The sequence below is a fragment of the Actinokineospora diospyrosa genome (assembly GCF_024171925.1).
GTDB classification, from domain to species: Bacteria; Actinomycetota; Actinomycetes; order Mycobacteriales; family Pseudonocardiaceae; genus Actinokineospora; species Actinokineospora diospyrosa.
The window spans coordinates 381,908-439,121 of the sequence record NZ_JAMTCO010000009.1; the positions used below are offsets into that span (position 1 = coordinate 381,908).

Consider the following 57,214-nt stretch of genomic DNA (forward strand, 5'->3'; position numbering starts at 1 on the left):
CAAGCACCTGGTCCGCTTCGGCGCGAAGGACGAGCTGGTCGTGGCCTGGACCAGGGACAGCGGCGAGCCGGGCACCCAGTGGCGCAACGACGGCGACTGAGTCACCCGGTCCGCTGACGCCGCTCAAGGCCCCCCGGTGCGGCGGTCGATGACCAGGACATGCGCAAGCTCGTCCTCCTCGCGGTCATCGCCGCCGTCACCGCCGCGTGCTCCTCGGGCACCCCGTCCGGACAGGCGACGGCCCCGACGACCACCCCGGCCGCCGCCGCACCCACCGTCGATGAGATCGGTTGTCTGACAACCGGCGGCCCGAGCACGACGGCCAACCCGGCCCCCGCTGTCCCGACCACCACGACGCAGGGCCTGCGGGCGGCGCCGAGACTGGCGGGCAGCGCGGCGGTGCTGACCGAGATCGAGCACGAGCTCAACAGCTACGAGAAGTCCGACTACCAGCACACCACCACAATCGACCCCACCGCAGGCACCTACATCGTCGACTGCTCGGGCTGGGGCAACGTCCTGCTGCGCACCGCCGCCTGCGACGCCTATGGCGACCTCGTGCGCGCTGCGAACGCGGCCAGGAAGACCACGTTCAGCACCAGCTGCGACCTCACCAAAACCCCCGTAGAACACGGCCCCTACGCCGTCGACTGGGCGACCATGCTCTCGGCACTGACCCCCGGCGCGAGCAACGGCCACTGGACCCGAGTAGCCAAAGTCCCCGACCTCGTCCCCGGCGACATCGTCACCTACGCCCTAGGCCCCGGCGCCTCCGACACCGGCCACGTCATGTTCGTCGCGGGAAAGCCCTACCAGGGCACCAACACCTCCCAATGGACCATCCCGATCGCCGACTCCACCGCCTTCCAACACGGCCCCACCGACAGCCGCAAGGGCAACCCCCGCAACGTCGACGGCAAAGGCATCGGCACCGCCGAAATAGCCCTGGTCGTTGACGGTGACACGGCCCCGACCAACCAGTTCCTCTGGTACCCAACGGCCGACCACCTCGACACCGTCCCCGCGCCGGTGCTGCTGGGCCACCTCACCTGACCCACCCGCCTCGGCAGCCTGTACGAGCTCCCTGCTCGGCGACACATGGTTGTCACAAGGTGCAGGGAGGCCCGGACAAGCCAGCAGCCCTACCCCGATCGCATTGCCCACCCCGCGCTCTTCGGAGTCGTCGGTGCCAACTGCTCGATGGGGCGGACTTGTTTTGCGTGGGGGGACGGTACCCGTAGCGTTTCCTCGCGGCAGAGCCATGCTTTTCGGCCCCTGCTTTGCGGACCTGCCACGGGTGTCGTAGGGGCCCCGCGCAAAGGAAGTCCGCCCCATCGAGCCCACCGGACCACCAGGGATCGGGCCGCGAGGTTGCCGCCAGGCAACGAGCAGGACCCTTCAACGGCGAAGCCGAACCCCGAGACCGATACGTCGGTTGGACCTCGCGTGACAGACTCGACAAACTGACCACGCGAGACAGACCAGCAGGCCGCTGCTCAGCTGGCCGGCGTGATCCCCGTGTACTCCTCAGCCAAGCTCGTCGCCGCTGCCCGTGAGGACACAATGCCGCGCAGTCGAGCTACCTGAAGCTGCGTGTCGAACTCTGACTGGCCCGGCACCACGTGCAGCGTCGTGGTCATGAAGTGGGAGAACTGCTCCGCCCGCCACACCCGTCGCAAACAGCTGTCGGAGTAGGCATCCAGCAGGTCAGCCGACCCCGTGCGGTGACGCTCGGCGAGGCTGGCGGCCAGCAAGACCACATCAGCAACAGCAAGGTTGAGCCCCTTGGCGCCGGTGGGAGGCACAATATGACCAGCGTCCCCAGCCAGGAACAGGTTGCCGTGGCGGAGAGTGGGGGCCACCCAGGCTCGCATCGGCAGGACCGATTTGGCTGTGATCGGGCCCCGGTTCGGTTGGTGGTCACCGAAGCGGCGGGCCAGTTCTGACCAGATTCGGTCGTCTGGCCACGCGGCGGGGTCTTCCCCGTTGTCGACCTGCAGGTACATCCGGCTGACCGAGGGTGAGCGCATGCTGGCCAGGGCGAACCCGCGGCGGGAGTGTGCGTACACCAGCTCGTGGTGCATCGGCGGTGCGTCGGCCAGGATGCCGAGCCAGGAGTGGGGGAAGGACAGCTCGTATCCGGTGCCGGGGACCAGTGGTCGGGTGATGCCGTGGAACCCGTCGCAGCCCACTATGTAGTCGCAGGTCAGGGTTTGGTCGCCGTAGTGGATTGTGGGGCGGCCGTCCAGATCGGACACCGCGGTGACCGGGGTGTCGAACAGCAGCGGTAGGCCGTCGGCGATCCGCAGGGCTATGAGGTCCTTGACGACCTCGGTCTGCGCGTAGATCCACACCCGGGCTCCGGTCGTGCCGAGGAAGTCGACCCGGTGGGCTGTGCCGTCGAACACGAGGTCGATGCCGTCGTGCGCGATCCCCTCCCGCTCCAGCCGGTCCGCCGCCCCGGCAGTGCGCAGGGCGTCCACAGTGGCCTGTTCCAGGATGCCCGCCCGCTGCCGCTGCTCGACGTGCGCGCGGTCGCGGCTCTCGAACACCACGGCGTCGATTCCGGCCCGGTGCAGCAACCTGCCCAGCAGCAGTCCCGCCGGTCCGGCGCCGATGATCCCGACGAGCATGCTCACCCCAGTACCCGTTGTGCGACGGCGAAAGCGGCGTTGGCGGCGGGCACGCCGCAGTAGATCGCCGACTGGAGCAGGACCTCGCCGATCTCCTCACGGGTCAGCCCGTTGCGCAGTGCCGCCCGCACGTGCATGGCGAGCTCGTCGTGGTGGCCGAGCGCGACCATCGCCATCAGCGTGATGCAGCTGCGGGTGCGCCGGTCCAGGCCGGGGCGGGTCCAGATCTCGCCCCACGCGTACCGGGTGATCAGGTCCTGGAACGCCGCGGTGAACGGGGTCGTCGCCGCGACCGCCCGGTCGACGTGCTCGTCACCCAGGACCTCGCGCCGCACCCGCATCCCCGCCGACCCGGTGTCGTCCAGGAACGCCAGCAGGGCCGCGGTCACCGCCTCCGGTCGGTCGACCCCCGCGAGGTGCGCGGCACCGCTGATCTCGGCGAGGTTCGCGTTCGGGATGCCGTCGACGAGCTCACGCGCGTGCGCGGGCGGTGTGGCCGGGTCGGCCCGGCCAGCCACGACCAGCGTGGGCGCCTGGATATCCGCCAACCGATCCCGAATGTCGAACGTGGACAGAGCGTCACAGCACGCCGCGTAACCAGCGGTGTCCACGGTGGTCAAATCCTCGACCAGTCGAGCTCCCAGCGCGGACCTCGCCGTCTCCGGGTCGGCGAACCATCGGGCCAAGGTCGGCTCCACCAGCGATGCCGTGCCCTCGGCGCGCACGAATGCCGCCCGGTCCCGCCATTGCTGCGGATCGCCGAACCGCGCCGTCGTGCACACCAGCGCCAAACACCCCACCCGCTCCGGGGCGATCAAGGCCAAAGTGGACCCAACGGCGCCACCAAGTGAGATTCCCGCGTAGTGAAACCGCTGCCACTCAAGCGAATCCGCAAGGCGCAGCACCAGGTGCGCCAAATCCTCCACAGTGGATCCGGCGGGAAGTGGCGGCGTGCCGCCGTGCCCCGGCAGCTCGAACCGTGCGACCCGGAACCGCCGCGCCAACGCGGGAATCTGCGGGTCCCACACCGCCGACGTCGTGCCCACGGACGGGCCGAGGATCAGCGGTGGACCGTCGGCGGGACCGTCCAACCGGAACGCCAGGTCAGGGGAAGTCAAAGAACACCGTCTCCCGCTCGCCCTGCAACCGGATGTCGAACCGGTACACGCCCGCGCGTTCGCGTTGTGCGAGCAGCGTACCCAGCCGACCCTCGGGCAGGTCGGGGAACTGCGCGCGCAGGCCCTCGGCGTGCTCGGGCAGGTAGATCCGGGTGTGCAGGTGGTGCAACAAGCCGCGGGCGAACACCGCGACTGCCAGGTAGGGCACCGCGCCCGGCCGGTGCGGGCCCGGCGCGACGGTGCGCACCGCCCAGTGCCCGTCGGCGTCGGTGGGCACCCGGCCGAACCCGGTGAACGCCGTGCCGTCGCGGCCGACGACCGCGCTGGTCACCTGGTCGTGTCGCAGCGAGCCGGGGGCGCCCGCGAGCGAGCCGTCCCGGTCGGCCTGCCAGATCTCGACCAGCGCGTCCGGGATCGGGCTGCCCGCGCCGTCGAGCACCAGGCCGTGCACGGTGATCGGGTCCGGCTCGCCGTCCACGGCGATGCGCGCGCCGCCGGGGAAGGGCAGCGCGTAGCCGAAGAACGGGCCGACGGTCTGCGCCGGGGTCGGTGGCAACCGGTCGGGGTCGGCGGGGGACGGGTGTGCGGGAGGGGTCATCGATCCTCGAACAGCGTGCGGGACGGTCCACCCAAGACGATGTCCCAGCGGTAGCCCAATGTCCACTCGGGCAGCGACAGCTGGTGGTCGTAGCGGGCCACCAGCCGGTCGCGCGCGGCCTGGTCGGTCACCGACCGCAGCACCGGGTCGTAGGGGAACAGCGGGTCGCCCGGGAAGTACATCTGGGTCACCATGCGCTGGGTGAACGCGGTGCCGAACAGCGAGAAGTGGATGTGCGCGGGTCGCCACGCGTTGAGGTGGTTGCGCCACGGGTAGGCGCCGGGCCGGATCGAGGTGAAGGAGTACTCACCGTCACCGTCGGTCAGGCACCGGCCGAAGCCGGTGAAGTTCGGGTCCAGCGGCGCCGGGTGCTGGTCGAGGTCGTGCGCGTAGCGGCCCGCGGCGTTGGCCTGCCAGATCTCCACCAGCTGGCCCGCCATCGGGCGCCCGGTGCGGTCGAGCACCCGGCCGGTGACGGTGATCCGCTGACCGGCTGGCTCCCCGGTCTGCCCCAGCGTGAGGTCGTTGTCCAGCGCCGACACGTCGGTCACGCCGAACACCGGCCCGGTCAGCTCCACCGCTTCCGGGTCCACGACCGGCAGCGGCGCGTGCCGGGGGTGGCGCAGCGCGCTGCTGCGGTAGGGCGGGTAGTCCCGGTTCGGGTGGTGCGGGTCGGGCGGGCCGACCCGGTCGGCGGCGGCCATCGCCGCGTCGATCTCCCGTTGGGTCGCACCGTCGCGGATCGATGTCCGCGGTGACCTGCTCATCGGCGTGGCTCCCCTCAGCGCGTGCGCAGCTCGGCGTCGGTCTTGGCGGCGACCTCGTCCTCGGTGACCCCCGGCGCGAGCTCGACGAGCTCGACGGTGCCCGTGCCGACGTCGAGGACCCCCAGGTCGGTCACCACCCGGTGCACGCAGCCGCGCCCGGTCAGCGGCAGCGAGCACCGCCGCACGATCTTGGCCGCGCCGTCCTTGGTGGTGTGCGTCATGATCACGATCACCCGGCGCGCCCCGTGCACTAGGTCCATGGCCCCGCCGATGCCGGTGACGAGCTTGCCGGGCACCGCCCAGTTGGCCAGGTCGCCGTCGGCCGACACCTGCATCGCGCCGAGCACGGCGGTGTCGATGTGCCCGCCGCGGATCATCCCGAACGACAGCGCCGAGTCGAAGTAGGCGGCGCCGGGCAGCACCGTGACGGTCTGCTTGCCCGCGTTGATCAGGTCCGGGTCGACCGCGTCCTCGGTGGGGAACGGCCCGGTGCCCAGGATCCCGTTCTCCGACTCCAGGGTGACCCGCACCCCGGGCGGCAGGTGTTCGGGGATCAGCGTGGGCAGCCCGATGCCCAGGTTCACGTACTCGCCGTCGCGCAGCTCGGCGGCGGCCCTGGCGGCCATCTCGTCGCGGGTCCAGGCCATCAGTCGGCCCGCCCGCGCACGGTGCGGAACTCGATCTTCTTGTCCGCTGCCTGCGCCGGGGTCAGCTCGACCACCCGCTGCACGAACACCCCGGGCAGGTGCACGTGGTCGGGGTCGATCTCGCCCGGCTCGACCAGCCGCTCGACCTCGGCGACGGTCACCCGGCCCGCCATCGCGGCCAGCGGGTTGAAGTTGCGGGCGGACTTGGTGAAGACCAGGTTCCCGTGCCGGTCGCCGACCGCGGCCCGCACCAGCGCGAAGTCGGTGCGGATGGCGCGCTCCAGGACGTACTCGACGTCGTCGAAGCGGCGGGTCTCCTTGGCGGGCGAGGCCAGCGCGACCGTGCCGCCGGGGCCGTAGCGCCACGGCATGCCGCCCTCGGCGACCTGGGTGCCCACACCGGCCGGGGTGAAGAACGCGGGGATGCCGTGCCCGCCGCAGCGCAGCCGCTCGGCCAGTGTGCCCTGCGGGATCAGCTCGACCTCCAACTCCCCGGCGAGGTACTGGCGGGCGAACTCGGCGTTCGCGCCGATGTAGGACCCGGTGACCCTGGCCAGGCGGCCCGCGGCCAGCAGCACGGCCAGCCCGGTGTCCATCGCGCCGCAGTTGTTGGAAACCACGTGCAGCCGGGCAACCCCGGCCTCGTGCAGCGCGTCGATCAAGGTGGTGGGCACACCGCTGAGCCCGAACCCGCCGACCGCCAGGCTCGCGCCGTCGCCGACGTCGGACACCGCCTCCTTGGCGCTGCCGATGACCTTGTCCATGCGCCGCCCGCCCGGTCGTGTTCGCCTGGTGAACTTTTCTTCACCAGTTCTCGCGTGACGAGTGTCCGGCCAGCGCGGCGGCTCTGTCAACCGGACCGGAAGCTCGTGTCCGCGCGCGTGGGCTGGTCGGTCGAGGCGACCGGGCCCGTTCAGCCGCCGGTGATCACACCTTCGGCACCGAGGCGAAGCGCTGCGTCACGTGCAGGTCCGCCTCGATCGCGGCCGCCGCGGCGCGCAGCTGGGGGAGCACCTCGGCGACGCAATCCGCCATCGTGCGGCGCTCGCTGTGCATGGCGACGTTCACCGCCGCGACCACCGCGCCCGCCCGGTCGCGCACCGGGACCGCGATCGAGCGCACCCCGATCTCGAGCTCCTCGTCCACCACCGCGTAGCCGTCGCGGCGGACCCGGTCGAGCGCGTCGACGAGCCCCACGCGGCTGGTGATGGTGTGCGGGGTGAGCTCGCGCGGCTGCACGCGGTCCAGCCGCCTGCGCAGCTCGGCGGGCGGGAGGCTGGCCAGCAGCACCCGACCCATGCCGGTCGCGTACGCCGGGAAGCGGGTGCCGAGGGTGATCTCGATGTCCATGATCCGCCGGGTCGCGGCCCGGGCCACGTACTGGATGTCCCGGTCGTCGTCGGCGGCCACCGCCAGCGAGGACGAGTCCCGCACCTGCGCGGCCAGCGCCTCCAGGTGCGGGGTGGCGATCCTGGCCAAGGTGGTCGCGGCCAGGACGGGGAACCCCAGACCCAGGACTCGCGGGGTCGGGCGGAAGAGACCTTCTTCGGCTCTTACGTAACCGAGGTGAACGAGCGTTATCAGTGCTCGCCGCGCGGTAGCTCTGGCCAGACCGGTGGCGTTGGCGACGGCGCTTAGGCCCAACTTCGGTCGGTCTGCGCCGAACACTGTCAGCACTGTTAGGCCCCTGGCGAGTGATTCGATGAATTCGCGACCTAGCTCCTGCTTGGACTCACCTGTCCACTCCGCTAGACCTACCGCGAGATCTCCCGGGTCCGCGATAGGCAGGTTGCTCGCTAGCTCGTTCTCCATTGCGGCGACCGAGGTGCGCAGGCAGGACAAGAGCCTCTCCCGCAACGACTCGGCACTGTGGCGACTGGTGTGACTGGACACGCTCGCAACGCACGCGACTGTCCCGTCCGGTCGCCGCACCGGGACGGCTAGAGCGACCAGACCGCGCTCGATGAACTGGTCGTCCAGCGCCCAGCCGCGCTCGGCCGCCATCTCGACCTGCACGGGGAAGTCGGGGATGGGGCCCTGTCGCGGGCTGACGGCGGGGAAGCCCTGGTCGTCCGGGTCCGCGGCGCGGCGGGACCGCCAGCGGTCCCAGTCCGACTCGGTCCAGCCGGTGGCGACAACGGCGCCCGCGGCGGTGCGCTCGGCGGGGAGCAGGTCGCCGATGCCGAAGGTCAACGACACGGCCCGGCGCCGGGTGGCGTGCTGGATGAACCGGACCCCATCCCCGTCGCCGACCGCGAGGGACACGGACTCGTCGAGCTCTTCGGCCAACCGGAGCACCATGACGCCAAGACGGTCAGGTAGGCCCAACGCGGCCAGGTAGGCGTTGCCGAGCTCTAGAAGCCGCGGGGCCAGGCTGACCTCGCGGCGGTCCACCCGCAGGTAGCCCATCCGGGCCAACGTCGCCACCACGCGGTCCACCGTCGAGCGGGCGAGGCCGCTGGCCCGCTGCAGCTCGCTCGGGCTGAGGGTGCCGCCCGCGTCGGTCAGCAACCGGGTCACCAGCAGGCCCCTGACCAGGGGCGCGACGGTGTCCACCGGGGTGGCGGTCTCGGGGTCGTCGGGGGTCGGTGGCATCGGCTCTCCGTAGTGGTCAGCGCTAGACCATAAACGACCTGGAACGACCCCCGGCACGTCCCGGGTGCGCTCCGGCCCAGTGTGCTCCTGCCCGGCGGCGGCGCGCTGCCCGCCGTCCGCAGTGGACCCCCTTCGACGGCCCACATGCAAGATCATCTAATGGTGGTCCACGCCGGTCCGCCGCGCATAGGGTGCGCCTCCAGGAAGGAGCACCATGCTCAAGCGACTCACCCTCACCACGGCGGCCCTGCTGGTCGCCATGGCCCTCCCCGCCACCGCCACCCCCACGGCCGAGGTCGTCTACACCACCCGCACCGCGGGCCAGGTCCTCGCGCTGACCTTCGACGACGGCCCGTCGCCGGAGTGGACCCCGCAGGTCCTGGACCTGTTGCGCGAGACCAAGACCCGCGCCGTCTTCTGCCTGGTCGGCTCCGAGGTCGTCAAGTACCCCGACCTCGTCAAGCGCATCGTCGCCGACGGCCACCCGGTGTGCAACCACACCTACGGCCACGAGAACCTGGCCACGCTCACCCCCGAGCAGGTCCGGGCCAACCTGGTGGCCACCAACGCCGCCATCCGCCAGGCCGCGGGCAACCCGAGCCTGCCCATCCCGTACTTCCGCGCCCCCTTCGGCATCTTCGGCAGCCCCATCACCGACATCGCCGCCTCCCTCTCCCACACCTCCCTGGCCTGGACCGTCGACCCCCAGGACTGGGACGGCTCCCCGGCCCCGGTCCTCGTCCAACGCCTCACCGCCCAGATCTACCCCACCGCCATCCTCCTCTCCCACGACGGCGGCGGTGACCGCTCCCCAACCGTGGCGGCCTACCGGGAACTCATCCCCCGCTGGAAAACCGCCGGCTACACGTTCGACCTCCCCGCCACCACTGGAGGTCCCTACCCACCCGCGTGCACTGCTCCAACCTGGCAGCGCAACGGGACTTACGTCGCCGGGACCCGCGTGACGCAGGACGGGAAGCTCTACCAGGCCAACTGGTGGACCCGCCTAGAACGCCCCTCCTCGGCGCCGTGGACCTGGACCAACCTCGGCCCCTGCTGATCCTTGGCACTACCCGGAGCCCGACCCCCTTCTTGGTGGTCGGGCTCCTCTCTAGTTGGCCCCCATTGCCGCCGCACCAACCCGGCCCCCAACCTCTCGCCCTGACAGCGGCGTTTGACCGCTGGCCCCCGAAGGCGCGGTGCCATCCCAACCCGGCTCACCCGAGCTGCTGGCCCCCGGTGCCTCGGTATCAACCCAACCGCTCTACTCCGACCGCTAGCCGACCCCTGACCCCCGGAAGCCGCTGGGTCCTGCCCGCCCCGCAAGATCATCTGCCGCAAGAGCCCCCGATATACAGCCTAACGAGAGGGTCCGACAGAACCAGGGCAGCGATCATGGCCTGTGGACACCAGAACACGTTGTGGACAACCGCCCGCAAGCCCCGCCCCTGGACACTCAGACCCCGAGGTGTCAACTCGACTGCCGTCAGGTCCGCCCCGACCCAGCCCCGCGCTCCTCGAAGTCGCCAGCGCCAAGCCAGCCTCCGTCAGGTCCGCCCCAACCCACAATGCCAGCAGCGAGCCACTCGGATCCGGCGGTGCCAACCCGCCCCCGTCAGGTCCCCCCAACCCACCCACCTAGCCCCTGGACACTCGGACCTAGCGGTGCCAACCTGCGCCCCGCCAGGTCCGCCCCAGCCCACTTACCCAGCGCCTGGACACTCGGACCCTGCGGTGCCAACCCAGCGCCCGTCAGGTCCGCCCCGACCCACCTTCCCAGCCCGCGCTCCTCGGAGTCGCTGGTGCCAAGCCGGCTCGATGGGGCGGACTTGTTTTGCGTAGGGGGACAACACCCGTAGCGTTTCCGCGCGGCAGGGCCTGCTTTGGGCCCCTGCTTTGCGGTTCTGCCACGGGTGTTGTGGGGGCCCCACGCAAAACAAGTTCGCCCCATCGAGCTCGTCGCATTGTCGCGGATCGGGCCCGATGTCGCCGCTAGGCGACGAGGCGTCCGATCCCGGTCGCCGAGCTCGCCGCCAGGCGACGAGGCCGACCCCCGGAGCCGAAGGCGGAGGCCCGAATCCCTTGCCCCGCACTCCCAACCCCGGCCTACGTCAAGATCAACCTGATCGAAAGCCCCCAAATACACAGCCTACCGAGACGCACCGACACAACGGCAGCACCAAGCAGCACCCTGTGGACAACCACAACCGTTGTGGACAACCACAACCGTTGTGGACAAACACAAGCGTTGTGGATAGACCACACGCCCAAGGATCACCCAGCCCCAGCCTCACACCGCGGCCCGCACGGCATCACATACTCCCCACCAGGCCCCAGCACCTGATGCAACGCCGCTCGCAACACAGGCCCCGGTTCCAACCCGTACTCATCCACCAACCGCGCCCGGATCGTGTTCAGCACGGCCACCGCCTCCGCCCGCCGCCCGCACGTTGTCAGCAACCGGCCCCAGCTCGCGTACACCGCCTCGTCCGTGGGGCGCTCCAACGCCAGTGCCGCCAGTGCGGGCACGGCGACCAGATGTCGACCCGAGTCGATTGCCGCGTCGGCCAAGCAGCAGGCTGCCGCCGTTCGGGTCATCTCCCATCCCGCTGTGGTGGGGAAATCTGCGGCGACCGGGTGAGTGTCGAGCACCGGTCCCCGCCACAAGGCCAGTGCCGCGGCGAGGTTGCGCATCCGGGTCCCCAACGACGCGCCGGGGTCCAATCCCAGTGCCGCCAAGCTTTCGAACCGGCCCGCGTCCAGCGTCCACGGTCCCAGGTCCAACCGGTACGAGTCGTTGTCGCGGCCGATCCGCGCGCCCGGGAACTCCGAGCGCAGCCACCCCCGCAGCCGCGAGATCGCCACGTGCACCGCCTTCATCCCCGACGGCGGCACCGAGTCTGGCCAGGCCAGGCCGAGCAGGTGGCGACCGGACACCGTGCGGCGGGCGATCAGCAGGGCCATCAGGACGACCCGTTGGACGCCCACCGGGATCGGGCGGTCCAGGCCGAGGCGGTGGGCGCGCAGTGGGCCTAGGACGTCGAACCCGCCGCTGTCGTCGGGCACCTGGCCTCCCGGAGTCGGTGATTGGCCACCACCGACTATGCCACTGTCCACAATCACCGTGGGGTGACTGCCCGGCGCCGCGAACCGTGCCGAGCGGTCGGCTGACCGCCCTGGATGGAGCAGGCGGTCAGCCGACCGGGGCACCGGGTCAGTCGGTGATGGTGAACCCTGCGTACGCGCCGTCCGGTTCGCGCTGGGCGGCGGACCAGATCTGGCGGTCGGTGCCGACCCCGAAGACCTGCAGGCGGCCGTCGACGTTGACGCCGACGGCGGGGCCGCCGGAGAAGCGGCCGCCGAGGGAGCTCGGGGTGCCGAACGACCCGGATCCCGCCTCGGTCTCGACCACGGTCCAGAACGCGGTGTTCGAGCCGCGGCCGAACACGCTGATGCGGCCGTCGGCCTGCCTGCTGGTCGCGAACTGGTCGGCGGTCCAACTGCCGCCCAGGTAGGTGTAGCTGCCGTAGGTGCCGCTGGGTTCGAGCTGCGGCAACGTGTACAGAGCGTTGTCGAGACCGCGGACGAACAGGTGCACCAGGCCGTCCACGCCGCGCTGGGCGACGGGCGGTGTGTTGATCGCCCCGCCGAGGTAGGTGTAGTCCGGTTCCCACGCACCGGACGCCTCAGCCTGGGTCTTGACGTACACCGCGTCGCCGCCGCCGCGGACGAAGGCGACCAACCGGCCGTCGGACTGGGCGACGATGGCGGGGGAGCCGATGATGCCGCCCCCGAGGTCGGTCCACGCGCCCGTCGGGGTGCCCGGCCCGTCCTGCTTCCAGGTCCACAGTGAACCCGCCGTCCCGCGCACCAGCACCGACAGCGACCCGTCGGCGTTGCGACCCGCCGCCGGGTCGTCGGTTATGCCACCGCCGATGCGCACCCACGGGCCGAACGTGCCCGCGTCGGTCTGGGTGCGCCACCACAGCGCGTTGTCGGTGCCGCGGACGAACACGACCAGGTGACCGTCGGCGTCGCGCTCGACGACCGGTTTGCCGCCGAGCTGGCCGGTTCCGATGTTGCGCCACCCGTTCCAGCCCACCCCGGGCACGGCCTGGGTGTCGTACCACAGCGACCGGTCGGCGCCCCTGGCGAAGGCGACGAGCCTGCCGTCGATGTCCCGGCCGACCGCGGGGCTCAGCGTGGCGACCGGCCCGTAGTTGACGTCGTTGGGCTTGTTCTGCCCCGCCCCGGCGGTTCCGACCACCCCCACCGCGACCGTGGCGGCCGCTACCGTCGTGATCAACGCCCGACGCAGCAACGTGCGCATCGTGGTTCCTCCTGCCCGTTCCCCGAGGGGGCATGACCTGCCCGCCGCTGGCCGGGGAGCGTTCGCGTGCCGATGCTGGCGCCGTCCGTTTGCCCGGTGCTTGCGGCGTGCTTGCGCGGCGCTGATGCCGTTGCGGGACAACCTGTTCGGTGGCCCCCCGGTGACCGGTTGTGCGCGCCCCGGCGGCTGTTCGGGTGCCCCCGGTCCCCCGTACCCGCCCCGACCTGCCCGCCGCGGCCACGTGGTCGACGAACTGGCCGCGCTGAGTACGGTTACCCATGACCCTCCGCCACCGCGCGGGCACCCGGACCGAGGGATGGCGATGAGCGACCCGCGAGTGGACGGTGCCCCGGTCGAGCAGGGCACCGGCGAACAGGAACTGCGCCGACTCCTGGCAGGCCTGACAGCGGTGCGTGACGGCGACTTCGGCACCCGCCTGCCCGACGGTGCGGACGGGCTGCTTGGCGAGATCGCGACCGTGTTCAACGGCATGGTGGACCAGTTGTCGCTGTTCACCTCCGAGGTCACCCGAGTGGCCCGCGAGGTGGGCACCGAGGGCCGCCTGGGCGGTCAGGCGGACGTGAAGGGCGTGTCCGGCACCTGGCGGGACCTCACCGACTCGGTGAACGCGATGGCGGGCAACCTCACCACCCAGGTCCGCGACATCGCCCAGGTAGCGACGGCGGTGGCAAAGGGCGACCTATCGCAGAAGATCGACGTTGACGCTCGCGGGGAGATCCTCGAGCTCAAGAACACGGTCAACACGATGGTGGACCAACTGTCGGCGTTTGCTGACGAGGTGACCCGCGTTGCCCGCGAGGTGGGCAGCGAGGGCCGCCTGGGCGGTCAGGCCGAGGTCCCCGGTGTTGGCGGCACCTGGCGTGATCTGACTGATTCGGTGAACTTCATGGCAGGCAACCTCACCGCCCAAGTCCGCGACATCGCCCAAGTAGCAACAGCCGTAGCCCGCGGCGACCTCTCCCAGAAGATCACAGTCGACGCCCGCGGCGAGATCCTGGAGCTCAAAGACACCGTCAACACGATGGTCGGCCAGCTGTCGGCCTTCGCTGACGAGGTGACCCGCGTTGCCCGCGAAGTAGGCAGCGAAGGCCGCCTAGGCGGCCAAGCCCAAGTCCCCGGCGTAGGCGGAACTTGGCGCGATCTGACTGACTCCGTGAACTTCATGGCAGGCAACCTGACTGCCCAGGTCCGCTCCATCGCCCAAGTAACCACCGCCGTAGCCCGCGGCGACCTGTCCCAAAAGATCGACGTAGACGCCCGCGGCGAAATCCTGGAACTCAAGGACACCGTCAACACCATGGTCGGCCAGCTGTCGGCCTTCGCTGACGAGGTGACTCGTGTTGCCCGCGAGGTGGGTAGCGAGGGCCGTCTGGGTGGCCAGGCAGAAGTCCCTGGCGTGGGTGGCACTTGGCGTGACCTCACTGATTCGGTGAACTTCATGGCGGGCAACCTGACTGCCCAGGTTCGTTCCATCGCCCAGGTCACCACCGCGGTCGCCCAAGGTGACCTGTCGCAGAAGATTGATGTTGATGCGCGCGGTGAGATCTTGGAGTTGAAGGAGACCGTCAACACGATGGTCGGGCAACTCTCGGCGTTCGCTGACGAGGTGACTCGTGTTGCTCGTGAGGTAGGCAGCGAGGGCCGCCTAGGTGGTCAAGCCGAGGTTCCTGGCGTCGGTGGTACTTGGCGTGATCTCACTGATTCGGTGAACTTCATGGCCGGCAACTTGACCGCCCAGGTCCGTTCCATTGCGCAGGTCACCACCGCGGTTGCCAGGGGCGATCTGTCGCAGAAGATCGACGTTGATGCTCGTGGCGAGATTCTGGAGCTGAAAGACACGGTCAACACCATGGTTGGCCAGCTGTCCGACTTTGCCGATGAGGTCACGAGAGTGGCCCGCGAGGTAGGTAGCGAGGGTCGCCTAGGTGGCCAGGCAGAGGTTCCCGGCGTAGGTGGCACGTGGCGTGACCTGACCGACTCTGTGAACTTCATGGCGGGCAACCTGACCGCCCAGGTCCGATCGATCGCTCAGGTCACTACCGCCGTGGCTCAAGGCGACCTCTCGCAGAAGATCGACGTAGACGCCCGCGGCGAGATCCTAGAACTCAAAGACACCGTCAACACCATGGTCGGCCAACTGTCCGCCTTCGCCGACGAAGTCACGAGAGTGGCCCGCGAGGTAGGCAGCGAGGGCCGCCTAGGTGGTCAAGCCCAAGTCCCCGGCGTAGGCGGCACCTGGCGCGACCTAACAGACTCCGTGAACTTCATGGCGGGCAACCTCACCGCCCAGGTCCGATCGATCGCTCAGGTCACCACAGCGGTAGCCCAAGGCGACCTCTCCCAAAAGATCACCGTAGACGCCCGCGGCGAGATCCTCGAACTAAAGAACACCATCAACACCATGGTCGACCAGCTCTCCGCCTTCGGAGACGAAGTCACCAGAGTCGCCCGCGAAGTAGGCACCGAAGGAATCCTAGGCGGCCAAGCGGACGTCAAAGGTGTGTCCGGCACCTGGCGCGACCTCACCGACTCTGTCAACTTCATGGCGGGCAACCTCACCGCCCAAGTCCGGTCCATCGCTCAGGTCGCCACCGCCGTCGCAAAAGGTGACCTATCGCAGAACATCACCGTTGACGCTCGCGGTGAGATCCTCGAACTAAAGAACACCATCAATACGATGGTCGACCAGCTCTCCGCATTCGCCGACGAAGTCACGAGAGTCGCGCGCGAGGTCGGCACCGACGGCAGGCTCGGAGGACAGGCGCGGGTACCGAACGTGGCGGGCACCTGGAAGGCGCTCACCGAGTCGGTCAATGTCATGGCCGACAACTTGACCGCGCAGGTTCGGTCGATCGCGCAGGTGACCACCGCGGTCGCGAAGGGTGACCTATCGCAGAAGATCCGGGTGGACGCGCGTGGGGAGATCCTGGAGCTGAAGGAGACCATCAACACGATGGTCGACCAGCTCTCCGCGTTCGCCGACGAGGTCACCAGAGTCGCGCGGGAGGTCGGCACCGAGGGCAACCTGGGTGGGCAGGCGACCGTGCGGGGCGTGTCGGGCACCTGGAAGGGGCTGACCGACAACGTCAACGTCATGGCGTCGAACCTGACCGGGCAGGTCCGGTCGATCGCGCAGGTCGCCACCGCGGTCGCCAGGGGTGACCTGTCGCAGAAGATCATCGTTGAGGCGAAGGGGGAGGTCGCGGCGTTGGCGGGGGTTATCAACGTCATGGTCGACACCCTGTCCGCGTTCGCCGACGAGGTCACCCGGGTCGCGCGCGAGGTCGGCACGGACGGCCGCCTTGGCGGTCAGGCGCGGGTGCCGAACGTGGCGGGCACCTGGAAGGACCTCACCGACAACGTCAACTCGATGGCCAACAACCTCACCAGCCAGGTCCGCAACATCGCCCAGGTGACCACCGCCGTCGCCCAGGGCGACCTGACCCGCAAGATCGACGTCGACGCCGCGGGCGAGATCCTGGAGCTGAAGACGACGATCAACACCATGGTCGACCGGCTCTCGTCCTTCGCCTCGGAGGTCACCCGGGTGGCCCGCGAGGTCGGCACCGAGGGGCGCCTCGGCGGTCAGGCCGAGGTGGAGGGCGTGTCCGGCACCTGGAAGCGGCTCACCGAGAACGTCAACGAGCTCGCCGGGAACCTGACCAGGCAGGTCCGCGCGATCGCCGAGGTGACCAGCGCGGTCGCCGAGGGGGACCTGACCCGGTCGATCAGCGTCGACGCCTCCGGGGAGGTCGCCGAGCTCAAGGACAACATCAACTCGATGGTGGAGTCGCTGCGCCAGTCGACCCAGGCCAACCAGGAGCAGGACTGGCTCAAGTCGAACCTGGCCCGCATCTCCGGGCTGATGCAGGGCCACCGCGACCTCACCGTGGTCGCCGCGCTGGTCATGGACGAGCTGGTACCGCAGGTCGGCGCCCAGTTCGGCGGCTTCTACCTGGCCGAGGAGCTCGCCGAGGAGACCAGCGGGCCCGGGCTGCGGCTCATCGGCTCCTACGGCCACCCCGACCCGCCCGGTGAGCGCCGGTTCGTGCCAGGGCAGTCCCTGGTCGGGCAGGCGGCGCGCAGCAGGCGGGTGATCGCCGTGGACGACCTGCCGCCGGGGTACGCGCGGATCACCTCCGGGCTGGGCACCACCGACCCGACCGCGCTGCTGGTGCTGCCGATCCTGGTGGAGGACCAGGTGCTGGGGGTGATCGAGCTGGCCTCGGTGCACCACTTCACCCAGGTGCACCGGGCGTTCCTGGAGCAGCTGATGGAGACCATCGGCGCCAACGTCAACACCATCGTGGCCAACGCCCGCACCGACGCGCTGCTGCTGCAGTCGCAGCGGCTCACCGAGGAGCTGCGCGCCCGTTCGCAGGAGCTGCAGGTCCGCCAGGACGAGCTGCAGTCGTCCAACGCGGAACTGGAGGAGAAGGCGGTCCTGCTGGCGGTGCGCAACCGCGACATCGAGACCAAGAACCTGGAGATCGAGCAGGCCCGCCAGGAGTTGGAGGCGCGCGCCCAGCAGCTGGCGCTGGCCTCGACCTACAAGTCGGAGTTCCTGGCGAACATGAGCCACGAGCTGCGGACCCCGCTCAACAGCCTGCTGATCCTGGCGCAGCTGCTGGCGCAGAACCCGACCCGCAACCTGACCGCCAAGCAGGTCGAGTACGCCGGGATCATCCACTCCGCCGGGTCGGACCTGCTGCAGCTGATCAACGACATCCTCGACCTGTCCAAAGTGGAGGCCGGGAAGATGGACGTCTCCCCGGAGCGGGTCGCGGTGCGGCAACTGCTGGACTACGCCGAGGCCACCTTCCGGCCGCTGACCACGCAGAAGAGCCTCGGGTTCCGGGTGACCACGGCGCCGGAGGTGCCCTCGCACCTGGTCACCGACGACTCGCGGCTGCGCCAGGTGCTGCGCAACCTGCTGTCCAACGCGGTGAAGTTCACCGAGTCCGGCGAGGTCGAGCTGGTCGTCGAGCCCGCGGACCCGACCGAGCTGCCGCCCGCCGCGGCGCGCTTCGGGCCGATCGTGGCGTTCCGGGTGCGCGACACCGGGATCGGGATCGCCGAGGACCAGCTGGAGTCCATCTTCGGGGCGTTCCAGCAGGCCGACGGCACGACCAGCCGCAAGTACGGCGGCACCGGGCTGGGGCTCTCGATCAGCCGGGAGATCGCGCACCTGCTCGGCGGCGTGATCACCGCGAGCAGCGACACCGGCCGCGGGTCGACGTTCACCCTGTACCTGCCGGTGGGCGGGCCGGAGGTGGACGCGCGGCCCGCCGAGGACGCGCGGCCGGGCACGGCCCTGCGGCGGCTGCTGGTCGTGGAGCAGCGGACCAGGGGCCTGCTGTCGCTGGTCGCGGAGAACGCGGTGATCGACGTGACCGGGGAGCTGGGGGAGCACCGGCCGATCGAGCTGGTCACCGCCGTCGGGGTGCGCGAGGCCGCCGCGGCGCTGGCTGGCGGGTCGTTCCACTGCCTGGCGCTGGAGTTGGACATGCCCGACGACGCCGCGGCCCGGTTGTTGCGGGACATGCACGGCGACGCGGCGCTGCGGGGCGTGCCGGTGCTGGCCTACAACAGCAGGCGGTTGGCGCCGGAGCAGGAGGCGGCGCTGCGCGGCAACGGCAACCTGCCCCGGGTGGAGCTGCTGTCGAGTTTGGACGAACTGCGGGAGCGGATCGCGTTGCACCTGAGCGCGGACGACCCCGGTGACGTGCTGCCGCTGGTGCGCCCGGCGGGCAACGGCGCCGTGGCCGCCGTCGACGACCGGTTGGCGGGCCGCAAGGTCCTGGTGGTCGACGACGACGCGCGCAACATCTTCGCGTTGACCAGCATCCTGGAGCTGCACGGGATGCGGGTGCTGCAAGCGGAGAACGGGCGGCGCGGTGTCGAAGTCCTCGGTGAGCACCCGGACATCGTCTTGGTGCTGATGGACGTGATGATGCCCGAGATGGACGGGTACACCGCCACCGCGTCGATCCGGGCGATGGCCGAGCACGCCGGGCTGCCGATCATCGCGGTCACCGCCAAGGCCATGCCGGGGGACCGGGAGAAGAGCCTCGCCTCGGGCGCCAACGACTACGTGACCAAGCCGCTGGACGCCGACGACCTCATGGCCCGCGTGCACCGCTGGTTGGGCGACCGGGGGCCGCATGTCCCGTGACACCACCGAGTTGCCCACCCAGGACACGCGCGGCGCCGACGCGGTCGGTAGGCTCGCCGCGACCGTGGACCGGTTGCGCGCCCAGGTCCGGCACACGCAGGCCACCGCAGATGGGCGTGCGGTGGTGGAGCTGGCCACGGGGATCCTGGTGGAGCGACTGCGTTGTGGGCCCGCGGAGGCCGCTGCGCAGCTCGCGGCGCTGGCGGGTCAGGCCGGGCGACCGCAGGTGGAGCTGGCGGCGGAGATCGTCGACGAGGCGGCCGGTGACGGGTTGAGCGATGCGGCGCGCGGGCACCTGGATGGTGTCGTCGCCGCGGGTGATCTAGACACTGTGGACGGATCTGTCGCGGTTCGGTTGCGCACAGCGGAAAGCGGCGTTCTGGCGGCGGATGATACGCAAGCCGTCGCTGTGTCGTTGATGGAGAACGCGCTCGCCGCGTTGGGTGCGGTTGGTGTCGCGGTGTGGCAGGCCGGTGGTGACTTGTCGTTGACCTTGGCCGGGTGCGCGGGTTTTGCCGCGGACGAGGGTGGTCGGTGGCGGTACGTGCCGCCGGGGGTGGACGTGCCCGCGCGACGGGCATTGTCCACTCGCGACGTTGAGTGGGTTTCGTCGTTGTCCGCGGCTGGGATCGCGTCGATCGGGCAGCGGGGCGCGCCCGACGGTGCGCGGGCGGCGGTTCCGGCGGTCGCTGGCGGGCGGGTCGTCGGGGTCTTGGAGGTGTGCTGGCCCGGTCCGGTGAGCCAGCTCGCCCCGCGGGTGTGGCGGCAGTTGGACGCGTTGGCGCGGTTGTGCGCGCACACCTTGGACGCGCCGGGCACGGTGGTCGCCGAGGTCGACCGGGGCGAGGTCGCCGAACTGGCCGATCTCGCCGACGGCTTGCGCGACCCGGCCTTGGTGTTGCGGCCCGACCGCGACGCGCTCGGTCGGTTGGCGGACTTCAGGATCGTGCACGCCAACCCGCGGTTCAACGACCTGGGCGGCAGACCGCGCGAGGAGGTCGTCGGCGCGCCGTTGCTGGAGGTGTACCCGCTCGCAGCGGCGGAGAGCGGGCTTTTCGCCCTGGTGGAACGGGTTTACGCCACCGGTGAGCCGGTGCGCGCCGACCGGGTCGATTTCACCGCCGTGGTCGGTCAAGTCCCGGCGGCCGCGGCGCTGGGCATCGGGATCAGCCGGGTCGGTGACGCCGTGTTCCTGGTGTGGCATATAGAGGACGAGGCGACCCGGCTGGCGAACCTGCTGCGGCACGCCCAGCGGCTGGGGCGGATCGGCGGGTTCGAGGAGGACTTGGCCACCGGCGAGATCGCTTGGAACAGCGAGCTTTTCGAGCTCTACGGGCTGCCCGCGGGTGCGCGACCGGTGCCGCTGGAGCGGTTGGCCCGCTACGCCCACCCCGACGACGCGGTGGTGATCGGCCGGTTCCTGCGGACCCTGCTGCACCACCAGCGCCCGGCGTCCACCGCGTTCCGGCTGCTGCGCCCGGACGGCGTGGCCCGGCACATCCGGGTGATCGCCGAACCCGTCCCCGGTCCCGCCGCCGCGGTGCGCGGTGCGTACCAGGACATCTCGGCGCAGCACTGGACCGAGGTCGCGCTGGCCGCCACGCGCGAGCAGCTGGCGCACAGCGAGCAGCAGTCCGTGGAGCGCAACCGGCTCGCGCTGCAACTGCAGCACGCGATCATGCCGCCCGCGCAGAACACCCTGCAAACCCAACACCTCGACGTCGCCGTCCGCTACCGCCCCGCCGAGAAGGACCACCTCGTCGGCGGCGACTGGTACGACGCGGTCGTGCTGCCGTCCTCGCAGATCCTGCTGTGCGTGGGCGACATCGCTGGCCACGGCATCGAGGCGGCCACCAGCATGGTCGTCCTGCGCAACGCCCTGCGCGGCCTGTCGGCCACCGGTGCGGGCCCCGCGCAGCTGCTGACCTGGCTCAACCTGGTCACCCGCCACCTCACCGACCACGTCACCGCCACCGCCGTCTGCGCCCTCTTCAACCCCGCCGACCGAACCCTGCGCTGGGCCCGAGCGGGCCACCTACCCCCGGTCCTGATCAAGGACACCCACGCCACAACCCTGCCCCTGATCCAAGGCCCCCTCCTAGGCGGCCTGGCCAACCCGGTCTACGAGGAGTCCCACCTCCATATAGCGGAAGCCGACACCCTCCTCCTCTACACCGACGGCCTGATCGAACGCAAAGACCGCACCGTAGAACAATCCCTCTCCCGCCTGCTCTCCACCGCAGCCCGCGAAAACTCCACTTTGGACCAACATCTAGACCACCTCCTCCTCCACAGCAACTCCGACACCGACGACGACACCTGCATAGTCGGCTTCCAACTCCGCCGCAGCTGAACCGGGCGTCGAGCTGGGTCGGTCACTGTGGGTAGCCGCTGAAGGCAAGGTGGACGCGCACCGCATGGGGGCTGGGTCCGCGATCCCAACCCCCATGCGGCCGAGCCTCACAGCAGCTTCGCGGCCTCTGTCAGGGTCTCGCGCAGGATGCGTTCGATCTCGTCGAACTCCTCCTGCCCGCTGATCAACGGCGGCGCGACCTGTACCACCGCGTCCCCTCGATCGTCCGGCCTGCAGTACAGCCCGTTGTCGAACAGCGCTCGTGGCAGGAACCCTCGGATCAGCCGCTCACGCTCGTCCGCGTCCAAGGTCTCACGAGTCGCCGCGTCCTTAACCAGCTCCACCGCCCAGAAGTACCCGTCGCCGCGGATGTCGCCGACGATGGGGAGGTCGAGGAGTTTGCGCATGGTGGCGCCGAAGGCGGCTTCGTTCGCGAGAACCCGTGAGTTCAGGCCCTCGGACTCGAAGATGTCGAGGTTGGCCAACGCGACCGCCGCTGCTACTGGGTGGCCGCCGAAGGTGTAGCCGTGGGGGAATACGGTTTTGTCCTGGAGGAAGGGTTCCACGACGCGGTCGGTGGTGATCATGGCGCCGATGGGGGCGTAGCCGGAGCTCATGCCCTTGGCGCAGGTCACGATGTCGGGCTGGTAGCCGAACTTCGAGCAGGCGAACGTGGTGCCGTGCCTGCCGAACGCGCAGATCACCTCGTCCGACACCAGCAGGACGTCGTACTTGTCGCAGATTTCGCGGACTCGTGCGAAGTACCCGGGCGGTGGTGTCAAGCAGCCGCCCGAGTTCTGCACCGGTTCTAGCACCACCGCGGCGACGGTTTCCGGGCCCTCGAAGAGGATCGCCTCCTCGATCCGGTTCGCTGCCCACTGTCCAAACGCGACAAGGTCGTCAGCGTGTTCGCTGGCTCGGTAGAAATTGGTGTTGGGAACCCGGAAACCGCCCGGCGTCAAGGGTTCGAACTGTTGCTTCATCGCGGGCAGGCCGGTGATCGCAAGAGCTCCCTGCGGGGTCCCGTGGTAGGCGACGGCGCGGCTGATCACTTTGTGCTTGAGGGGGCGGCCGGTGAGTTTGAAGTACTGCTTGGCCAGCTTCCACGCGCTCTCTACCGCTTCGCCGCCGCCGGTGGTGAAGAAGACGCGGTTGAGGTCACCGGGAGCCTCGGCGGCCAGGCGTTCGGCGAGGGCGATCACCGGGGGAGTGGCGTACCCCCACACCGGGAAGTACGCCAACTCGGCGGCCTGGGCGGCCATCACGGAGGCCAGTTCGGTGCGGCCGTGGCCCGCTTGGACGACGAAAAGGCCGGAGAGGCCGTCCAGGACGCGCCTGCCCTGGTCGTCCCAGATGTAGGCGCCCTCGCCCCGGGTGATGACCGGGGTGCGCGGCGCGGAGAGCCGGGTGAAGTGCGGCCACAAGTTCCCCCACCCGGTCTGGGTCGGACCAACCGCCGCGGCGTGCTCGGTGAGCGTCATGTCCCGTCCTTGTTCAGTCGTTGCGGGGAAAACCGAGGTTGAGGCCAGCGTGGCTCGAGTCGGGCCAGCGCGACGTCACGACCTTGCCCCGGGTGAAGAAGTGCACGCCGTCGGTGCCGTGGGCGTGGGTGTCGCCGAAGAGCGAGTCCTTCCAGCCGCCGAACGAGTAGTAGGCGACCGGGACCGGGATCGGCACGTTCACCCCGATCATGCCGACCTCGACCTCGTTCTCGAACCGCCGCGCCGCGCCGCCGTCGGTGGTGAAGATCGCCGTGCCGTTGCCGTACCGGTTGGCGTTGACCAGGGCCAGCGCCTCGGTGTAGCTGTCGACCCGGACCACCGACAGCACCGGGCCGAAGATCTCGTCGGTGTACACCGACATCTCCGGTGTCACGTGGTCGAGCAGCGTCGGACCCAGGAAGAACCCGCTGCCGTCGGCGTCCGGCTCGACCTTCCTGCCGTCCACCACGACCCGCGCCCCGGCCCGCTCACCGGCGTCGACGTAGCCCGCCACCCGGTCGCGGTGCTCGGCGGTCACCAGTGGGCCCATGTCGCAGCCCCGCCGTCCGTCGCCGGTGCGCAGCCCACTCGCCCGCTCGGCGATCGCGGCCACCAACGGGTCGGCGATCTCGCCCACCGCGACCACCACGCTGATCGCCATGCACCGCTCACCCGCCGAACCGAACCCGGCGTTCACGGCCGCGTCCGCCGTCAGACCCAAGTCGGCGTCAGGTAGCACCACCATGTGGTTCTTAGCCCCACCGAGCGCCTGGACCCGCTTGCCCGCCGCGCTCGCGCGCTCATGGACATACCGGGCCACCGGAGTCGACCCGACGAACGACACAGCCTTGATCGCCGGGTGGTCCAAGAGCCCGTCCACGGCCTCCTTATCGCCCTGCAGCACGGTGAACACACCGTCCGGTAGACCTGCCCGCTTCCAGAGCTCCGCTAGCAGCAACGCGGCCGAGGGGTCCTTCTCACTCGGCTTAAGCACCACCGTGTTGCCCGCGGCGATCGCGATCGGCACGAACCACAGCGGCACCATCACCGGGAAGTTGAACGGGCTGATCACCGCCACCGGCCCCAGCGGCTGCCGCAGCGAGTGCACGTTGACCCCGGTCGAGGCGTTCTCGGTGTACCCGCCCTTGAGCAGGTGCCCGATCCCGCACGCGAACTCCACGACCTCCAGCCCGCGCGCCACCTCGCCCTGGGCGTCGGACAGCACCTTGCCGTGCTCGGCGGTGATGATCTCGGCGAGGTCGTCCTTCGCGGCGTCCAGCAGCTCGCGGAAGGCGAACAGCACCCGCGTGCGCCGCGACAGCGCCGTGTCGCGCCAGCCGGGGAACGCCGCGGCGGCCGCGGCCACCGCCCGCTCGACCTCGGCGGGCCCCGCGAGCGCCACCTGCCGGGCCACCGCGCCGGTCGCCGGGTCGAAGACCTCGCCCGTGCGCCCGCCGGGCGAGTGCGCCCCGTTGATCCAGTGCCCCGCGATCTCCGCGCTCATCCGCGTCCCTCCGCCAAGTGGTCCCGCCCCAGCCTCGGGCAGGTGGAGCGCCCCGGGCTAGTGACACAATGGCGCTGATCACGCCTGACACCCGACGATGTGTAAGCGACCGTGTTAGGGTCCGGCCGTGTACCCCACGGTGGCGGACGTGCTCGCCACGCCCTGCGTCCAGGTGGGCCGCCCCCGTGTGCGCGCGGGCGAGGAGAACCTGGACGAACCCGTCCGCTGGGTGCACGTCAGCGAGATCACCGACGTCGCGGGCACCCTGGCGGGCGGCGAGTTGCTGCTGTCCACCGGCATCGTCGCCACCGCGCCCGGCACCGACCTCGCCGCCTACGTCACGACCCTGGCCGAGGCCGGGGTCCGCGGGCTCATCATCGAGCTGGGCAGGCACCTGCCCGCCCTGCCCGAACCCCTGGTGCGCACCGCCCGCAGGCTCGGTTTCCCGCTGGTCGAGCTGCGCCGCGCGGTGCGCTTCGTGGAGATCACCGAGGCCGTGCACGCCCGCATCGTCAACGTCCAGCACGAGCGGTTGCGGTTCACCCAGCAGGTCGACGCGGTGTTCACCACGCTGACCGTCGAGGGCGCCCGCGTCGAGGAGGTCCTCGACCAGGCCAGCGCCCTCGGCGGCCACCCGGTCGTGCTGGAGGACCTGGCCCACCACGCGATCGCGTTCAGCGGCACCACCCGGGCGGGGGAGTTGCTGCGCGACTGGGAGTCGCGGTCCCGGCTCGCGGCCGCGGGCGGGGAGACCGCCGTGGCGGGCCCCGAGCGGTGGCTGTGCACGCCCGTCGGCCCGCGCCGGGGCCGCTGGGGCAGGCTGGTCGTGCCGATGGCGGTGGCCGACCCGGACCACGTCACCGCCGTGCTCGAACGCGCCGCGGCGACCCTCGCGATCACCCGCATGCTCCAGGGCGGGGGCCGCGACGTGGCGCTGGACGCGCACGGCGGCCTGCTGCGGGACCTGCTCACCGGCCAGGTCACCGACGAACAGGCCGTGAACGCCCGCCTGCGCGCCCTCGGCCTGCGCGCCGGACGGGCCTACGCGGTGCTGGTCCTCGGCGTGCCCGGCGACCCCTCCGCCGATGCCGACCAGGCTGTCCTCGACGCCGCGGCGGCCACCGCGCGCGAGCAGGGCAGAGCCGCGCTGACCGGCGTCACCGCCCCCGGCCGGGTCGCCGTCGTGTTCTCCTGCGCCGCGGAGACCGACGAACCCGCCGCCGTCCGCTCCTTCCTGGCCGCGGTGGCGACCCACCCGGGCCTGCCGGGCGCGACGATCGCCGCCGCTGCCACCCCGACCACCCGACTCACCGGCCTGTCCGCGGCACTGGAAGAGGCCACGCACGTCGCCAACGCCGTGGCCGCCGCCCCCGGGAGGGTGGCGGAGCGAGAGGTGTACCGCAGCCGCGACCTCGGCGCCCGGGGCCTGCTGTGGTCACTGCGCGCCGACCCCCGGCTGCACCAGTTCACCGAACTCCAACTGGACCCGCTGCTCAGCCACCGGCACGAACAGGACCTGCTGGACCTGCTGCGCGCCTACCTCGCCACCAACGGCAACGTCGCTGTCCTCGCCCGCACCCTGCACCTGAGCCGCCCAGCCGTCTACGCCCGCCTCAACCGCCTCTCCGACGTCCTCGGCCGCGACATCACCGACGCCGAGACCCGCCTGTCGCTCCACCTCGCCGTCCTGGCCTACGACCAAGCCGGGCCCTGACGAGACGCTGGACCATGTGCGGCCTAGTGGGGAAGCCGGAACACCGCAGCGGCTTCGTCCATGTCGACGATCGAGGCCAAGGTTTGGTCCAGGCCCTGCAGCGCCTCGGCGGGCATTCCCTGCCTATAGGCGGACAGCGAGGCGAAGTTCAGTGTGGCGAGGTTGTTCCACGCCACAGGCAAGTCTTCCGGAGTCGGCCGCACTACTGCCGGGGCGCTCGCCGGTGAGATGGTGGTCGCCGCCAACTCGGCGAGGACACCGGGCACCGGACCCGCTCCGGCAAGGGAGATGCGGACGACGAACGCGCGGTCGGTGTACCGGTGCGCGGCATCCAGGATCGCGTCCCGGGCGATGGGCGCGAAGGGATCCGGCTGCCTCGCACCTCCCCAGACGGCGGTCGTCGGTGGACCGGGCGCGGCGAGCTTGGCCAACTCGGCGGCACGGGCGCCGAGGTGCGCCTTGAGCCCGGGACCGACCGCGTACGGGGCGAGGCCGATCGAGAGCAGCACGCGCGAGGGCTGGGCGGCGAGCGCGGACCACAGCGGCTCCCAGGAGTTGCGCTGGTGCCGCAACGGGCTGACCGTCGTCAGCCACGGGTGCTGGGCGTCGTCACGGCTGCTCCGCCGCGCGGTGAGGCGCTTGCGCAGTTCGACGACATCGCCCGGCGGCGGGAACGGTCTGAGGACGTCGTGGATCTCCACGTCTTCGGTGACCCCGGTCGTCGCGGTTCCGGGGATGTCGCCGAGGTGGTCGCGCACGGTGGCGGCCCGCTGCTCGGCCTCGGCGCGGGTACGGCCCTCGGCCCGGGTCAGCAGGTAGCAGTCCAGCCGCCCTTCGCCGGGGCGGTTCAGGTAGCGCACCTCCATCGGCGCGGTGCCCAGCACTGACCAACTGGCCCGCAACCAGGCCGAGTTGTCCGGTGCGGTCGCCTCGCCGTGGTGGATGTGCACCCCGCCGAGCAGTTGCCCGGTCTGCACGACCGTCTGCGCTGGACCGCTCTGCTGGTTGTGCACTCCCGCCAGGTGCGGCGGCGCGGTCGGCGGGGCCGTCTGCGCGGTCGCGGCCCGGACCCGGCTCGCGGCCCACGCCCACCACCGGTCCACCCCCTGGGTGACGGCGATCCCGGTCATCGGCCCGCCTGCGGGGCGTTCCCGAACGGCAGGCTCTCGAGGGCGGGCAACCCCGCCGGGAACCCGTACTCCTGGGACACGGTCGTCCCCTCGATCGCGGTGTGCAGCGCCTCCCGGCACACGGCGTGCACGGCCTCGCGCATCGCCTTGAGCCGCTCGAGGCCGAGCACCATCGAGACCGAGTTCGCGTCGGTGACCCGGGCCGTCCTGATCAGGGCACTGCCCTTGCGGATCCGCCACATCGCCCAGCCCAGGTAGAGGCTGGTGCCGTAGCTGAACACCGACACGTACACGTAGTGCTGGCCGTCGACGAGCACCAGCGTGTTGCCCGTCGCCCCGTAGGCGGTGGGTGTGCGCGCCGCGACGTAGTTGGTCACCGGCATCTGCCGGTCGCGCAGGGCGCCCGCGACGTGGCTGTAGACCGAGTCCGCCGCGGCCGACTTGCCGGGCAGCAGCGTGTACCACTCGCTGATCGCCTCCTGCCGCTCGCTGTTGAGGAACACCAGCCAGGTGGTGGCGAAGACGAGCACGCCGAGGACGAGTCCGACGATGAGGAACGTGGACCCGTCGTCGCTTCGGCGCGAGAACGACGAGCCGAAGAACTGGCCGTTGACGACCTGGAAGGCCAGGAACGCGAGGAAGGTGCCGAGGCCGAGTTTGATCGACCTGCGCCACACCGCGCCGATGATGTCGCTGGTGACGGTGTCGGCGAGCAGCAAATCGGTCGGCTCGTGCCGCAGCCGCTCCCGCAGGTACACCTCGTCGCCGTCGTCCCGCGCTATTCCCGGCTGTTCCGACATTCCCCGTCCTCCCCGTTCGGCGGCATGGCCTCGGGTTCTGTGCACACCCGGGCGCCAGTCGTCCACCTTAGCGAGCGCGGTCAAACAATGGGGTTCGGTTGTCCATCATTTGTCTGGTTGACACTGACAATGGGCCGCGGGTCGCTTTTCGGGCGAAATTGACTCGGATTTGACGGCGGGGTGGACCGCTGATTGTCGGGGGGCAGCCGGGTCGCACGATCGGGTGGCCGGGCCGCCGTGCCCCGGGATTGTCGGTGCCCCGTGCGAGGCTCAGCGGTGCCCCGGCCGAGGAGACCGCCATGACCGACACCACCGTCCACATGTTCCTGCCCGCCACCCCGCCGTTCGACTTCGGTGCCACCCTGCGCTTCCTGCGGGGTTTCCCGGCGATGGTGGGGGAGCAGGCCGGTGGTGGCAGCGCGCTGACCAAGGTGTTACGCGTCAACGGGCAGCTCGTCGGGGTCCGGTTGTCCCCCGCGGGCGCCGGGCTGGAGCGCGTGGGGCTGGAGCGCGTGGGGCTGGAGTGCGTTGTGGAGTCAACGCGGCCGGTCGACGCGGAGACGGCCGCCGCCGTCGGGGATCAGGTGGGGTTCCACCTGGGACTGGACGACGACCTGGCCGAGTTCTACGCGCTCGCCGAGCGGGACCGGCCGTTCGGGGTGGTCGTCGCGCGGTTGCACGGGTACCACCAGGTCAAGTTCCCGTCGCCGCTGGAGCTGCTGTGCTGGGCGATCCTGAGCCAGCGCGTGCCGCTGTCGACCGCGCGCGCCGCCAAGCACGCCCTCACGGCGGAGTTCGACAACGGCATGGCCCTCGACGGCCACGTCCTGCACGCTTTCCCCGACCTCGACCAGTTGCTCACCCTGACCGGGCAGCGGCTCGCGGAACTGGTCGGCAACACGAGAAAAGCGGGTTACCTGCACCGGGCGCTGCGCCAGTGGTCCGAAATGGACCAGCGGGCGCTGCGCACCGACCCGTACGAGCAGGTCCGCGAGCGGCTGCTCACCCTCGCGGGCATCGGTCCCTGGTCGGCCACCTTCCTGCTGATCCGCGGTCTCGGCCGGATGGACCACATGCCCGCAGACCGGGAGGGCCTGCGCGCGGCGAGCAAGGTCTATGGCCACTCGATCAGCGAGTCCGAGTTCGCCGCCCTCGCCGCGCACTACGGTCCCTGGCAGGCCTACTGGGGCCACTACTTACGCGTCGGTGGCTGACCGGCGCGGCCCGGTCAGCCACCGCGGGGTGCTCACCGGAGGGCGGGGTCGGCCACCGACGCCTCGTCCTCGGGACCGCGCAGCACCCACTGGCCGCGCCTGCGCAGCACCAGCAGGTAGTACAACGCCGACACCACACCGATGCCGAGCGTGATCAACAGGCTCGGGCGGCCGATGACCGGGTCCAGCGCGTTCTGGTAGACGACGTAGAGCAACGCGGCCAGCGCCAGCACCGGCGCGACCGGGAACCACGGCATCCGGTACGCCGCGTGCGCGGTCGACCCGTTGCGGCGCCCGTTGATCGCCGCCAGGCACAGCGCCCCGTACACCGCCACGATGGACGTCGCGGTCACCACGAGCAGGAAGTCCTTGTCCGCGAAGCACAGCGCGGTCGCGAGCACACCGGTGACCACCGTGGCGATCCACGGCGTGCCGGTGCGCGGGTGGATCGCGGCCAGCGAGCGGCTCAGCGACCCGGGCCACGCGGCGTCGCGGCCGGTGCTGAACACCATCCGCGAGGTGATCAGGATGATCGCCAGCACCGCGTTGAGGATCGCCAGCGCCACCGCGAGGCTGATCACCGTGTTGACCGTGGACCCGGCCTGGGCGTTGACGAAGTAGCTCATCATGTTGTCCGAGGCGAACAGCTCCGGCAGCGACGGCGCGCCCAGCAGCACCGCCGTGACCGGCACCAGCTCGGCGATGACGGTGATCACCAAGGCCCACAGGATGGTCTTGGCGATGCCCCGGTGCGCGTTGGTGGTCTCCTCGCCGAAGTACACCGCCGACCCGTAGCCGTTGTAGGAGAAGATCGCCACCGCCGCCGCGCCCACGATCAGCCCGGCCGAGGCGGGGCCCACGACGCCGTCGGCGGCCGCGACCGGCGCGCTCAGCAGCTCGCTCAGCGGGCGGGCCGGGTCGAGGAACCCGAGCGCGCTCACCACGACCAGCGCCACCATCTCGATGGCCAGGAAGATGCCGGTGATCCAGGCGTTGAGCTTGATGTCGAACACCGCGAGCACCGTCGCGCCCGCCGTCGTCACCGCCGCGACGACCGGTCCGGACAGGCCCGGGATCAGCACCTCGAGGTAGGTGCCGACGCCGAGCGCGATCACCGCGATGATCAGCAGTTGGGTGACCATCAGCAGGCCGAGGGTCACGAAGCCGGGCAGCCTGCCCAGGGTGCGCGCGACGATCGCGTACTCGCCGCCGCTGAGCGGGTACGCCGAGGCCAGCTCCGCGTAGACGAACGCCATGAACACCCCGACGACGGCGGCGATCACGAAGCTCCAGAACGCGCCGCTGCCCGCCTGCCCGACCACGCCGGGCGCGATGATGAACACCGAGGACGCGGGGGAGATGGCCGACAGCGTGATGAGCAGGGTGCCGAGCACTTTCAAGCCCCGGCGCAGGGCCGGTGTGGACGGTGACGACGGATCCGACATGGCGGTCTCCTCGGACGCAGTTCTTTGACTCGACATCAAAGAACTCGGCGAGGCTCCCGTCAATACCAGGTCGCGAAACGGCTGTGTTACGACCTGGGCCACACTTGCGTTCTTTGACACTCGGTTGAAGAATCACCGGCATGCCGAGACCGAGCAGGGCCCACCACAAGCGGGCCGAGCTGATCACCGCCGCGCGCCAGGCCGTCCTCGACCGGGGCGTGCTCGACCTGCGGTTGCGCGACGTCGCCGACAAGGCCGCCATGTCCACCGGGTCGGTCCTGTACTACTTCCCGTCGCTGGCCGAACTGCTCTTCGAGGTGCAGCGCGAGGCGGTGGAGCGGTTCTGCGTGGACCGCGAGGAGGCCATCCGCGACGAGCCCGACCCGCGGCGCAAGCTCATCAGGACCATCCGCGCCGGGTTGCCCACCGGCAAGGACGACGAGCTGTGCATCCTGATCTACGAACTCGGCGCCTACGCCCGCCGCGACCCCGCGTACGCGGCCCAGCACATCCGGCTGTGCGAGCGGCAGGTCGCCCTCTACACCGCGATCCTGGAGACCGGCTCCGCCACCGGGGAGTTCGACCTGACCCGCGACGCCACCACCATCGCCCGCGGCCTGGTCGCCCTGGAGGACGGGCTCGGGCTGCACATCACCCAGGCCGTGCCCACCTTCACCACGCCCCAGGCCGAAGCGATCCTCATCGCCCACGCCGCCGACGCCACCCGCTGCGAACTGGAGTCCTGATGCGAGCCCGCGACCTCGGCCTTCCCCTGTCCGGGACCACCGGCCCGCACAACGCCATCACCGACGTGCCGGGGGTCGAGGTCGGCTACACGACGCTGGTCGAGGGCGAGTCGGTGCGCACCGGGGTCACCGCGATCCTGCCGCGCGGCCGCGCCGACATCCACATCCCGTGCGCGGCGGGCCGGTTCTCGTTGAACGGCAACGGCGAGATGACCGGCTCGGCGCTGGTCGACGAGATCGGGTCGGTGCGGCTGCCGATCCTGATCACCAACACCCACGCCATCGGCCCGTGCCACCGCGGTGTGATCGACTGGGTCGCCCGCGAGCACCCCGCCGTCGCCGAGCAGTGGCTGCTCCCCGTCGTCGCCGAGACCTGGGACGGCTACCTCAACGACATCAACGGCCCGCACGTCCAGCCCGCCCACGCCATCGCCGCCATCGACGCCGCGACCGGCGGCCCGGTCGCCGAGGGCTCGGTCGGCGGCGGCACCGGGATGAACTGCTACGCCTTCAAGGGCGGCAGCGGCACCGCGTCCCGAGTGGTCCCCTACGGCGCGGACGCGTTCACCGTCGGCGCCTTCGTGCAGGCCAACTTCGGCTCCCGCCACGAACTCACCATCTGCGGCACCCCCCTTGGCGAGCGCTTCGCCGACGACAACCCCATGCAGGACACCGACTGGCACATCCCACCCGGCGCCGGGTCGGTCATCGTCATCATCGCCACCGACGCCCCCCTGCTGCCCGGCCAGTGCACCGCCCTCGCCCGCCGCGTGCCCCTCGGCCTGGCCCGCACCGGCACCACCGGCTCCCACTTCTCCGGCGACATCTTCCTGGCCTTCTCCACCGGCAACGCCATGACCCCCTCGGAGTTCCCCACCGGGGAGCCGGGCTTCGACACCCTGCGCCACATCCCCTGGAACCGCATGGACGACTTCTTCACCGCCGTCGTGCAAGCGGTCGAGGAAGCCGTCCTCAACGCCCTGGTAGCCGCCAAAACCACAACCGGCCGCCACGGCCGCCGCTCCCCGGGCATCCCCCTCGACCGCCTCCGCGACCTGTTCTAGCCCAACTCGGACCCAGCTTCCCGCAGACGCCATTCCCTTCGTCCGCAGCGATCCGCTGCCCCAACTGGCCCCACCTCCGACGCCCGCCCACCTGTCCTGCTCGGGAACCGACCAGGCAGACGGTGGCCGTGCTCGGCGAGGTGCTCGACGAGGGCGATCTGGTCATCGACGGCGGCAACTCCCGCTACACCGATGACAAGGTCAACGCGGACCTGTTGGCGCCCCTCACAACCCTTTGTCCACAACCCCTTCCACCATCCACAGCCCGACCAACCCCCCCTTGACAAGCCGCCCCACCCGCTATTCTCAAACGTGGGACCCCGAACCCCGGGTGGGCGGGCCCCCGTCGGCGTGTTGATCTTGGTCGGCCGGGGATGAGGCGGGGCGGAGCAGGAAGTTCGCGAAGGGCGAACGGGGGTTCCCGGGCGGTAAGGGGTGGTTTGCGACGGGCAAACGTGGCTCGTGAGAAGTAGGCGAGGGGCACCGTGGGCTCGGAGAGGCGAGTGTGGGCTCGCGAGGGCGAATGAGTGTCGCGGGTGGACGCGACGGGAGGCCTTTCCTCGAGAGTCGAGCCGGTGCCTCATCGGTGGCCACGACAAGGTGTCGCGGGCTGGTACAGCACCCGGGCCTCTGAGCCGGGAAGCCAACAGAGGCCCGCGTGCACGGCGGTGAGGGCTAGTTCGGGTCGACCACCAGTCGTGACAGGACGCCCTGGGGGTCGCTGAGGTAGGTGTAGCCCTCGCGGGGGCCGGTGAACAGGGCCAGCAACTCGGCGACCTGCTGGTACTCCGGGACGGACAGGACGATTTTGCGGCGGACGAGGGAGGCGCACAGGCCGTCGACCAGTTCGCCCCATTCGCCCGCGTCGCTGAGCCTGCGGTAGCCGGCGACCGTTTCCGGGGGGAGGCGGTCGGCGACGGCGTCGAGGAGGGCGCGGGAGTCGTTGTTCAGCTTGCCGAGGTCCATGGTGCTCCTACGGGATGGGGTCGCCGTTGGCGTCGTTGCGGGTCACGCCGTTGCCGCTGATCGGGTAGGCGGTGCGGATGCTGCCGTCGGGGTCGATGATGACCTCGATCTCCACGCCGTCGCGGGTGCCCCTGGCCACCCAGCGGCCGTTGTCCTGCTGGTACGGCGGGTGGTCGGGGTTGCGGGCGATGTCCTCGACGTGCGCGCGGACCACGTCGTCGAGGCCGGGGTCGGCCGGGTCGCTGGAGTCCCAGCGCTCCGGGAACTCCGACTTGCCGGGGATGCCGGTCCCGGGGGCGTGCCCGCCGCCGACGCCGTCGGAGTCGCCGTCGAGGATGTGGATCAGGCGCATCGCGGTGAGGTTGATGTTCGCCAGGCTCGGCGGGTCGTCCAGCCCGGTGGCGCTGTCCCACTGGTTCGGCGGCGGGGTCTGCGGGTCGGCCGTGCCGGGGGTCTGGCCCTCGCCGCCGGGTGGGGTGCCCTGGTCGGCGATGGCGCCCGTGGCGTCCTGCGCACTGGTGATGCCCGCGCCCGCGTCGACCGACCCGTGCTGCTGCGACGGCCGCCCGCTCGGGGTGTCCGGGGACGAACCGGGGCCGTCGGGCTTGCCGGACGGGGCGTCGGCGCCACCACCGGGCGGCCGCTTGTGCAGGGCGAGGTACCAGAGCAGGACGAGGACCGCTAATAGTTGTCGCACCGGGTGCCCTAGCTGTTCAGGAGCTTGTCGAGGTTGGTCAGGCTGGTGACCAGGGCCATCGTGTAGGTCAGGATCCGCCCGGCCCACTTGACCACCGCGGCCGCGATCTGCGTCGCGATCACCGGGATGGTCACCACGAACACCGCCTCGGCGACCCACACGATCACCCGGGCCACCAGGTCGGCGATCAGGTCCCGGACGATCTCCCTGGTGAACTCCACCAGCCCGCCCGCGCCCTCGGTCGCCACCGCCATCGCCGCCGAGATCGCCGCCAGCCCGCCGAGCGCGTCGACGTTGTTGACCATCAGCGACCGGTAGGCGGCCGCGGCGGCGCCGTCCCAGTCCGGGGTGTCCTGGTTGAGGTGCTCACCGAGGTCAGTGCACATCGCGTACAGCTCGGTCGCCATGTTGTTCCAGGTCGCGGCGTGCGCGCGCACCACGTCCGGCTTGCCGGTCAGCTCGTCGAGCATCTCCCGTAGCGGGTCGAAGTACTCCATCGCCCAGCCGATCCCGTTGGCCAGCAGGGCGCTGATCGGGTCCATCACCGTCGCCGCGACCTCGACGCCCAGCGTCGCGCCCGCGAGCGCGTCGTCCACCCAGCCCTCGCTGCGCAACGCGTCGACGAAGCCCTCGATGCTGTCGGCCAACCCGGACCCGGTCCACACCTCGCGGCTGGACTGGACCGGTGCGATCAGGTCACCGTCCGCCATCGCCGACACCCCCGAGCATCGTCGCGTTCGACCCTTCAGTGCCGTCGTAGTCGTCGGCGTTGGCGCGCAGGGCCGCTGACACCAGCCGCAGGTTCTCCGCGACCTTGGCGATCAGCTCGTCCTGCCTGGCGTGCTTGCCCTCCAGCAGCCCGGAGATCCACCCGCACAGCAGCCCGTACGCCTGGTCGTCCTGCGCGATGTGCGTGCTGGCCGCCTTCACCGCGTCGAACCGGGCCAGGACCGCCTCCACGTTGGCCGCGTGCGCGCGGATCTGCTCCGGGTTGACCGCGAATCCGTCACCCATCAGCTCACCGCTTCTTCATCTGCGTCTGCAGGTCGAAGTCGCCGTCGCCGTACTCGTCGGGCGCCTGGGGCGCGCGCAGGTGCTGGTCGACGCTGTCGGCGATCGCCCGGCCCGCAGCGGACTCCGGGCCCATCGTCTCCGCGATCACCTCGCGCGACTGGTCGGCCACCTGCCCCCTGGCCTCCCGCAGCGTCGCCAGGATCGCCCGCGCCACCGCGTCCGGCGGCGTCTTGTGGATCCGGTCGGTCAACCGCAGCCCCACCAGCGACCCGGTCGAGTCCACAGTGACCTCGGCCAGCCCGCCCGGGTCGGCCGCGGTGGCCTGGACCTCGCGCAGCCGCGCGCCCATGGCCTGCGTATCGGCGGCCAGCTTGTCGATGCGGCCCTTCCACGCGGCCATCCGCTCCCGCGCGGCGTCCGGGTCGAGTACGCGCTCGTCCATGTTCCCCCTCACCTGGCGACTGCGGGGCAGTGTAGTGAATGGATCTCATGGTTCGAAGTGGTTGGTGCCCGTAACGTGCGACGGACGGGCGCCGAATTCGATCATGCAGGGGTCTCGCCGGGGGTGGTCGTGAGGGGATTGTTGGCCGCGCTGACGGTCTTGGTCGCCGCGCTGATCGGGGTGCTCACCAACCTCGTCACCGCGGAGGGGGCCGTGCCGGGGTGGTTGTGGGTCGCCTTCGGGTGCAGCGTCGCGGTGGCCGTCGCGCTCGGGGTGGCCGCCGCGGTGCGCGGTGCGGGCCCGGTCGCGCTGTTCGCGCCGTCGGTCGCCCTCGCCCGCCGCCACGCCGCCCTGCGCAAGGCGGTCCGGCGGCTCTGGATCGACCAGCTGCTGCGCGAAGCGGTCGACCCGGTGTCGCGCTTCACCGTCCCGCTGTCCTACCAGCGCCTGGCCCCGCACACCTTCGGCGTCGCCCCGCCCTCGCGCCCGCGCGAGGTCGAACTGGGACGCTCGGTGCTCGACCTCTACGACGACGCCGACGGTCGGCTGCTCATCCTGGGCGGTCCCGGGTCCGGTAAGACGGTGCTGCTCCTGGAGTTGGCCGAGGCGTTGCTGGCCCGCGCCGAGGCGGTCACGGAGCCGGTGCCGCTGGTGCTGCACCTGTCGTCGTGGTCGGGCGGTTCGCTGGAGGGCTGGATCGCCGAGCAGACGCGGACCCACTACGGGCGGGCCGGGCTCTCGCGCAAGGCCGTGGCGCAGTGGCTGCGCGAGGGCATGCTGGTGCCTTTGCTCGATGGTCTAGACGAAGTCGATCCCGCGCGGCGCGACGGGTGCTTGGCCGCGATCGCCGCGTTCGCCAACGACGCCGCGCACGCCGGGGTCGTGGTGACCAGTCGCGACGAGCTCGACGGTCCCAGCGGGCTCGTCGGCCAGACCCGGATCGGCGAACTGCCGGACGAGGTGGTGCGCCGGTACCTGCGGCATGTCAACACCGAACACCTGGCCCCCGAACACCTGGCCCCCGAACACCTCGCCGACGACGCGGAGTTCCGCGCGCTGCTGGCGACCCCGCTGATGCTCAGCACGGTGGGCGCGAACCTGCACGCGGTCGACCACGTCCGGCTCCCGACTACCGGCGACACCGAGCAAGCGCGCCGGGAACTCCTCGCCGCTTACGTCGCCGAGCTCCTGGCGCGGCCGCGGGCGCCGTTGTCGCGCCTGCGCCGGTACGGGGCCGAGGCGATCCGCGCCTACCTCGCCCTCTTCGCCCGCAACACCGCGCCCGGCAGCGTGTTCTACCCCGACTTCATCGCCAGCCTCGCCGAGAACCCGGGACGCGTCCGCCAAGCGGTGCGCGTCGGCGCGGCGACCCTCACCGCCGCCACGACCTTCCTCGTCCTGGCCACGGTGGCGATGCCCGACGCCATGGCCGACGACGGCTGGTCCGGCGGCCTGGTCATGAGCGCCATCTTCGCCGCCGTCGTGTACTTCAACCACGACCCGCACGGCGCGCTGAGCACCCGGATCCGGTGGGCCATGGCGCCCGCCCGCGAGATGACCATGAAGTTCCTGGCCGGGGCGTGGGGACTCACCGGGATCCTGTTGCTGGGCGCCGCGATCGGCTTCGTCCGCGACACGATCGACGACGGTCCGGTGCGCGCCTGGGAGTCCTGGGGGCTGCCCTTCCTCGGGATCTCGCCCCTGCAGCAGCTGATCACCGTCATCGCGCTCCCCGTGCTGATCGGCGCGCCCCTAGGATTCCTCGCGGGGTTGGTCGTCGGCCTCGCGGGCGCTCCGTCTGAGGCCCCCTCGCGTCCCATGGCCGCGACGCGGGCCTCGCGCGCCAACCTGTTCGCGGGCCTGGTCTTGGGCCCGGTTTGCGGTCTGCTGCTCGGTGCGGGCCTGGCCGCGCTGATCAACCCGCCGGACGCCTACGGCGGTGGGCTGCTGGCGGGGATCGTCTGCGGGAACCTGATCGCGCTGCGCTCCGGTGGTGCCGCGTACATCGCCTACCTCGCGACCCGCACTTCCCTTTCCCGTCAAGGGGTTCTCCCGTGGCGACTGCTCGCTTTCCTCGCCCAGGCCACGGACCGGCTCCTGCTCCGCCGCGCGGGCGGCGGTTTCCTGTTCCCGCACCGTCTCATCCAGGAGTGCCTGGCCGGGTGATTGTCCGGTTCACTCACCAGGCGGTGCTGTTCACAACGCGGTGAACGGGCCAGGAATGTTGTCCGGCGCGCGATCCCGGCCCGGTGGCGGGCGGTGAACGCTCACAGGCCGCCGCTTGGCAACGGGCGGGCGTTGTCCCCGGTGGGTGGGCGCGCGACGGTGGGGGAGTCCGCCGTCCGGCCGCGGCGGACCGGAAGTCCTTCCCCTGCAAGGAGAACACTCGTGAATCGAACATTCCTCCGGCGCGGCCTGCCGTGCGCGGTGGCCGCGGTGCTCGCCGTCGTGGTGACACCGTCGCACGCGGTCGCCACCGGGTTCACCGCGCCGCACGGGCTGATCGGGTCCGCCGACAACGCCGTGGTCCGCGAGATCGCGCCCGTCCGTTCCGCCATCAGCGCCCCCGCCGCGGCGAAGAAGCTCAACTACACCCAGCAGGTGCAGCAACAGGACCAGTGGTGCTGGGCGGCGACCGGGTCCAGCATCGAGCGGACCCTCGGCTCCACCGTGTCGCAGCAGTCGTTCTGCGCGGCGGGCAAGGGGTCCGGCGGGTACTGCCGCAACGAGGCGGCCGAGATCTACGAGATCGTCCGCGGCTTCCGGGGCACCGGGTTCAGCGCCCAGGACGCCAACGGGACGATCAGCTACGCCTCGATCACCAAGCAGATCGACGCGGGCATCCCGCACCTCACCGGCATCTACTGGACCTCCGGCGGCGGGCACGCCGAGGTGATCTACGGCTACGACTCGACCAACAAGACCATCATGGTCGGTGACCCGTGGCCGACCTACCAGCGGTACCAGACCTGGTCCTACAACCGGTACCTCAGCAACGGCCAGTTCCGCTGGGGCGACACCATCGTCAACATCACGAAGGCGGGGTAGGACGTGGTCGTGGCCTGCCGGATGGTGCTCGCCTTGGTCTTGGCGCTCTTCCTCGCCACGCCCGCCGCGGCGCGCGCCCCGGTGCCCCCGCCGCCGGACCTGACCGCGGCGCTCGACGCCGCCAGGACCCCGGCCGCGATCAGCATGGCGCGGACCAACCTCCGGCAGGTCCACGGCACCGAGCCGACCACCATCAGCATCGCCGACCGCGGGATCCCCGCCTACGTCCTGAACCCCGACTTCGTGCGCGGCGTCCCCGGCGCCCCGGCCGGTGTCCTGCAGTACATCGCGGTGACCGCCACCGCAGGCTCCGGCGACCGGGTGACCCTGCGCGCCAGCCAAGACCCCACCGGCGCCTGGGGAGTCGACAGCGCCTTCTCCGGCAACGACGAGGAAGTGCTCAGCGCGCGGCTGGCCCCCGGCTCGGTCTTGCTCAACGAACCGCAGATCAACGGTTGGTACGAGCTCAAGCCCGCGGGCGTCGTCCTGCTCCAGGCCAGCCTGCCGCAATCCCCGGTGGGCACCCTGATCCCGCTCGCCGACTACCAGACCCAGGTCGGCACCCGCTACGGCGAAACGCTTTCCCCCAAGCCCCCACCCGCCGAGTCATCCTGGACGGCCCCTGTCGTCGTCACCGCCGCTGCTCTCTTGGTTGCCTTCGTCCTCTTTAGACGTTTGAGGTCTGCATAGGTCTCACCGGGTCGAACGCGCGGGCAACCGGCTCGATCTCGGCCAACCCCTGCGCTGGAACCCTGGCGCACCATCGCCTCCACGTCCAACCCCGACGCGCCATCCGGCTGTTCGCGCGGGATGTCCGCGTGCCCGGCGTACCGCGTGGTCCCGGTGAGAACATGCACCACCATTTAGAACAACGTCACGTCGGGCCTGGGCCGCCACGGTACATGTCCACCGTGGTCGCGAGGAGATCGAGCTGGCGCTGAACCCGCTCCACGTCAGCGTCACGGCCCTGTTCCCGGTACAACCGCAGTGCCTCCCGCCAAACCTCGCGCGCCTGCGCGTGTTGTCCGAGCGCGGCATGGGGGTGGCCCACGTTGTCGAGAGTGCCTGCGATCTGGTAGCTCTGGCCGTCTGCCCGGAGCAGGGTGAGCGAGCGGTGGTAGTACTCGACGGCTCGCCTGTCGTCGCCGGTGCTGTGGGCGATGAACCCCAGGCTGTCCAGGGCGGCCGCTTCGCCGTCGTGGTCGTGGTGGTGCTGGTGCGAGGTGAGCGCGGCCTGGCAGTGCTCGCGCGCGGTGTCGAAGTCACCCAGGCGCGCGGCGAACCAGCCCACCGCGTTGAGCGCGTCGGCCTCCCAATCCGACTGGTCGAGAGTTCGGTAGAGGTCGAGGGCGCGCACGGCGTGGTCCAAGGCCGCCGGTTGTCCCCCCGCCGTCCCCAGTCGGCCGCGAGCACCTGGTGCGTGTGCGCCTGTTCAGCGGCGTCGTGTTGGCGCACGGCCAGGACGAGGGCCTGGTCCAGGTGTTCTGTCGCCTCCTCGTGCAGGTTCAGCCGCGAGCAGACGCGGCCGAGGAGCTGATGGGTGTGGATGCGGGCGGCGGGGTCGGGCAGGTGGGCGGCGGCCTCCAGCGCGGCTCGCCACGCGTCGAGCGCGTCGCGTCGCGCCCCCTGCCGGATGAGGAAGGTGTCCAACGCCCAGGCGAGGTACCAGACGACGTGGTGGCGGCCGAGGGCGACGGCGGCACGCTGGGTGGCGAGGAGGTTCGCTTGCTCGGCCGCCAACCAGGCCGTCGCGGCCGCGGCGTCGGGCAACGCGTGCGGGCGGACACCGTCCACCGGCGGATCCGGTCGCAGCAGCGGGCGGTAGGGGGCCAAGAGGCGGTCAGCGGTGTGCGCGGTGTGCAGGTAGAAGTCCATTGCCCGCGCCGTAGCCCGTGCTCGCAGTTCGTCGGGCAGGTCGGTCGTCGCGGCGTAGTCGCGGACTAGATCGTGCATCACGTAGCGTCCGAGGGGTCGGTGTTCGATCAGGGACGCTTCCGCCAAGGCGGACAGCGCCGCTCGGGTGCGATCCGGCGATCGGGCCATGAGGGCGGCCACGGCGGGCAGGGTGGTGTCCAAGCCCGGGGCGATGCCCAGCAACCCGAACAGAGTGCGTTGCTCGTCGGTCAGGTGGTGCAGGGACCAGGACAGGACGGTGGGCAGGCTGGCGTCGGGATCAGCGGAGTCCAAGGCGCCCAGGCCGAAGTCGCGCAGTTCAGTGACCAGATCACCGAGCAGAGCGGGATGGGTGCGGATGCGCGCGGCGATCAAGCCGAGTGCCAGTGGGAGCCCACCGCACAGACCGACCAACTCGGTGATCAGCCGCTCGGACTCGGGGGTGTTGTCGTCGAGAGCGGCCGCGAGCAGGGTGCGGGCTTCGTCGTCGGTGAGCACGTCGACGCGAACGGGATGGGCGCTGTGGCGAGCGATGAGGCTGCGGAGCCGGTCGCGGCTGGTGATCAGGACGGTGCAGGTGTCGCCACCGGGCAGGAGCGGGACGACCTGGTCGGGTGCGGCCGCGTTGTCGAGCAGGATGAGCTTCCGCTTGCCAGTGGTGTGGGTGCGGTACAGGGCGGCTCGGGCGTCGAGGTCCGCGGGGTGGTGGTCGCGGTCGACGCCGAGTGCGGCCAGGAAGTCGCCCAGCACGTCGGCGGCGTCGCGGGGTTCGCCGGGGCTGAAACCGCGCAGGTCGACGGCGAGTTGCCCGTCGGGGAAGTGGGCGAGGTTGCGGTGGGCCCAGGCCAAGGCGAGTCAGGTCTTGCCGATGCCGCCGGTGCCGCCGATCGCGGAGATCACCACCGTCTCGGCCTCCCGCTCCCGATCGGGTGTGGCGCGGCGGTCGAGTTCGGCCAGGAGGTCGAGGCGACCGACGAACCCCCGGGGTGCCGAGGGCAACTGCCGTGGCAGCGGTGGGACGGGCGGAGCGGGGTGGGTATGGAACTCGACGGTCCCGATTGTGTGAGCCTGTACCGCGTGCGCCACGGTCGTGGCGATCACCGCGTTCCGCACCTCGACCGCGACTCCCGGCGGCTGTCCGGCCGCCTTGGTCGCGTCATCGCTGTGCTCCCTGTGCTGGCCCTCGACCGCCACCGCCCACCTCCGCTGCCCTGGAGGGCCCTGACACTACGAGTCGATCACCAACCCGTCCCGGACATCGAACGCCCACCACCCGCACGGACGCGTTCGCCGGATGTCACCCGCCGCTGGTCCTGGGGGCGGGCCCGACCCAGAACGTTGGCCGTGCGCGGGTGTATCGAGACGTGGTCGGGGTTGCGGGGCGGGCTAGTTGACCTTGTCCCCGTACACGTGGTCCACCGTCATCGTCATCAGGACCCGGCGGTCGGACACCATGACCGCGCGGTATTCGGCCCAGTCCGGGTGTTCCCCGGCCGCCAGCCGGTAGTAGGCCACGAGGGCGTCCACCTCCGGGCCGCCGGGGTCGGTCCCCGGCCCGACCAGGGTCGCCACCCCCTCCGCGGTCGCCCACGACCAGCCGTCCGCGCTGGTGACCTGCAGCGTCGCCCGCGGGTCGCGGCGGAGGTTGACCGTCTTCGCCCGGCCCTCGGTCATCGACACGTGGATGACCCCCGCCGCCGGGTCGTAGAAGGGCATGACCGGGGACAGTTGCGGGCGGCCGTCGGACTTGATGGTGGCCAGGACGCCGAGCCTGCTGGTGGCGAGCAGGTCACGGGGGTCGAACCGGGTGGTCGTCATGTAGGTGAGCAAGTCCGGGCGCGCGGGGGCTATTCCCCGGCACTTGATCAACAAGGCATGCTGGACCGATGGCTGAACGCGTGCTGGCCGAGCGGTACCGCCTCGACGGCGTGTTGGGTGTCGGCGGGGTGGCGCGGGTCTACCTGGGCACGGATCTGCGGCTGGGCCGCGCCGTCGCGGTCAAGGTGTTCCGCGCGGACTCCGACGACGAGCAGGTGCGGCGGTTCGAGACCGAGGTGCGCATCCTCGCCGGGCTGGAGCACCCCGCGCTCGTGCCCATCCACGACTCCGGCGTCCACGACGGGCACCCGTTCCTGGTGTTGCGCCTGGTCGAGGGCAGCACGCTGCGGCGGGAGATCGAGAACGGCCCGCTGCCGCTCGAGCGGGTCCGCGCGCTGGGCGCCCGGCTGGCGACCGCGCTCGCCCACGTGCACGGCCACGGCGTGGTCCACCGGGACGTGAAGCCGTCCAACATCCTGCTCGACGGGCGGGGGGAGGCGGTGCTGGCCGACTTCGGGCTGGCCCGGCTGGTCGACTCACCCCGGCTGACCAGCAGCGACCGGATGACCGGCACCGCGGCCTACCTCGCGCCCGAGCAGGTCACCGGCGCCGAGGTCGGCTTCCCCGCTGACGTCTACGCGCTGGGCCTGGTGCTGCTGGAGTGCCTCACCGGCACCCGGGAGTACGAGGGCGGCGGCGTGGAGACGGCCCTCGCCCGCCTCCACCGCCCGCCGCGGGTACCCCGGGACCTACCGGACGAGCTCGTCCGGTTGCTGCTGCTGATGACCGCCCTACCCGCGCGCCGACGGCCCACCGCGGCCAAGTGCGCCCAGCTGCTGGCCGCCGCCCCGCCCACCGACCCGGTTCGACCGCGCCGCCGGTGGGCACCGCTGGTCGGGGCCTCGGCCGTGGTGGTCGTCGCGGCGATCTGCTGGGCGTCCACCGCCGACACGACCCTGCGGCAGCCCGCGGCACCCGCGGGCCCACCCATCCCCACCGCGACCCCGACCACCCAGCCCACGGACGCCACGTGGCAACCGCCCACCGAGCAGGCGCCCACGACGGAGCGGCCGCTCACGACCGACCAGGAGCCCGCGGTCGAGCAACCGCCCACGTCCGACCAGGCGACCACGACCGATCAGACAACTACAGCCGACCAGGCGACCACGGCCGAGCGCCCCGCGGTCACACCCGCGAGCGCCCCGCCGCCGCTACCCGATCGCGCGGACAAACCGGCCAAGAAGCCCAAGCACAAGGACGGCTGACCCGTCGGTCAGTCCAGGACGGACGCGGAGAGCTGGTCGAGCCCGGCCAGCACCTCGCGCGCGGCCTTCGTGGCCCGCGACAGCTGGTCGGTGACCTCGGTGAGGACCTGAGACTGCTGCTCCACCGCGCTCGCGATGTCCAACTGGGTGTCACGCACGGTGTCGATGACCGCGATCGTGGAGTCGAAACTGCGGGTGACCTCACCCGTGGAGGTGACGATGGTGTTGATGACGCCCTCGACCCGGCCGACCGACGACGAGGTGGCGTTGGCCAGCGCCCGCACCTCGTTCGCCACGACCGCGAAACCCTTGCCCATCTCACCAGCGCGGGCCGCCTCGATGGCCGCGTTGAGCGAGAGCAGGTTGGTCTGCTCGGCGAGATCGGCGATCATGCCGTTGACGTCGGCGATCTCGCCGACCGACTGCTCGAGCCTGGTGACCTGGCCCGCCGAGTGCCGGGCGGTGCTCTGCCCCTCACCCGCGGTGGCCGCGGCGTCCACGGCGCGCCGGGCGATCTCCTGGATCGCGGTGGACAGCGTCGCGAGCTCGGCGTCGACCACGGCGACCGCGTCGATCGCGGCCCGCGCCCCCACCCCGATCGCGGCGGCGTCGCTGGCGAGCCGGGCACCGCGCTCGGCGATGCGGGTCGCGCGCTGCTGCTCGACCTCCGCGGCCCGCGCCTTGGCCTCGACCTCGGCCGCCTGCAGGTCCTCGCGCTCGCGCTGGGTGCGCGCCGCCAGCTCCTGCGCCTCGCGCTCGGTGAGCTCGGCGAAGTGCCAGAACGAGATGATCCCGATGGACTCCAGGATCGCCAGCCCGGCGTGCACGGCCACCATGACCATGGCCTCACCCACCGACATCGACACCGCCATCGGCATCCCGGCGCCCATGTCCATGTGCGACATCCCGAACACCGCCTCCGGAGCGACGATCCCGAGCAGCCCGTGGTGCAGGATGATGATGACCACGGCGATCACCAGCGGTTCCCACTGCTGGTAGAGCGCCACGAAGGCCAGGATCGCGTAGAGGTGGATGTGCGCGGCCATCTCGCCGCCCGAGAGCTCGATCGCCACGAACGTGCTGGCGATGAGCCCGATGCTGGTCAGGTTCGCCTTGTGCCTGTGCACGGAGCTCAGCGCGGCCAGCGCGGCGAACAGCCCGACCCCCAGCGGCAGCACCCACGCCTCCCACAGGGGGCGCGGCCCGAGCAGCCCGAGCACCGCCAAGGCGGGCACGTGCAGCCAGAGCAAGACGGTGACGATCCGGTGGCGGGCCGCCCAGGACTCGGCGGTCAGCTGAGCCCCGCGGGGCAGGCGCAATGAACTCACGACGGCACATTTCGGCAGCTAGACCCCCCACGTGAGCTCTTCCCGCCGCGCCTCCGGGTGAAGCACGCTGCATCTCGCCGACCTGGCGGTTCGTCCGGAGTACTGCTGACCCCGGCCGTGCCCGCTGCTGCTGATCTTGCTGTGAGGTAGTTGTCCACAACCGGCTCGCCCACCCACAGGCTCCCTTCGCTGCTGCCGCTCCACCGGCCCCCCTCGGTAGGCTGTACATCGGGGGCCGCTTGATTTAGATGATCTTGTGGTGCACCGGGGCCAGCCAGGCCATCCACAACGCACCCCCTTGTCCACAGGTCGCTGCTCGCTCCTCCCGCTGTGTCGGGACGCGTCGGTAAGCTGTGTATTTGGGGGCTTTCGATCAGATTGATCTTGGCGCATGCCGTGGCCGGGATACGCGGCAAGGGATTTCCGCCACCGCGCAGGACCGCCGGTCGATGCACCCACCGCGCAACGCCTCCGCAACCCTCTGTCCACAGTGTTCAATGGTCGTTTCGAGCGCGAGCCATCCAGAGCGGCGTCCGTGACCTGTCGATGCCGCGACCATTCGGCGCAACGCCGCCCGGGTGCGATGTGTCAACCGGGCATTTGGGAGGTATGTAGCGCCTGTGCGCACCGCGAGTCAGGTCAGGAATCATCCGGTCATCCAGACGACCGGCCGGGTCGGCATGGTCTTCTACGGCGGTGTGCACGTCCTCATCGCCTGGCTGGCGCTACAAGTCGTGATCGGGCAGACCGGTGAGCAGGCCGACTCCAAGGGCGCCATCGCCGAGATCGCCGAGACCGGGGCGGGCCCGGTGCTGCTGTGGGCGCTGACCATCGGCCTGTTCCTGTTCGCGCTGTGGCAGTTCGCCGAGGGGGTCGCCGGGCACACCCACGAGTCGCGACCGCGCAAGCGGCTGGCGAAGCGGATCGGTTCGGGCGCGCGGGGGATCACCGCGGTGGGCATCGGGCTCGGCGCGCTGGACTTCGCCCGCGGCGCGGGCAGCACGAACTCCACCGGCAAGCAGCAGGAGCTCACGGCCGAGGTGCTGGCGATGCCGTTCGGGCAGGTCCTGGTCGGCGCGGTCGCGCTGGCGGTCCTGGTGCTCGCGGCGGTCCTCGTGCGCAAGGGCGTCACGCGGTCCTTCGAGCACGACCTCGACCTGTCGGAGCTGCCCACCGGCTCACGCGGGTTCGTCCAGCACATCGGCCGCGCGGGCTACATCGGCAAGGGGCTGGCTTACGGCGTGATCGGCGTCCTGGTCGGTCTCGCCGCGGTGCACGCGGACCCGGAGCGCTCGGGCGGCATGGACAAGGCCCTGCACACGGTGGCCGCCCAGCCGTACGGGGTGGTGCTGCTCGCCGCGATCGCGCTCGGCTTGGGCGCGTTCGGCGTGTACTGCTTCGCCGCCGCCAAGGCGCACCGCTAGGCGGCCAGGTGATGAGCTGACGTTGCCGCTACTGCCGGGCGGCGCGGGCTGCGCGACACGATCGGTGGCTGGCTCGACCTGCCGACCGAGGCAGCGGATCGACCCCACGCCAGGCCCACCGGGCAGTGCCTAGGCGCTGAGGGCCCACCTGATCGACCCGACCAGGCAGCGGCCCGCGCCGCGCACCAGCGGTCCGTCCAGCCCGGGCACGTGCGGCACGCGCAACTGCGACCGCGCCCACGGCGGCAACGTCGCCAGCGCGTTGGCGGCGAGAACGGCGTACGGGACCCGCACTGGCAAGGGGATCGGCGGGGTGAGCAGCAAGAACCGGGCGGCGTCGCGGGCCTGCGGGGTCGAGCGCAACTCGGGCCGGAAGGACGCCAGCCGCTCGGCGAGCTCGGCTTGGTCGCGCGGCGGGTCGACGACACCGAGGGCGGCGGCCACCCGTGCCGTGTCGGCGACGTAGCCGTCGTACCCGGCCCGGTCGAGCGGGTGTTGGCCGTAGTGCTGGTGGGCGCGCAGGAAGCTGTCGACCTCGGCGACGTGCACCCAGGCCAGCAGGTGCGGATCCGCGGCGTGGTAGGGCTCGCCGCGGTCGGTGGCGCCGCGCACCGCCTCGTGGATCCCGCGCACCCGGTCCACGGCGGCCTGGGCGTCGGTCGCGGTGCCGAACGTGGTCGTGGCCAGGAACGTGCTGGTCCGCTGCAACCGGCCCCACGGGTCGCCGCGGTAACCGGAGTGCGCCGCCACCGCGGCCATCGCCAACGGGTGCAGCGACTGCAGCAGCAGCGCCCGCAGCCCGCCGACGAACATCGACGCGTCGCCGTGCACCACCCGGATCGGCCGGTCGGGGCCGAACCAGCGGGCGCCCGGGGTGTCGTGGATGCGCGCGCGCTTCGCCGGGCCGTCGGGTCCGGCCACCCTGGCGAACAGCCGTGCGCCTGCCACCCGCCGCAGCGGGCCGAACACGGGATCGAGACCCATCACGGCCACCTCCGACCGCCAGCCTATGCGCCAGACGGGTATCCGGCGCAACGGTGCGATCCGCGGGCACGACTAACAGGTGTGGCTGACGAACTCGCACGCTCAACCGCCCCGATCACCGTTGCGTTCTCCCACCTCGCCAAGGACATCGTTGCCGAGGTCGCGCCGGACCAGAGCGACTACTTGGCGGCGGTGACCGAGGCCGTGGAAGCCGGGGACCGCCGCGCACGTTTGCTGGGCGGCGCCGTTGGTTCGGGCGTCGAACCAACCGTGCTGGCCGAGCTCATCTACCCGCTGCTGACCGGCACGGTCGCCCAAGTCCTTGGTGCTGCTGGGTTCGCTGCGTTGCAGCGCCGGAAGTGGTGGCGCCGCAAGAACAAACGCGGCGTGCGCCCGAGCGCGACGATCAGCATCACCGCTGCTCAGGTCGCCCCGATGCGCGAAGCCTGTCTGGCTCACGGCCAAGTGCTCGGGTTGTCCTCGGCGGAGGCAACGTTGCTGGCAGACGCGTTGGAGCGGGCATTGTTGCGATCCCTGGACGACCAGTGAACACCGTGCCCCGGGCCGGGCTGTGGTGGGTCTACCTGTTGGTGTTCCTCGCCTTGGCGATCAACGGTGCCGGTGCCGCGCAGGCGTTGTTCATGACCAACGACCTCGGTGACACGCGGACCGTGTTGGCTTGCAGTGCGGCACACGGTATCTCGATGGCCGAACCATTGATTGTCAACCCCGTCCGGGATGGGGCCGCCTATGACGACTGCAGCCGCGACTACAACGTCGAACTCGGAACCACGATGGTGTTGGGCGCCGTGGCCCTGCCCGCCGCGGCGTTGCTGCTGATGGTGCTCGGCGGCCTCGCCGTTCGGCGGCGCTCGCGGCGAGGGCCGAACTCCTTCGAACTCGAGGCGCGCTTCGATGCTTTGTGCGTGAGCCAAGGACTTGTCGGACGTCGGCGACCGCGGTTGGTGCTGGCGGCTCGCGCGTCGGGGATTCGCCAGGCGTTCACGACCGGCCTCCCCGGCGCCCGCCCCTGGGTCGTGGTGCCCGAGGCATACGCGCACGTCGACCCAAACGAGTTCGAGATCGTCGCCAGCCACGAACTCGGCCACGTCCACGCCAACGATGTCCTGTGGGCCTCGGCGGTCTGGTGGACGGGCTGGCTTCCCCTACCCGTTCTGCTGTTCTCGGTTCTCGCCCTCTTCGAAGATCCTGACGCCGTGTGGAGCTTCTACGGCGAGCACTTGGTCGTGTCGGTGGTGACCGCAGTGGCCGTCTTGGCGTTGCGGGCGGCACTGTTGCGTCGCCGCGAGTTGGCCGCCGACCGGTACGCGGGGGAGGTGCTCGGCGACCCGCGAGCCGTGCGCGCCGTCTTGGTTGGCACCACCCGGAAGCGGCCGCTGTTCGCCGTGCACCCATCGGTTGCCGAACGCTCGACCTCAGGTGGACAACGGTGGGAGGGCGGCTTAATCGTCAGCGCTGTCGCGGGCGTGGTGGCCATGTTGTTCTACCAGGTCTGCCACTTCGTGATCAGGGCGTTCGCGGGGGCGACCGCGGACGCCTTGGTGATCACGGATCTGCCGTTGGCGCTCGGGTGCGTCCTGTGGGCCGCGGTGCTGATCCCCGCGTGGACCCGACGGGCCCGGGCGAGCGAGGCGGGCTGGATCGGGCCGCTGGCGGGTGCGGTGGTCGGTGTGGTGGGCGGGTTCGAGATCCAGGTCCCCGGTGCGGCCCCGTCGTTGCCCGTCGTGCTCGCCGAGGCCGTCGTCGAGTTCATCGTGTTGTTGGGATTGGTCGCGTTGACGGCCGCGGTCTTGGCGCGAGCGGTGGCGATCCGGTTGGCGGGCGCGACTGGTGCCGCGGCCCGGGTCGGTGCCACGCTCGCGGTCGCCTTCGTCCTGAGCAGTGGCATCGCCCTGGTCACTGGCGTGCTGTCGGCCACGGTGCTGTTCGACACGACGGCCATGGTGCGGCGGCTCGTGGTCGGCGAAGGTGCCGGTTCCAAGTGGATGGTCGCGGGTCTGGTTCTGATCGTCGGTCTCGCCCTGGTGTGGCGGCGCGCGGGTGGGATCTGGATCGCGGTGGCGGGCGCGCTCAGCGGTGGTGTCGCCGCGGCGCTGTTGTGGCTGCTGCGGTTCGAGCCGGACCAGTCCGAGGCCACCGATGTCGTGCTGGCCTACCAAGCGTGGTGGATCTGTGCCCTCGCGGGTTGGGTGGTCGTGGTCTTCGTCCTGCTCACCCACCGCGGCGAGCCCTGGGTGTCCGCGCTCCTGCTTGGCCTAGCCGCCGCCGTGGTCGCGGGGCTGCTCTGGTTCGTGATCGTCCGGCTCTCCGGCAGCGGCCACGGCTGGTCGGCCTTCACGGCGTCCCTCAGCCTGCCGTCGTGGCTCTTGCTGGTCGCGGTGTTCGCGACGGTACCCGTACTCGTGCTCGCGGCCCGCCATTCCCTCAACCCGTCCCCGCTCGCTTGGTCCGCCGCGACGCTCGCGGTCACCTCGTTGCTCGCCATCCTCATGACCACCGATTCGTTGTCCACCATCACCCTCGCCCGAAGCGACGGCGACTACTCCTTCACCACCAAGTACGACCCCCCACCGCCACCCGCCGCCAACCCCAACGCCACCCGCCCCCTGACCCCAACCGACGTCACCGCCGCCATCTCCGCGGCCGCCGCCACCCTGCCAGCCGGGACGGTCGAGGTGCCAACGCCCCCAAGAAGCGCAGGCCCGGCCACGATCCCGTCGACCTGCCAGGAAACGATCCAACGCAACAACGCGGCCGAGGCCGCCACACCCCACAACGCCGACCAAACCCGAACCTTCACCGTCCCCATCGAAGGCATCCCAGACGGCGTCGAAGTCCAGATCCACCTCACGTCCTACAAAACCGACCCCCACGTCCTCACCAACGTCGACGAAGCCATCCACGTCTGCGACCGCTACGCCTTCCCCACCCCCACCTTCGACAACGGCGTCATCCGGGCCCGGATGATGGCCCGAACCCCACCCCCATCCCCGCACCCAACCCGCGTCCTCGCCAACCTCGCCTACGGCACCAAGAACTCCATCCGCCGCCACGCCATCGGCCAAACCCACTTCACCACCCCCGGCAACAACGTCATCGAGATCAGCATCCTCTGGGCCTACCTCGCCCTCCCACCCCCACCCACCGTCCTAGCCACAGTCGACCGAATCCCCAACGACCTCACAACCCACCTCCTCGCCAGCTTGTGAACCTTGGTCGGAGCGGAAGTGCCCGTTTCGCTGGATGGATTGGCCCGACTCCTGAATCACCGGTCCTGACAGGACGGTGGCAGGTCGGCAAACCTCCAAGTCCCTCCACCAGAGACGGTCCTGACAGGACGCTTGAAGGGGCCGTGAAACACAAAAGTCCCCTCCCTGGAGCTGGGAGGGGACTAGCTGTGGCCTTACTTGGTGGCGAGGGCCTTGAGGCCGGCGTAGTCGCCTGCGCCGAGGAGGCGGCGGGAGGTGTCGCAGGGGGAGCTGGCGGGGGTCATGGTCTGGGTGGCGTTGTTGGTCTGGTCGACGTGGCCGAGGCCGGCGGTGTGCAGGCGCTCGTGGGTGAGGGTGGTTTCGAGGTCGTACTGCTGGCCGGTGCAGTTGGCGGGCTTGGTGGTGAACCAGGTGTAGGCGACGTTGTCGATGAGGGTGTCGGAGGCGATGACGACGCCCTTGGCGTTGTAGTAGGTGCAGGTGTAGGCGAGGACCTTGGTGGGGAGGGTGCCCCAGCCGGTCACCGACTTGTTGTCGTTACCGGTGCACGTCGCGGTGGCCGAGACCTGCGGCTTGAGGGTCGTGGTGCCGCCGTAGGTGTAGGTGGAGGTGGTGAGGTTGGCGAGGCCGCAGCGGTTGGTGCCCTTGGCGACGGTGTTGGTGGAGGCGGTGATGGCGCCCAGTGCGGTGGAGGCGATGTTGGCGGGGACGCCGGCACCGTTGTACAGCCAGTTCAGCGTGCCGACCTTCCAGGTCTTGAGGGCGTAAGTGGTGTCGGTGCACTCGGTGGCGGCCGAAGCGGCGGTGATGGCGGCGGTGACGGCGTCACCCTCGTCGTAGGTGAAGGCCTCGGCGACGACGTAGACCTGGTCGTCGGCGGTGGCCTGGGAGGTGACCGGCTGGCCGGCCAGGATGACGGTAGCGGCGGCCAGGGTGGTGGCGGCGAGAGTGGTGATCGAGCGGCGCATCCGGTGCTCCCTGGTCGGTCTTGGCTGGTTGACACAAGATTCGAGCCCGGCGGGAGCGGGTCGGGTGCGGCAACGGGTGCGACTCGGGTGCACGGCTTACCCGGCACCGCGCGCTGCCGAAACTACGCGGCTCCACCGATCCGACGTCCCCCACACAGGCGGCCACCAGCCGCCGACCACGGCCCACCGTGACGACCGGCACCACACAGGTGAGCAACCCGGCCAAAGCCCCGCCAAAGCCAGGACAAACGAGACCGCCAGGTACCGGCGGGCCGCACCCGAGCCCTACCGCGTGGCGAGCGCCGCCAGCACCAGCGGCCCACCAGCCAGAACGAGCAGCAGCACCAGGTTGGTCTTGCGGTAGAACACCAGCAGGGCCACGAACTCCCGCAGGAACGCGCTGGGCACGAAATAGGACGCCGTCCGGGCCCCGACCACCGTCAACCGCAACCGCAGGCGCCGAGACAGCACCGCGGTCCGGAACACGTGGTAGTTGTTCGTCACCACCACCGTCTTGCCCGTGTGCCCCTGCTCGGTCAGCAGCGCGGTGCTGTAGAGGAGGTTCTGCTCCGTCGTCGTGGCCTGGTCCTCCAGCACGACCCGGTCCGACGGCACGCCCCGCTCGAGCAGGTACCCGCTCATCGCCTCCGCCTCGGACACCAGCTCGTCCGCACCCCGCCCACCGGAGACGACGACCACCGCGTCCGCGCCGTGCTCCCGGCACTGCACCGCGCGGTCCAGCCGGGCCCGCAGCAGCGGCGGCACCTTGTCCCCGCGCAGGCCCGCGCCCAGCACGATGATCGCGTCGGCCTCGACCCGCTTGCCCAGCGTGCTGTAGATCGCCGAGTACGCGACCAGCGCCAGGAACAGGAACGCGAGGTACCCGGCGACCAGCGACACCGAGGTCGCCGCCGCCACCAACCAGGGCGACCCGCCGAGGGCCAGCGCGAGGACGGTCACCCCGACCACGCCCAGCGCGCCGACCCCGGCCAGCAGCGACAACAGGTTCGCCAGGCGGTGGCCTTCCCGGCGCCACATCACCACCCCGTTGGCGATGAGCGCCAGGGGCAGCACCAGGACGACCAGCAACCCGACCACGACGGCGACCCAGACCAGGACGTCGCGCAGCGACCGGACGTCGGCGAGCACGAGCAGCAGCCACAGCGCGCCGAACACCGCGGCGATCCCCAGCCACACCGCGTTCCCCAGCCGTCGCGGCTCGCGGTACACCCGGTAGCCGAACACCAGCAGGGCCACAAGCGCCAGAACTCCGAAGACCATGATCCTCCGTGGCCGCCCGTACCCCTTGCTGCGGCGGGGCCACGGGTCGCGCCGGTGCGGTAGCGTCGGGGGCATGACCGTAGCACTGCGCGAGTTCCCGATCCTGCGCGGTGTGTGCCGCGCCATCGCCGACTCCGGCGGCGAGCTGGCCGATCTGTCCGATGTGGAGCTTTTCGAGGCCGTCGTCGCCGCGGCCGAGTGGGTCGGTGACCCGATCCCGGTCGACGAGCGGTTGGCCCCGCTGGCCGCCGCGGTGGGCGAGCGGTTGCGCGCGGGCTGGTTCGCCGAGGTCACACCGGGGCGGGAGCAGGCGCGCTTCAGCGCGGTGGCCGAGCCGATCGACATCGCGCTGACCAGGCCCCCGCTGGACAGCACCGCGGTCATCGACGACAAGCCCAGGGGAGCGTGGTGGACCTCGTCGCGGCTGCCGGACGGGACCAGCGCGTGGTCCCGCGCGGAGACCGTGCTGGGCACCCCCGAGAGCCGGGCGGCGGGTGACGACGCCACCCGGCAGGAGCGGTGGTGGACGGTCGACACCGCCTCGGCGCGGATCCACCGCATCGAGTCCACTTCGGACTACCTGGAGCTGCTCGAACGCCACCCGTTGGCAGGCAGCGCGGTCCCCAGGGTGGACTGGGTCGCCGCCGCCACCGAGTTCGACGCGGTGCACCTGTCCGCCGCCGGGCTCGTGCACACCCAATCGGTCCCCGTCGAGACCAGCCGGGGCACGACCGCCCTGCGCGGCTGGAACTGCGAGTCGACCGCGTGGCTGCGCGCACCCCGCGCCGAACGCGCGCCAATGGCGCCCGCGTCATCGCGAGCGCCACTGGCCTGATCGACCTCAGCAGCCGACCACGTTCACGTCCGGGCCGTTGGTGTGCACGTTCACCGGCAGCCACGGCACCTGCGTCGCGCTGCCGTAAGCCTCCCCGTGCATGACCCATCCGTTGTGGCACTCGCCCCAGGCGGCGTTGGACTTGATCTGGTTCTTGCCCGAGTTCGACACGTCGCCGCTGTCACCGACCAACTGGTACTGCTGGTACCCGGTGCGCAGCCACAGCTTCACCCGGATGGTCATGCCGGTGACCTGCTGGTCGCACTTGAGCACGCCGTGCACGTTCGTCGCGCCGGGCACGGTGTGCGACCCGTGTGGGTAGTCGACGCTGACCGAGCAGTTCGGCGCCGCGGTGGTCGTGGCGCTCGCCGCGGTCACCGGGACCAACACCCCCACAGCCGCCACCGCCGCGGCCACCAGCACACTCGCTTTCCTCACAGGGAGTTCCTCCTCGTCGTGTGGTTACCGGTCCAGTAGACGGCCGCCGCGCCGCCCGTGGGCCGCTGGCCAGGCGATCTGGCAGAGGTCCTGGTGAACCTGGCAGTCCTGCCGGGTCGGATCCCTTGCGGCCGTGAACCTCTCCGGCCGATCCGGCTACACACCCGGTGACCGCACAGACTTCGGCAGGAGCGACCATGACACCGACCACGGAAGTACCCACCGTGGGCACCCGCGACCACCCCCCGCTGCGCACCGTGGTGCAGGTGGAGTTGAGCAGACTGCGGCACGGTTTCCTCGCCTGGTACACGGTGCTCGCCCCGATCGTCATCGCCATCCCGCTCTACCTCGGCTCGCTGTTCTCGCCGGAAGGCGCCTCCGGGCAGACCTGGCAGACCTTCAGCAACGTGACCCTCGAGTTCTGGGGCGTCCTGGTGCCGATGACCGCGGGACTGGCCGCGACCCTCTCGGTGCGCGCCGACCAGGACGCCTGGCGCATGTTGTTGTCCTACGCCGTCCCGCGCTGGCGGTACTTCGCGGGCAAGTTCGGCGCGTTGGCGGTGCTGGGCCTGGTTTCCAGCACCGTGTTGGCCGCCGTCCTCGCCGCGGGCGCCCTGCTCAACGGCACGCTGGCGGCCTCGATCGGCGTCGTGCTCGCCGCGGCGTACCTGCCGTGGGTGGCGGGTCTGGCCAGCACCGCGCTGGCCCTGCTCGTGGCCGTGCGGTGGGGTTTCGGACCGGGCATCACCGTCGGCGTCGCCGGGTTGCTGTGCGGCGCGCTGACCGCGGACAAGGTGTTCTGGTACCTGATCCCGGTCGCCTGGCCGATGCGGGTGATCCTGCCGATCGCGGGCATCGGCCCCAACGGCATCGCGCTGCCCGCGGGCAGCCCCCTGGCCGACCACGGCGCGATCCCGGTGGCCCTGGGCCTCTCCGCCGTCCTCACCGCGCTCCTGCTGCTGCTCGGCGGCGCGCACATGAACCGCAAGGAGATCTGATCCCATGACGACGCTGGAAGTCTCCGCCCTGCACAAGCACTACGGCGACCACCGCGCCCTCGACGGCATCGACCTCACCGTCGGCCAGGGCGAGGTGTACGGGCTGCTGGGGCCCAACGGGGCGGGCAAGACCACGCTGATGAAGGTGGTGCTCGGCCTGCAACGACCGACCAGCGGCCACATCCGGCTCTTCGGCGAGCCCTACCACCGGTCCGCGCTGGCCCAGGTTGGCGCCCTGGTCGAGGTGCCGGGGCTGTGGCCGCACCTCGACGCCGACGCGCACCTGCGGGCGCACGCCCGCCTGCGCGGCGTGGACCACCGGTGGATCGACGGGGTGCTCGAGCAGGTGCGGCTGGGCGAGGTGCGCCACCGCGCCGTCTCGAAGTACTCCCTGGGGATGCGGTGGCGGCTGGGCATCGCGATCGCCCTGCTGGTCCGCCCCCGGTTCATCGTCCTGGACGAACCGACCAACGGGCTCGACCCGGTGGGCATCCGCGAGATGCGCGCGCTCATCCGGACCCTCGCGGGCGCGGGGACCACGATCATGGTGTCCAGCCACCAACTCGGCGAGATCGCCCAGGTCTGCGACCGGGTGGGGGTCCTCGTGGCGGGCCGGACGCACTACGAGGGCCCGGTCGACGGTCTCGCTGTGGACGGTGACCTGGAGGCCGGGTTCTTCCGCATCATCGACAGCGTCGGCGGCGGCGTGCGCTGAGCGGGCTCGACCGGACCAGGGCGCACGCGCAGGCGCCCAGCCCGGCCTCGGTGCGGGCATCCCCCCAGCCGCACCGAGGCCGCCCGCTCAGCCTGGACCGATCGACCGCCGGGTGGGCACCACCCGCGCCTTGTGGCTCGCCGCGTTCATCCGGTACCGCAGTTCCGTCCGGCCCGCGACGCCCATGTCCTGGTAGAGACGCCGGATCCGGCGGTACATCGAGCGTTCGGAGCAGTAGAACTGCTGCGCGATGGCGGAGATGCTCGTGGTGCCGCACAGCATGCGCACCAACCTGCCGTCGTCCTGGCGGGCCACCGGCGTGTCGCCGTCGTAGGTCAGCGCCGGGCCCACCGGGGCGCGCGCCGCGGGAACGGCGGCCGAGCAGGTGGTGAGCACCGCGTCGAGCTGCTTGTCGGTCGGCAGCCGGACGTTGAGCACACCGCTGGCCCCCGCGGAGATGGCCAGGAACGTTTGGTGCCCGCTGATGTCGTTGACCACGGCCAGGATCGGTACCAGGCACCGGCTGCGGCGCAGCGAGCGCACCAGTTCGCGGTCCGGTTCGCTCGCCGCGGGCACCAGCAGCGCCGGGATGTCGACGAGGTCGGTGAACAGCGCCTCCGGCTCGTCGAACCGCACGACGACACCCGCCGCGGCCCAGTCGGTCACGGCGTCCGCGAGTTCGGCGCGCAATCTGTGGTGCGCGGCCAGGACCAGACCGCGCCATGCTGAATCCGCCACAGGGCCCCCATTCCCAAGCGTTCTGCTTCTGCTTTGCCCGTGCCCTACAAGACTACTCCTAGGAGTAGGGTTGGTGAGCGGCAGAATGGGGACCAGGAACATTACCAACTGATGGCTTTGATATTTCCTTGACGCCTTACCCCGGGTTGTGCCCGAACTGTGCCCGCAGTGGACATTGTGGACGGATCGATGTCAGATCACGGCTTGGTGCACAGTTTGATCCCGGTGCTCAGCAACGCGCCGAGGCTGATCTCCTGGCCCTGGCTGCCCTCGGCGCGCAGCGGATCGATTTTCTGCGCGCCTGCGGATTCCGCCTTCTCGTTGAGCGCGTAGGTCGTTCCGTCCGGTGTGATAAAGACGACCTCCGTCTCGTTGCGGCATTCCACAGTGCCCTCGTTCACGGTCAGCGGCCACAGGTAGCCGAAATTGGCCTCGGACACCCTTTGCGTGCTCCCCTCCGGGGCGGGCAGCGGCACGGTGGAGGTCGTCTGGGGATCGCTGCGGCCCGCGGCGCACCCGCCAAGCGCGAGCAGCGCCACCGCGGCGGCCACCGCGACCTTGGGCACGGCGGCCTTGGGCACCGCCGACTTGGACACCGTGGAACCGGTGCGGGACAACGTCATCGTCGGGTCACCTCGTCGCTTTCGTCGATTCGCTGGACTGCAGGAGGGCCACGTAGCCGTCCTCCAGGGTCGGGGTGATCACCGCGGCGCCGGGCGGCGGGTCGCCGACCACGCGGTACTCGGTGCCCGCGGCGTCGGTCACCGCGTTGACCACGGTGCCCTCGGTCGGCGGCG

Annotated in this window: 50 protein-coding genes and 1 pseudogene (2 of these 51 cut by a window edge); 21 read left to right on the plus strand and 30 right to left on the minus strand. The window is 71.0% G+C overall.

Annotated elements, in window-relative coordinates; translation table 11 throughout:
• Both LV75_RS19870 and LV75_RS19875 read left to right on the plus strand, forming a co-directional pair.
• On the plus strand, positions 1-100 hold the 3' end of the coding sequence (locus LV75_RS19870; protein WP_253888452.1) for a DUF2218 domain-containing protein. 227 nt of this gene lie to the left of the window's left edge; 100 of the gene's 327 nt are visible here — the last part of the coding sequence; its start codon lies off the left edge, out of view; its stop codon occupies positions 98-100.
• A 59-nt stretch (positions 101-159) separates the two neighbouring features.
• Positions 160-1,053 carry a hypothetical protein gene (locus LV75_RS19875; protein WP_253888453.1) on the plus strand — a complete coding sequence of 298 codons (894 nt, stop codon included), beginning with the start codon at positions 160-162 and terminating at the stop codon, positions 1,051-1,053.
• A 443-nt stretch (positions 1,054-1,496) separates the two neighbouring features.
• On the opposite strand, the gene LV75_RS19880 is transcribed toward LV75_RS19875, so the two are convergent.
• The 7 genes from LV75_RS19880 to LV75_RS35565 all read right to left on the minus strand — a co-directional run bounded on the left by LV75_RS19880 (position 1,497) and on the right by LV75_RS35565 (position 8,358).
• On the minus strand, positions 1,497-2,633 hold the full coding sequence (locus LV75_RS19880) for a 4-hydroxybenzoate 3-monooxygenase (protein WP_253888535.1): 1,137 nt from the start codon (positions 2,631-2,633) through the stop codon (positions 1,497-1,499).
• A 2-nt stretch (positions 2,634-2,635) separates the two neighbouring features.
• The gene (gene pcaDC, locus LV75_RS19890) at positions 2,636-3,751 is read right to left on the minus strand and encodes a bifunctional 3-oxoadipate enol-lactonase/4-carboxymuconolactone decarboxylase PcaDC (protein WP_443612908.1); all 1,116 of its coding nucleotides are present in this window, start codon (positions 3,749-3,751) and stop codon (positions 2,636-2,638) included.
• Positions 3,738-4,349, minus strand: a complete 612-nt coding sequence (pcaG, locus tag LV75_RS19895) for a protocatechuate 3,4-dioxygenase subunit alpha (RefSeq protein WP_253888454.1) — start codon at positions 4,347-4,349, stop codon at positions 3,738-3,740. The genes pcaDC and pcaG overlap by 14 nt, the downstream gene beginning before the upstream one ends.
• Positions 4,346-5,116, minus strand: coding sequence for a protocatechuate 3,4-dioxygenase subunit beta (gene pcaH, locus LV75_RS19900; RefSeq protein ID WP_372504199.1), 771 nt, complete (start codon positions 5,114-5,116; stop codon positions 4,346-4,348). The genes pcaG and pcaH overlap by 4 nt, the downstream gene beginning before the upstream one ends.
• A gap of 14 nt (positions 5,117-5,130) precedes the next feature.
• Positions 5,131-5,763: a CoA transferase subunit B gene (locus tag LV75_RS19905; protein ID WP_253888455.1), complete on the minus strand. Its 633-nt coding sequence runs from the start codon at positions 5,761-5,763 to the stop codon at positions 5,131-5,133.
• Positions 5,763-6,527: a CoA transferase subunit A gene (locus LV75_RS19910; RefSeq protein ID WP_253888456.1), complete on the minus strand. Its 765-nt coding sequence runs from the start codon at positions 6,525-6,527 to the stop codon at positions 5,763-5,765. Before LV75_RS19910 ends, LV75_RS19905 begins: the two co-directional genes overlap by 1 nt.
• Positions 6,528-6,690: 163 nt before the next feature.
• Positions 6,691-8,358, minus strand: a complete 1,668-nt coding sequence (locus tag LV75_RS35565) for an IclR family transcriptional regulator domain-containing protein (protein WP_308211009.1) — start codon at positions 8,356-8,358, stop codon at positions 6,691-6,693.
• A gap of 214 nt (positions 8,359-8,572) precedes the next feature.
• On the opposite strand from LV75_RS35565, the gene LV75_RS19925 reads away from it, so the two are divergent.
• Positions 8,573-9,418: a polysaccharide deacetylase family protein gene (locus LV75_RS19925; RefSeq protein ID WP_253888457.1), complete on the plus strand. Its 846-nt coding sequence runs from the start codon at positions 8,573-8,575 to the stop codon at positions 9,416-9,418.
• A gap of 1,214 nt (positions 9,419-10,632) precedes the next feature.
• Here the strand turns inward: LV75_RS19925 and LV75_RS19930 are convergent.
• Both LV75_RS19930 and LV75_RS19935 read right to left on the minus strand, forming a co-directional pair.
• Positions 10,633-11,424 carry an AfsR/SARP family transcriptional regulator gene (locus LV75_RS19930; protein ID WP_308211010.1) on the minus strand — a complete coding sequence of 264 codons (792 nt, stop codon included), beginning with the start codon at positions 11,422-11,424 and terminating at the stop codon, positions 10,633-10,635.
• A 148-nt stretch (positions 11,425-11,572) separates the two neighbouring features.
• Positions 11,573-12,688, minus strand: coding sequence for a PLL family lectin (locus LV75_RS19935; protein WP_253888458.1), 1,116 nt, complete (start codon positions 12,686-12,688; stop codon positions 11,573-11,575).
• A 322-nt stretch (positions 12,689-13,010) separates the two neighbouring features.
• Between LV75_RS19935 and LV75_RS19945 the strand changes: the two genes are divergently transcribed.
• Entirely contained in the window at positions 13,011-18,884 is a 5,874-nt protein-coding gene (locus LV75_RS19945; protein WP_372504200.1) for a HAMP domain-containing protein, read from the plus strand.
• Positions 18,874-21,237 carry a SpoIIE family protein phosphatase gene (locus LV75_RS19950; protein WP_253888459.1) on the plus strand — a complete coding sequence of 788 codons (2,364 nt, stop codon included), beginning with the start codon at positions 18,874-18,876 and terminating at the stop codon, positions 21,235-21,237. The genes LV75_RS19945 and LV75_RS19950 overlap by 11 nt, the downstream gene beginning before the upstream one ends.
• 107 nt (positions 21,238-21,344) lie before the next feature.
• Here the strand turns inward: LV75_RS19950 and LV75_RS19955 are convergent, their stop codons facing one another.
• Together LV75_RS19955 and LV75_RS19960 are read right to left on the minus strand one after the other, a co-directional pair.
• The gene (locus LV75_RS19955) at positions 21,345-22,718 is read right to left on the minus strand and encodes an aspartate aminotransferase family protein (RefSeq protein ID WP_253888460.1); all 1,374 of its coding nucleotides are present in this window, start codon (positions 22,716-22,718) and stop codon (positions 21,345-21,347) included.
• Positions 22,719-22,731: 13 nt separating this feature from the next.
• The gene (locus LV75_RS19960) at positions 22,732-24,222 is read right to left on the minus strand and encodes a CoA-acylating methylmalonate-semialdehyde dehydrogenase (RefSeq protein WP_253888461.1); all 1,491 of its coding nucleotides are present in this window, start codon (positions 24,220-24,222) and stop codon (positions 22,732-22,734) included.
• Positions 24,223-24,349: 127 nt separating this feature from the next.
• Between LV75_RS19960 and LV75_RS35570 the strand changes: the two genes are divergently transcribed.
• Positions 24,350-25,936: a PucR family transcriptional regulator gene (locus LV75_RS35570; protein ID WP_253888462.1), complete on the plus strand. Its 1,587-nt coding sequence runs from the start codon at positions 24,350-24,352 to the stop codon at positions 25,934-25,936.
• Between the two features lie 23 nt (positions 25,937-25,959).
• Here LV75_RS35570 and LV75_RS19970 read toward each other — a convergent pair whose 3' ends face one another.
• The gene (locus tag LV75_RS19970; protein ID WP_253888463.1) at positions 25,960-27,066 is read right to left on the minus strand and encodes a hypothetical protein; all 1,107 of its coding nucleotides are present in this window, start codon (positions 27,064-27,066) and stop codon (positions 25,960-25,962) included.
• A complete protein-coding gene (locus LV75_RS19975; protein ID WP_253888464.1) occupies positions 27,063-27,866 on the minus strand; it encodes a hypothetical protein in 804 nt (267 codons plus the stop codon). Before LV75_RS19975 ends, LV75_RS19970 begins: the two co-directional genes overlap by 4 nt.
• A gap of 299 nt (positions 27,867-28,165) precedes the next feature.
• Here LV75_RS19975 and LV75_RS19980 point away from each other — a divergent pair, with 299 nt between their 5' ends.
• Positions 28,166-29,080: a DNA-3-methyladenine glycosylase family protein gene (locus LV75_RS19980; protein ID WP_253888465.1), complete on the plus strand. Its 915-nt coding sequence runs from the start codon at positions 28,166-28,168 to the stop codon at positions 29,078-29,080.
• A 32-nt stretch (positions 29,081-29,112) separates the two neighbouring features.
• On the opposite strand, the gene LV75_RS19985 is transcribed toward LV75_RS19980, so the two are convergent.
• Positions 29,113-30,525: an APC family permease gene (locus tag LV75_RS19985; RefSeq protein WP_253888466.1), complete on the minus strand. Its 1,413-nt coding sequence runs from the start codon at positions 30,523-30,525 to the stop codon at positions 29,113-29,115.
• 140 nt (positions 30,526-30,665) lie between these two features.
• Between LV75_RS19985 and LV75_RS19990 the strand changes: the two genes are divergently transcribed.
• The 3 genes and pseudogenes from LV75_RS19990 to LV75_RS20000 all read left to right on the plus strand — a co-directional run.
• Positions 30,666-31,271: a TetR/AcrR family transcriptional regulator gene (locus LV75_RS19990; RefSeq protein WP_253888467.1), complete on the plus strand. Its 606-nt coding sequence runs from the start codon at positions 30,666-30,668 to the stop codon at positions 31,269-31,271.
• Complete coding sequence (locus LV75_RS19995) at positions 31,271-32,335, plus strand: DmpA family aminopeptidase (protein ID WP_253888468.1); 1,065 nt, start codon at positions 31,271-31,273, stop codon at positions 32,333-32,335. Before LV75_RS19990 ends, LV75_RS19995 begins: the two co-directional genes overlap by 1 nt.
• Before the next feature lie 95 nt (positions 32,336-32,430).
• A pseudogene (locus LV75_RS20000) lies at positions 32,431-32,556 on the plus strand (6-phosphogluconate dehydrogenase); the annotation flags it as partial.
• Between the two features lie 454 nt (positions 32,557-33,010).
• On the opposite strand, the gene LV75_RS20005 reads toward LV75_RS20000, so the two are convergent.
• The 5 genes from LV75_RS20005 to LV75_RS20025 are packed head-to-tail and all read right to left on the minus strand — an operon-like array spanning position 33,011 to position 35,454.
• Positions 33,011-33,301, minus strand: coding sequence for a DNA alkylation repair protein (locus LV75_RS20005; protein WP_253888469.1), 291 nt, complete (start codon positions 33,299-33,301; stop codon positions 33,011-33,013).
• Positions 33,302-33,308: 7 nt separating this feature from the next.
• A complete protein-coding gene (locus LV75_RS35575) occupies positions 33,309-33,998 on the minus strand; it encodes an EndoU domain-containing protein (protein WP_253888470.1) in 690 nt (229 codons plus the stop codon).
• An 8-nt stretch (positions 33,999-34,006) separates the two neighbouring features.
• Positions 34,007-34,708: a WXG100 family type VII secretion target gene (locus LV75_RS20015; protein ID WP_253888471.1), complete on the minus strand. Its 702-nt coding sequence runs from the start codon at positions 34,706-34,708 to the stop codon at positions 34,007-34,009.
• Positions 34,695-35,012, minus strand: a complete 318-nt coding sequence (locus tag LV75_RS20020) for a type VII secretion target (RefSeq protein ID WP_253888472.1) — start codon at positions 35,010-35,012, stop codon at positions 34,695-34,697. Before LV75_RS20020 ends, LV75_RS20015 begins: the two co-directional genes overlap by 14 nt.
• A gap of 4 nt (positions 35,013-35,016) precedes the next feature.
• Positions 35,017-35,454, minus strand: a complete 438-nt coding sequence (locus tag LV75_RS20025; RefSeq protein ID WP_253888473.1) for a YbaB/EbfC family nucleoid-associated protein — start codon at positions 35,452-35,454, stop codon at positions 35,017-35,019.
• Positions 35,455-35,583: 129 nt separating this feature from the next.
• Between LV75_RS20025 and LV75_RS20030 the strand changes: the two genes are divergently transcribed.
• From LV75_RS20030 to LV75_RS20040, 3 genes are all read left to right on the plus strand, one after another.
• Positions 35,584-37,620, plus strand: a complete 2,037-nt coding sequence (locus LV75_RS20030) for an NACHT domain-containing protein (protein ID WP_253888474.1) — start codon at positions 35,584-35,586, stop codon at positions 37,618-37,620.
• A 222-nt stretch (positions 37,621-37,842) separates the two neighbouring features.
• On the plus strand, positions 37,843-38,502 hold the full coding sequence (locus tag LV75_RS20035; protein ID WP_253888475.1) for a papain-like cysteine protease family protein: 660 nt from the start codon (positions 37,843-37,845) through the stop codon (positions 38,500-38,502).
• A gap of 9 nt (positions 38,503-38,511) precedes the next feature.
• The gene (locus LV75_RS20040) at positions 38,512-39,192 is read left to right on the plus strand and encodes a hypothetical protein (RefSeq protein ID WP_253888476.1); all 681 of its coding nucleotides are present in this window, start codon (positions 38,512-38,514) and stop codon (positions 39,190-39,192) included.
• A 184-nt stretch (positions 39,193-39,376) separates the two neighbouring features.
• Here the strand turns inward: LV75_RS20040 and LV75_RS20045 are convergent, their stop codons facing one another.
• Positions 39,377-39,859 (minus strand): tetratricopeptide repeat protein, encoded by a 483-nt coding sequence (locus LV75_RS20045; RefSeq protein ID WP_308211013.1) that lies wholly within the window; start codon positions 39,857-39,859, stop codon positions 39,377-39,379.
• 59 nt (positions 39,860-39,918) lie between these two features.
• Between LV75_RS20045 and LV75_RS36020 the strand changes: the two genes are divergently transcribed.
• On the plus strand, positions 39,919-40,446 hold the full coding sequence (locus LV75_RS36020; protein ID WP_486303607.1) for a hypothetical protein: 528 nt from the start codon (positions 39,919-39,921) through the stop codon (positions 40,444-40,446).
• 804 nt (positions 40,447-41,250) lie between these two features.
• On the opposite strand, the gene LV75_RS20055 is transcribed toward LV75_RS36020, so the two are convergent.
• Together LV75_RS20055 and LV75_RS20060 are read right to left on the minus strand one after the other, a co-directional pair.
• A complete protein-coding gene (locus LV75_RS20055; RefSeq protein WP_253888477.1) occupies positions 41,251-41,589 on the minus strand; it encodes a hypothetical protein in 339 nt (112 codons plus the stop codon).
• Between the two features lie 192 nt (positions 41,590-41,781).
• Positions 41,782-42,213 carry a PPOX class F420-dependent oxidoreductase gene (locus LV75_RS20060; RefSeq protein ID WP_253888542.1) on the minus strand — a complete coding sequence of 144 codons (432 nt, stop codon included), beginning with the start codon at positions 42,211-42,213 and terminating at the stop codon, positions 41,782-41,784.
• 68 nt (positions 42,214-42,281) lie between these two features.
• Between LV75_RS20060 and LV75_RS20065 the strand changes: the two genes are divergently transcribed.
• Entirely contained in the window at positions 42,282-43,478 is a 1,197-nt protein-coding gene (locus tag LV75_RS20065) for a serine/threonine-protein kinase (protein ID WP_253888478.1), read from the plus strand.
• An 8-nt stretch (positions 43,479-43,486) separates the two neighbouring features.
• Here the strand turns inward: LV75_RS20065 and LV75_RS35040 are convergent, their stop codons facing one another.
• A complete protein-coding gene (locus LV75_RS35040) occupies positions 43,487-44,806 on the minus strand; it encodes a methyl-accepting chemotaxis protein (RefSeq protein ID WP_308211011.1) in 1,320 nt (439 codons plus the stop codon).
• Positions 44,807-45,426: 620 nt separating this feature from the next.
• Here LV75_RS35040 and LV75_RS20075 point away from each other — a divergent pair.
• The gene (locus LV75_RS20075; protein WP_253888479.1) at positions 45,427-46,230 is read left to right on the plus strand and encodes a DUF1206 domain-containing protein; all 804 of its coding nucleotides are present in this window, start codon (positions 45,427-45,429) and stop codon (positions 46,228-46,230) included.
• A gap of 129 nt (positions 46,231-46,359) precedes the next feature.
• On the opposite strand, the gene LV75_RS20080 is transcribed toward LV75_RS20075, so the two are convergent.
• Positions 46,360-47,214, minus strand: a complete 855-nt coding sequence (locus LV75_RS20080; RefSeq protein WP_253888480.1) for an oxygenase MpaB family protein — start codon at positions 47,212-47,214, stop codon at positions 46,360-46,362.
• A gap of 81 nt (positions 47,215-47,295) precedes the next feature.
• On the opposite strand from LV75_RS20080, the gene LV75_RS20085 reads away from it, so the two are divergent.
• Positions 47,296-47,763: a hypothetical protein gene (locus LV75_RS20085; protein WP_253888481.1), complete on the plus strand. Its 468-nt coding sequence runs from the start codon at positions 47,296-47,298 to the stop codon at positions 47,761-47,763.
• On the plus strand, positions 47,760-50,444 hold the full coding sequence (locus LV75_RS20090) for a M48 family metalloprotease (RefSeq protein WP_253888482.1): 2,685 nt from the start codon (positions 47,760-47,762) through the stop codon (positions 50,442-50,444). Before LV75_RS20085 ends, LV75_RS20090 begins: the two co-directional genes overlap by 4 nt.
• A 194-nt stretch (positions 50,445-50,638) precedes the next feature.
• Here LV75_RS20090 and LV75_RS20095 read toward each other — a convergent pair whose 3' ends face one another.
• Entirely contained in the window at positions 50,639-51,412 is a 774-nt protein-coding gene (locus LV75_RS20095) for a peptidase M10A (RefSeq protein WP_253888483.1), read from the minus strand.
• A 285-nt stretch (positions 51,413-51,697) separates the two neighbouring features.
• Positions 51,698-52,693, minus strand: a complete 996-nt coding sequence (locus LV75_RS20100) for a YdcF family protein (protein ID WP_253888484.1) — start codon at positions 52,691-52,693, stop codon at positions 51,698-51,700.
• Positions 52,694-52,766: 73 nt separating this feature from the next.
• Between LV75_RS20100 and LV75_RS20105 the strand changes: the two genes are divergently transcribed.
• Positions 52,767-53,528 carry a hypothetical protein gene (locus LV75_RS20105; protein ID WP_253888485.1) on the plus strand — a complete coding sequence of 254 codons (762 nt, stop codon included), beginning with the start codon at positions 52,767-52,769 and terminating at the stop codon, positions 53,526-53,528.
• A 6-nt stretch (positions 53,529-53,534) separates the two neighbouring features.
• On the opposite strand, the gene LV75_RS20110 is transcribed toward LV75_RS20105, so the two are convergent.
• Entirely contained in the window at positions 53,535-53,966 is a 432-nt protein-coding gene (locus tag LV75_RS20110) for a hypothetical protein (protein ID WP_253888486.1), read from the minus strand.
• Between the two features lie 197 nt (positions 53,967-54,163).
• On the opposite strand from LV75_RS20110, the gene LV75_RS20115 reads away from it, so the two are divergent.
• Both LV75_RS20115 and LV75_RS20120 read left to right on the plus strand, forming a co-directional pair.
• Positions 54,164-54,964: a lantibiotic immunity ABC transporter MutE/EpiE family permease subunit gene (locus LV75_RS20115; RefSeq protein WP_253888487.1), complete on the plus strand. Its 801-nt coding sequence runs from the start codon at positions 54,164-54,166 to the stop codon at positions 54,962-54,964.
• A gap of 4 nt (positions 54,965-54,968) precedes the next feature.
• Entirely contained in the window at positions 54,969-55,679 is a 711-nt protein-coding gene (locus tag LV75_RS20120) for an ABC transporter ATP-binding protein (RefSeq protein ID WP_253888488.1), read from the plus strand.
• A gap of 87 nt (positions 55,680-55,766) precedes the next feature.
• On the opposite strand, the gene LV75_RS20125 is transcribed toward LV75_RS20120, so the two are convergent.
• From LV75_RS20125 to LV75_RS20135, 3 genes are all read right to left on the minus strand, one after another.
• Complete coding sequence (locus LV75_RS20125) at positions 55,767-56,417, minus strand: hypothetical protein (RefSeq protein WP_253888489.1); 651 nt, start codon at positions 56,415-56,417, stop codon at positions 55,767-55,769.
• 197 nt (positions 56,418-56,614) lie between these two features.
• A complete protein-coding gene (locus LV75_RS20130; RefSeq protein ID WP_253888490.1) occupies positions 56,615-57,040 on the minus strand; it encodes a DUF2511 domain-containing protein in 426 nt (141 codons plus the stop codon).
• Positions 57,041-57,047: 7 nt separating this feature from the next.
• Positions 57,048-57,214, minus strand: partial view of an ABC transporter ATP-binding protein gene (locus LV75_RS20135; protein ID WP_253888491.1) — the final stretch only. 709 nt of this gene lie beyond the right edge of the window; the window shows 167 of its 876 coding nt (coding positions 710-876); its start codon lies off the right edge, out of view; it ends in the stop codon at positions 57,048-57,050.

What these genes read in the sequence shown, in the direction of transcription:
- LV75_RS20130 (WP_253888490.1), bottom strand. Translation starts at nt 57,040, where the DNA reads ATGACGTTGTCCCGCACCGGTTCCACGGTGTCCAAGTCGGCGGTGCCC.
- LV75_RS20120 (WP_253888488.1), top strand. Translation starts at nt 54,969, where the DNA reads ATGACGACGCTGGAAGTCTCCGCCCTGCACAAGCACTACGGCGACCAC.
- LV75_RS20115 (WP_253888487.1), top strand. Translation starts at nt 54,164, where the DNA reads ATGACACCGACCACGGAAGTACCCACCGTGGGCACCCGCGACCACCCC.
- LV75_RS19935 (WP_253888458.1), bottom strand. Translation starts at nt 12,688, where the DNA reads ATGCGCACGTTGCTGCGTCGGGCGTTGATCACGACGGTAGCGGCCGCC.
- LV75_RS20060 (WP_253888542.1), bottom strand. Translation starts at nt 42,213, where the DNA reads ATGACGACCACCCGGTTCGACCCCCGTGACCTGCTCGCCACCAGCAGG.
- LV75_RS20100 (WP_253888484.1), bottom strand. Translation starts at nt 52,693, where the DNA reads ATGGTCTTCGGAGTTCTGGCGCTTGTGGCCCTGCTGGTGTTCGGCTAC.
- pcaH (WP_372504199.1), bottom strand. Translation starts at nt 5,116, where the DNA reads ATGAGCAGGTCACCGCGGACATCGATCCGCGACGGTGCGACCCAACGG.
- LV75_RS20080 (WP_253888480.1), bottom strand. Translation starts at nt 47,214, where the DNA reads ATGGGTCTCGATCCCGTGTTCGGCCCGCTGCGGCGGGTGGCAGGCGCA.
- pcaG (WP_253888454.1), bottom strand. Translation starts at nt 4,349, where the DNA reads ATGACCCCTCCCGCACACCCGTCCCCCGCCGACCCCGACCGGTTGCCA.
- LV75_RS20065 (WP_253888478.1), top strand. Translation starts at nt 42,282, where the DNA reads ATGGCTGAACGCGTGCTGGCCGAGCGGTACCGCCTCGACGGCGTGTTG.
- LV75_RS20015 (WP_253888471.1), bottom strand. Translation starts at nt 34,708, where the DNA reads ATGGCGGACGGTGACCTGATCGCACCGGTCCAGTCCAGCCGCGAGGTG.
- LV75_RS20005 (WP_253888469.1), bottom strand. Translation starts at nt 33,301, where the DNA reads ATGGACCTCGGCAAGCTGAACAACGACTCCCGCGCCCTCCTCGACGCC.
- LV75_RS19990 (WP_253888467.1), top strand. Translation starts at nt 30,666, where the DNA reads ATGCCGAGACCGAGCAGGGCCCACCACAAGCGGGCCGAGCTGATCACC.
- LV75_RS19945 (WP_372504200.1), top strand. Translation starts at nt 13,011, where the DNA reads ATGAGCGACCCGCGAGTGGACGGTGCCCCGGTCGAGCAGGGCACCGGC.
- LV75_RS35565 (WP_308211009.1), bottom strand. Translation starts at nt 8,358, where the DNA reads ATGCCACCGACCCCCGACGACCCCGAGACCGCCACCCCGGTGGACACC.
- LV75_RS19975 (WP_253888464.1), bottom strand. Translation starts at nt 27,866, where the DNA reads ATGTCGGAACAGCCGGGAATAGCGCGGGACGACGGCGACGAGGTGTAC.
- LV75_RS19910 (WP_253888456.1), bottom strand. Translation starts at nt 6,527, where the DNA reads ATGGACAAGGTCATCGGCAGCGCCAAGGAGGCGGTGTCCGACGTCGGC.
- LV75_RS19955 (WP_253888460.1), bottom strand. Translation starts at nt 22,718, where the DNA reads ATGACGCTCACCGAGCACGCCGCGGCGGTTGGTCCGACCCAGACCGGG.
- LV75_RS19905 (WP_253888455.1), bottom strand. Translation starts at nt 5,763, where the DNA reads ATGGCCTGGACCCGCGACGAGATGGCCGCCAGGGCCGCCGCCGAGCTG.
- LV75_RS20020 (WP_253888472.1), bottom strand. Translation starts at nt 35,012, where the DNA reads ATGGGTGACGGATTCGCGGTCAACCCGGAGCAGATCCGCGCGCACGCG.
- LV75_RS19880 (WP_253888535.1), bottom strand. Translation starts at nt 2,633, where the DNA reads ATGCTCGTCGGGATCATCGGCGCCGGACCGGCGGGACTGCTGCTGGGC.
- LV75_RS20095 (WP_253888483.1), bottom strand. Translation starts at nt 51,412, where the DNA reads ATGCGCCGCTCGATCACCACTCTCGCCGCCACCACCCTGGCCGCCGCT.
- LV75_RS19995 (WP_253888468.1), top strand. Translation starts at nt 31,271, where the DNA reads ATGCGAGCCCGCGACCTCGGCCTTCCCCTGTCCGGGACCACCGGCCCG.
- LV75_RS19950 (WP_253888459.1), top strand. Translation starts at nt 18,874, where the DNA reads ATGTCCCGTGACACCACCGAGTTGCCCACCCAGGACACGCGCGGCGCC.
- LV75_RS19985 (WP_253888466.1), bottom strand. Translation starts at nt 30,525, where the DNA reads ATGTCGGATCCGTCGTCACCGTCCACACCGGCCCTGCGCCGGGGCTTG.
- LV75_RS19970 (WP_253888463.1), bottom strand. Translation starts at nt 27,066, where the DNA reads ATGACCGGGATCGCCGTCACCCAGGGGGTGGACCGGTGGTGGGCGTGG.
- LV75_RS20105 (WP_253888485.1), top strand. Translation starts at nt 52,767, where the DNA reads ATGACCGTAGCACTGCGCGAGTTCCCGATCCTGCGCGGTGTGTGCCGC.
- LV75_RS20025 (WP_253888473.1), bottom strand. Translation starts at nt 35,454, where the DNA reads ATGGACGAGCGCGTACTCGACCCGGACGCCGCGCGGGAGCGGATGGCC.
- LV75_RS19925 (WP_253888457.1), top strand. Translation starts at nt 8,573, where the DNA reads ATGCTCAAGCGACTCACCCTCACCACGGCGGCCCTGCTGGTCGCCATG.
- LV75_RS19875 (WP_253888453.1), top strand. Translation starts at nt 160, where the DNA reads ATGCGCAAGCTCGTCCTCCTCGCGGTCATCGCCGCCGTCACCGCCGCG.
- LV75_RS19960 (WP_253888461.1), bottom strand. Translation starts at nt 24,222, where the DNA reads ATGAGCGCGGAGATCGCGGGGCACTGGATCAACGGGGCGCACTCGCCC.
- LV75_RS19980 (WP_253888465.1), top strand. Translation starts at nt 28,166, where the DNA reads ATGACCGACACCACCGTCCACATGTTCCTGCCCGCCACCCCGCCGTTC.